The sequence below is a fragment of the Pseudomonas sp. Root569 genome, assembly GCF_001427465.1.
Lineage (GTDB): Bacteria > Pseudomonadota > Gammaproteobacteria > Pseudomonadales > Pseudomonadaceae > Aquipseudomonas > Aquipseudomonas synxantha.
Genome location: NZ_LMGQ01000015.1, coordinates 1 through 53972 on the forward strand (window position 1 = coordinate 1; position 53972 = coordinate 53972).

At 59.9% G+C, this 53972-nt stretch carries 54 protein-coding genes and 1 pseudogene; 13 read left to right on the forward strand and 42 right to left on the reverse strand.

Annotation, left to right across the window (positions count from 1 at the left end; genetic code table 11):
* From ASD70_RS14715 to ASD70_RS14725, 3 genes and pseudogenes are all read right to left on the reverse strand, one after another.
* Positions 1 to 222, reverse strand: a pseudogene (locus tag ASD70_RS14715) (hypothetical protein); the annotation flags it as partial.
* Between the two features lie 32 nt (positions 223 to 254).
* Positions 255 to 1076 (reverse strand): SDR family oxidoreductase, encoded by an 822-nt coding sequence (locus ASD70_RS14720; protein WP_046069134.1) that lies wholly within the window; start codon positions 1074 to 1076, stop codon positions 255 to 257.
* 148 nt (positions 1077 to 1224) lie between these two features.
* Positions 1225 to 1704, reverse strand: coding sequence for a GNAT family N-acetyltransferase (locus tag ASD70_RS14725; protein WP_043050118.1), 480 nt, complete (start codon positions 1702 to 1704; stop codon positions 1225 to 1227).
* Between the two features lie 188 nt (positions 1705 to 1892).
* On the opposite strand from ASD70_RS14725, the gene ASD70_RS14730 reads away from it, so the two are divergent.
* The 4 genes from ASD70_RS14730 to ASD70_RS14745 are packed head-to-tail and all read left to right on the forward strand — an operon-like array spanning position 1893 to position 4275.
* Positions 1893 to 3179: an MFS transporter gene (locus ASD70_RS14730; protein WP_235577304.1), complete on the forward strand. Its 1287-nt coding sequence runs from the start codon at positions 1893 to 1895 to the stop codon at positions 3177 to 3179.
* Positions 3176 to 3526 (forward strand): hypothetical protein, encoded by a 351-nt coding sequence (locus tag ASD70_RS14735; protein WP_046069135.1) that lies wholly within the window; start codon positions 3176 to 3178, stop codon positions 3524 to 3526. Before ASD70_RS14730 ends, ASD70_RS14735 begins: the two co-directional genes overlap by 4 nt.
* A gap of 51 nt (positions 3527 to 3577) precedes the next feature.
* Positions 3578 to 3844, forward strand: coding sequence for a hypothetical protein (locus ASD70_RS14740; RefSeq protein ID WP_043050075.1), 267 nt, complete (start codon positions 3578 to 3580; stop codon positions 3842 to 3844).
* 50 nt (positions 3845 to 3894) lie between these two features.
* Entirely contained in the window at positions 3895 to 4275 is a 381-nt protein-coding gene (locus tag ASD70_RS14745; protein ID WP_043050076.1) for a Rho termination factor N-terminal domain-containing protein, read from the forward strand.
* A 116-nt stretch (positions 4276 to 4391) separates the two neighbouring features.
* Here ASD70_RS14745 and ASD70_RS14750 read toward each other — a convergent pair whose 3' ends face one another.
* From ASD70_RS14750 to ASD70_RS14845, 20 genes are all read right to left on the reverse strand, one after another.
* Positions 4392 to 5309 carry a PfkB family carbohydrate kinase gene (locus ASD70_RS14750; RefSeq protein ID WP_056846814.1) on the reverse strand — a complete coding sequence of 306 codons (918 nt, stop codon included), beginning with the start codon at positions 5307 to 5309 and terminating at the stop codon, positions 4392 to 4394.
* Complete coding sequence (locus ASD70_RS14755; RefSeq protein WP_046069138.1) at positions 5302 to 6768, reverse strand: purine-cytosine permease family protein; 1467 nt, start codon at positions 6766 to 6768, stop codon at positions 5302 to 5304. Before ASD70_RS14755 ends, ASD70_RS14750 begins: the two co-directional genes overlap by 8 nt.
* Positions 6769 to 6856: 88 nt before the next feature.
* Positions 6857 to 7858, reverse strand: coding sequence for an ADP-ribosylglycohydrolase family protein (locus ASD70_RS14760; RefSeq protein ID WP_056846815.1), 1002 nt, complete (start codon positions 7856 to 7858; stop codon positions 6857 to 6859).
* Positions 7855 to 8568, reverse strand: a complete 714-nt coding sequence (locus ASD70_RS14765) for a GntR family transcriptional regulator (protein WP_046069140.1) — start codon at positions 8566 to 8568, stop codon at positions 7855 to 7857. The genes ASD70_RS14760 and ASD70_RS14765 overlap by 4 nt, the downstream gene beginning before the upstream one ends.
* A gap of 70 nt (positions 8569 to 8638) precedes the next feature.
* A complete protein-coding gene (locus ASD70_RS14770; protein WP_046069141.1) occupies positions 8639 to 9199 on the reverse strand; it encodes a DUF1285 domain-containing protein in 561 nt (186 codons plus the stop codon).
* Between the two features lie 16 nt (positions 9200 to 9215).
* Positions 9216 to 9821, reverse strand: a complete 606-nt coding sequence (locus ASD70_RS14775; protein WP_046069142.1) for a DUF4823 domain-containing protein — start codon at positions 9819 to 9821, stop codon at positions 9216 to 9218.
* 136 nt (positions 9822 to 9957) lie between these two features.
* Positions 9958 to 10926 carry a GTP 3',8-cyclase MoaA gene (locus tag ASD70_RS14780; RefSeq protein ID WP_056846816.1) on the reverse strand — a complete coding sequence of 323 codons (969 nt, stop codon included), beginning with the start codon at positions 10924 to 10926 and terminating at the stop codon, positions 9958 to 9960.
* 126 nt (positions 10927 to 11052) lie between these two features.
* Positions 11053 to 11718 (reverse strand): TetR/AcrR family transcriptional regulator, encoded by a 666-nt coding sequence (locus ASD70_RS14785; protein WP_046069143.1) that lies wholly within the window; start codon positions 11716 to 11718, stop codon positions 11053 to 11055.
* 444 nt (positions 11719 to 12162) lie between these two features.
* Positions 12163 to 12951, reverse strand: a complete 789-nt coding sequence (locus ASD70_RS14790; protein ID WP_046069144.1) for a TatD family hydrolase — start codon at positions 12949 to 12951, stop codon at positions 12163 to 12165.
* Between the two features lie 64 nt (positions 12952 to 13015).
* Positions 13016 to 14005, reverse strand: a complete 990-nt coding sequence (locus tag ASD70_RS14795) for a DNA polymerase III subunit delta' (protein WP_046069145.1) — start codon at positions 14003 to 14005, stop codon at positions 13016 to 13018.
* Positions 13998 to 14630, reverse strand: coding sequence for a dTMP kinase (gene tmk, locus ASD70_RS14800; protein ID WP_046069146.1), 633 nt, complete (start codon positions 14628 to 14630; stop codon positions 13998 to 14000). Before tmk ends, ASD70_RS14795 begins: the two co-directional genes overlap by 8 nt.
* A 19-nt stretch (positions 14631 to 14649) precedes the next feature.
* Positions 14650 to 15771: an endolytic transglycosylase MltG gene (gene mltG, locus ASD70_RS14805; RefSeq protein ID WP_056846817.1), complete on the reverse strand. Its 1122-nt coding sequence runs from the start codon at positions 15769 to 15771 to the stop codon at positions 14650 to 14652.
* Between the two features lies 1 nt (position 15772).
* On the reverse strand, positions 15773 to 16588 hold the full coding sequence (pabC, locus tag ASD70_RS14810) for an aminodeoxychorismate lyase (RefSeq protein WP_046069148.1): 816 nt from the start codon (positions 16586 to 16588) through the stop codon (positions 15773 to 15775).
* Positions 16588 to 17832, reverse strand: coding sequence for a beta-ketoacyl-ACP synthase II (gene fabF / locus ASD70_RS14815; protein ID WP_056846818.1), 1245 nt, complete (start codon positions 17830 to 17832; stop codon positions 16588 to 16590). The genes pabC and fabF overlap by 1 nt, the downstream gene beginning before the upstream one ends.
* 128 nt (positions 17833 to 17960) lie before the next feature.
* Positions 17961 to 18197, reverse strand: coding sequence for an acyl carrier protein (gene acpP, locus ASD70_RS14820; protein WP_003175607.1), 237 nt, complete (start codon positions 18195 to 18197; stop codon positions 17961 to 17963).
* Positions 18198 to 18388: 191 nt separating this feature from the next.
* Positions 18389 to 19132 carry a 3-oxoacyl-ACP reductase FabG gene (gene fabG, locus ASD70_RS14825; RefSeq protein ID WP_003189275.1) on the reverse strand — a complete coding sequence of 248 codons (744 nt, stop codon included), beginning with the start codon at positions 19130 to 19132 and terminating at the stop codon, positions 18389 to 18391.
* 24 nt (positions 19133 to 19156) lie between these two features.
* Positions 19157 to 20095 (reverse strand): ACP S-malonyltransferase, encoded by a 939-nt coding sequence (fabD, locus tag ASD70_RS14830; RefSeq protein ID WP_046069150.1) that lies wholly within the window; start codon positions 20093 to 20095, stop codon positions 19157 to 19159.
* A 139-nt stretch (positions 20096 to 20234) separates the two neighbouring features.
* Positions 20235 to 21245 carry a phosphate acyltransferase PlsX gene (gene plsX / locus ASD70_RS14835; RefSeq protein WP_080944651.1) on the reverse strand — a complete coding sequence of 337 codons (1011 nt, stop codon included), beginning with the start codon at positions 21243 to 21245 and terminating at the stop codon, positions 20235 to 20237.
* Positions 21246 to 21249: 4 nt separating this feature from the next.
* Positions 21250 to 21432 (reverse strand): 50S ribosomal protein L32, encoded by a 183-nt coding sequence (gene rpmF / locus ASD70_RS14840; RefSeq protein ID WP_003179396.1) that lies wholly within the window; start codon positions 21430 to 21432, stop codon positions 21250 to 21252.
* A gap of 13 nt (positions 21433 to 21445) precedes the next feature.
* A complete protein-coding gene (locus tag ASD70_RS14845; protein WP_005790551.1) occupies positions 21446 to 21976 on the reverse strand; it encodes a YceD family protein in 531 nt (176 codons plus the stop codon).
* 105 nt (positions 21977 to 22081) lie between these two features.
* Here ASD70_RS14845 and ASD70_RS14850 point away from each other — a divergent pair, with 105 nt between their 5' ends.
* Complete coding sequence (locus tag ASD70_RS14850) at positions 22082 to 22660, forward strand: Maf family protein (protein WP_046069152.1); 579 nt, start codon at positions 22082 to 22084, stop codon at positions 22658 to 22660.
* A gap of 133 nt (positions 22661 to 22793) precedes the next feature.
* On the opposite strand, the gene ASD70_RS14855 is transcribed toward ASD70_RS14850, so the two are convergent.
* The 3 genes from ASD70_RS14855 to rluC are packed head-to-tail and all read right to left on the reverse strand — an operon-like array spanning position 22794 to position 25407.
* Positions 22794 to 23777 (reverse strand): S49 family peptidase, encoded by a 984-nt coding sequence (locus ASD70_RS14855; protein WP_056846819.1) that lies wholly within the window; start codon positions 23775 to 23777, stop codon positions 22794 to 22796.
* A 21-nt stretch (positions 23778 to 23798) separates the two neighbouring features.
* Positions 23799 to 24461 (reverse strand): HAD-IA family hydrolase, encoded by a 663-nt coding sequence (locus tag ASD70_RS14860; RefSeq protein ID WP_056846820.1) that lies wholly within the window; start codon positions 24459 to 24461, stop codon positions 23799 to 23801.
* Positions 24448 to 25407 carry a 23S rRNA pseudouridine(955/2504/2580) synthase RluC gene (rluC, locus tag ASD70_RS14865; protein ID WP_005790558.1) on the reverse strand — a complete coding sequence of 320 codons (960 nt, stop codon included), beginning with the start codon at positions 25405 to 25407 and terminating at the stop codon, positions 24448 to 24450. The genes ASD70_RS14860 and rluC overlap by 14 nt, the downstream gene beginning before the upstream one ends.
* Positions 25408 to 26166: 759 nt before the next feature.
* Here rluC and rne point away from each other — a divergent pair.
* Positions 26167 to 29346 (forward strand): ribonuclease E, encoded by a 3180-nt coding sequence (gene rne, locus ASD70_RS14870; protein WP_056846821.1) that lies wholly within the window; start codon positions 26167 to 26169, stop codon positions 29344 to 29346.
* Positions 29347 to 29453: 107 nt separating this feature from the next.
* On the opposite strand, the gene ASD70_RS14875 is transcribed toward rne, so the two are convergent.
* The 3 genes from ASD70_RS14875 to ASD70_RS14885 form a co-directional block, all read right to left on the reverse strand.
* On the reverse strand, positions 29454 to 30038 hold the full coding sequence (locus ASD70_RS14875; RefSeq protein ID WP_056846822.1) for a nucleotidyltransferase family protein: 585 nt from the start codon (positions 30036 to 30038) through the stop codon (positions 29454 to 29456).
* On the reverse strand, positions 30035 to 31021 hold the full coding sequence (locus ASD70_RS14880; protein WP_056846823.1) for an XdhC family protein: 987 nt from the start codon (positions 31019 to 31021) through the stop codon (positions 30035 to 30037). Before ASD70_RS14880 ends, ASD70_RS14875 begins: the two co-directional genes overlap by 4 nt.
* A gap of 144 nt (positions 31022 to 31165) precedes the next feature.
* Positions 31166 to 32497 carry a dicarboxylate/amino acid:cation symporter gene (locus tag ASD70_RS14885; RefSeq protein WP_046069158.1) on the reverse strand — a complete coding sequence of 444 codons (1332 nt, stop codon included), beginning with the start codon at positions 32495 to 32497 and terminating at the stop codon, positions 31166 to 31168.
* Between the two features lie 337 nt (positions 32498 to 32834).
* Here ASD70_RS14885 and ASD70_RS14890 point away from each other — a divergent pair, with 337 nt between their 5' ends.
* A complete protein-coding gene (locus ASD70_RS14890) occupies positions 32835 to 33833 on the forward strand; it encodes an AraC family transcriptional regulator (protein WP_056846824.1) in 999 nt (332 codons plus the stop codon).
* 134 nt (positions 33834 to 33967) lie between these two features.
* On the opposite strand, the gene ASD70_RS14895 is transcribed toward ASD70_RS14890, so the two are convergent.
* The 3 genes from ASD70_RS14895 to ASD70_RS14905 are packed head-to-tail and all read right to left on the reverse strand — an operon-like array spanning position 33968 to position 36315.
* On the reverse strand, positions 33968 to 35314 hold the full coding sequence (locus ASD70_RS14895) for an ATP-binding protein (RefSeq protein ID WP_046069160.1): 1347 nt from the start codon (positions 35312 to 35314) through the stop codon (positions 33968 to 33970).
* Positions 35311 to 35988, reverse strand: a complete 678-nt coding sequence (locus ASD70_RS14900) for a response regulator (protein WP_043050102.1) — start codon at positions 35986 to 35988, stop codon at positions 35311 to 35313. The genes ASD70_RS14895 and ASD70_RS14900 overlap by 4 nt, the downstream gene beginning before the upstream one ends.
* Before the next feature lie 18 nt (positions 35989 to 36006).
* Complete coding sequence (locus tag ASD70_RS14905; RefSeq protein ID WP_046069161.1) at positions 36007 to 36315, reverse strand: hypothetical protein; 309 nt, start codon at positions 36313 to 36315, stop codon at positions 36007 to 36009.
* 139 nt (positions 36316 to 36454) lie between these two features.
* On the opposite strand from ASD70_RS14905, the gene ASD70_RS14910 reads away from it, so the two are divergent.
* The gene (locus ASD70_RS14910) at positions 36455 to 37171 is read left to right on the forward strand and encodes a 4'-phosphopantetheinyl transferase family protein (RefSeq protein WP_046072543.1); all 717 of its coding nucleotides are present in this window, start codon (positions 36455 to 36457) and stop codon (positions 37169 to 37171) included.
* Positions 37172 to 37178: 7 nt separating this feature from the next.
* Here the strand turns inward: ASD70_RS14910 and ASD70_RS14915 are convergent, their stop codons facing one another.
* Together ASD70_RS14915 and ASD70_RS14920 are read right to left on the reverse strand one after the other, a co-directional pair.
* Positions 37179 to 38792 carry an ATP-binding protein gene (locus ASD70_RS14915; protein WP_046069162.1) on the reverse strand — a complete coding sequence of 538 codons (1614 nt, stop codon included), beginning with the start codon at positions 38790 to 38792 and terminating at the stop codon, positions 37179 to 37181.
* Positions 38789 to 39514, reverse strand: coding sequence for a response regulator (locus ASD70_RS14920; RefSeq protein WP_046069163.1), 726 nt, complete (start codon positions 39512 to 39514; stop codon positions 38789 to 38791). Before ASD70_RS14920 ends, ASD70_RS14915 begins: the two co-directional genes overlap by 4 nt.
* Before the next feature lie 651 nt (positions 39515 to 40165).
* On the opposite strand from ASD70_RS14920, the gene ASD70_RS14925 reads away from it, so the two are divergent.
* Complete coding sequence (locus ASD70_RS14925) at positions 40166 to 43060, forward strand: ribonucleoside-diphosphate reductase subunit alpha (RefSeq protein ID WP_043050107.1); 2895 nt, start codon at positions 40166 to 40168, stop codon at positions 43058 to 43060.
* A 93-nt stretch (positions 43061 to 43153) separates the two neighbouring features.
* Here ASD70_RS14925 and ASD70_RS14930 read toward each other — a convergent pair whose 3' ends face one another.
* The 7 genes from ASD70_RS14930 to ASD70_RS14960 all read right to left on the reverse strand — a co-directional run bounded on the left by ASD70_RS14930 (position 43154) and on the right by ASD70_RS14960 (position 49474).
* A complete protein-coding gene (locus ASD70_RS14930; RefSeq protein ID WP_056846825.1) occupies positions 43154 to 44251 on the reverse strand; it encodes a hypothetical protein in 1098 nt (365 codons plus the stop codon).
* Positions 44252 to 44430: 179 nt separating this feature from the next.
* Positions 44431 to 45747 carry a flagellar hook protein FlgE gene (gene flgE / locus ASD70_RS14935; RefSeq protein ID WP_046069170.1) on the reverse strand — a complete coding sequence of 439 codons (1317 nt, stop codon included), beginning with the start codon at positions 45745 to 45747 and terminating at the stop codon, positions 44431 to 44433.
* Between the two features lie 30 nt (positions 45748 to 45777).
* Positions 45778 to 46497 carry a flagellar hook assembly protein FlgD gene (gene flgD / locus ASD70_RS14940; RefSeq protein ID WP_056846826.1) on the reverse strand — a complete coding sequence of 240 codons (720 nt, stop codon included), beginning with the start codon at positions 46495 to 46497 and terminating at the stop codon, positions 45778 to 45780.
* Between the two features lie 16 nt (positions 46498 to 46513).
* Positions 46514 to 46957, reverse strand: a complete 444-nt coding sequence (gene flgC, locus ASD70_RS14945; RefSeq protein ID WP_043050111.1) for a flagellar basal body rod protein FlgC — start codon at positions 46955 to 46957, stop codon at positions 46514 to 46516.
* Between the two features lie 3 nt (positions 46958 to 46960).
* Complete coding sequence (gene flgB / locus ASD70_RS14950) at positions 46961 to 47368, reverse strand: flagellar basal body rod protein FlgB (protein WP_046069172.1); 408 nt, start codon at positions 47366 to 47368, stop codon at positions 46961 to 46963.
* A gap of 302 nt (positions 47369 to 47670) precedes the next feature.
* Entirely contained in the window at positions 47671 to 48498 is an 828-nt protein-coding gene (gene cheR / locus ASD70_RS14955) for a protein-glutamate O-methyltransferase CheR (protein WP_046069173.1), read from the reverse strand.
* Positions 48499 to 48541: 43 nt separating this feature from the next.
* Positions 48542 to 49474, reverse strand: a complete 933-nt coding sequence (locus ASD70_RS14960; protein ID WP_046069174.1) for a chemotaxis protein CheV — start codon at positions 49472 to 49474, stop codon at positions 48542 to 48544.
* A gap of 73 nt (positions 49475 to 49547) precedes the next feature.
* Between ASD70_RS14960 and flgA the strand changes: the two genes are divergently transcribed.
* The 4 genes from flgA (at position 49548) to ASD70_RS14980 (ending at position 52142) form a co-directional block, all read left to right on the forward strand.
* On the forward strand, positions 49548 to 50312 hold the full coding sequence (gene flgA / locus ASD70_RS14965; protein ID WP_046072548.1) for a flagellar basal body P-ring formation chaperone FlgA: 765 nt from the start codon (positions 49548 to 49550) through the stop codon (positions 50310 to 50312).
* A gap of 141 nt (positions 50313 to 50453) precedes the next feature.
* On the forward strand, positions 50454 to 50777 hold the full coding sequence (gene flgM / locus ASD70_RS14970) for a flagellar biosynthesis anti-sigma factor FlgM (protein WP_056846828.1): 324 nt from the start codon (positions 50454 to 50456) through the stop codon (positions 50775 to 50777).
* Positions 50778 to 50825: 48 nt separating this feature from the next.
* Positions 50826 to 51296 carry a flagella synthesis protein FlgN gene (locus ASD70_RS14975; RefSeq protein ID WP_043050115.1) on the forward strand — a complete coding sequence of 157 codons (471 nt, stop codon included), beginning with the start codon at positions 50826 to 50828 and terminating at the stop codon, positions 51294 to 51296.
* Between the two features lie 96 nt (positions 51297 to 51392).
* Positions 51393 to 52142, forward strand: a complete 750-nt coding sequence (locus ASD70_RS14980) for a flagellar brake protein (protein ID WP_046069176.1) — start codon at positions 51393 to 51395, stop codon at positions 52140 to 52142.
* A gap of 59 nt (positions 52143 to 52201) precedes the next feature.
* Here ASD70_RS14980 and ASD70_RS14985 read toward each other — a convergent pair whose 3' ends face one another.
* A complete protein-coding gene (locus ASD70_RS14985; RefSeq protein ID WP_056846827.1) occupies positions 52202 to 53575 on the reverse strand; it encodes an MFS transporter in 1374 nt (457 codons plus the stop codon).
* Positions 53576 to 53972: the final 397 nt, after the last annotated feature.

Here is a 53972-nt window from a genome sequence, read left to right on the forward strand (position 1 = left end):
ATCGCGGTGGAACATCTTGAACAGCAGGGCTACCGCGATGTGCTCGATCTTGATCACGGTGAAACCGTGTTCCTTGCCGGCTTTTTCGGCGAAGGCCCATTCTGTTTGAAACCAGGGTTCTTCGGCCTGCTTGACCAGAAAGCCGATCTTCACTTCTTCAGCCGATACAACGCCGCTGAACGCCAGCGCCAGCGCCACAGCCCCGAGTGCCTTCTTGAACATGAACCACCTCCTTCTTGTTATTGGAAAACGCTTTAGTCGTGGTACATCACCGACCGCCCGCCATCGATCATCAGGCAGGTGGCATTGATAAAGGGCGCCTCGTCGGTCGCCAGGAACAGCGCGGTCATCGCCACCTCGATGGGCTGGCCGATGCGCTTGGGCGGGTGCAGGTCGAACGCGCGCTGGCGCTCGGCGTGAGGGTCGGCGAAACCGTTCCAGTAGTCGACGTTGAGCTGGGTTTCGATATAACCCGGGGCGATGGCATTCACACGGATGCCCTTGGACGCGTATTCGATGCCCAGGGCGCGGGTAAGGCCGAGCAGGCCATGCTTGGCGACGGGATAGGGAAAGCACCCGGGAATGATGTGGCTGGAATGGGTGGAGGCAATATTGATGATGTTGCCGATGCCCTGCTCGATCATGTGCGGCAACACCGAGCGGCAGCCGTACCAGGCGCCGTCGAGGTCGATGGCAAAGCAGCGGCGCCAGTCTTCGTCGGTCATCGCCAAGGGGTCGCGGAACACATTGACCCCGGCGCAGTTGACCAGCACATCTACGCGGCCGAAGCGTTCGATCGCCAGGTTGACCAGCGCCCGCCATTGATCCTTGGAGGTGATATCGACGGGCTGGGCATGGATCTGCGCACCGCGTTCGCGCCAATGGGCGGCGATCTTCTCGATTTTTTCGCCCTGGATATCGGCAATCACCAAACGCGCCTGCTGGGCCTGGAAGCAGGCGACAATCGCTTCGCCAATGCCTTGGGCAGCGCCGGTGACGATCACTACCTTGTTCTTCAAACGCTCGCCGTAAGTCGGCTCGGGCACCGCGGGTAGTGACAACGGTTGTGCCTGCATCGCTTCACCTGTTTTATTTTTTGATAGTGAGTGCTGATGCAGGCGACTATAAACCTAGATCTTGAAATATCTCAATATATAAATTTCAATCCCACATTGTGAGTAATCGCAAAAAAAACCGGCCATTCATAGCCGGTTCCGAAGACCGTCAGCCTTGGGCAAAATCCCTCAGCGCATCACCTTCCATACGATAGCGCACCCACTCTTCCTGCGGCTGGGCGCCGATGGACTTATAGAAGGCGATTGCCGGCTCGTTCCAGTCCAGCACGCTCCATTCAAAGCGACCGCAACCATTGTCACAGGCGATCTTGGCCAAGTGGCGCAGCAACTTCTTGCCCGCCCCGCCGCCACGTTGTTCCGGGTTGATATAAAGGTCTTCCAGGTACAGGCAGTTGCTGCCCAGCCAAGTGGAATAGCTGAAAAAGAACACCGCAAAACCAATCGGCAGGCCGTCGCGCAGACACATCAGGCCATGGGCCGTGGCACCTTCGCTGAACAGGCTGCGTTCGATATCCACCACGCTGGCGATCACCTCATGCCGGGCTTTCTCGTACTCGGCCAGCTCGGTGATAAAGGTCAGGATCTGCGCAGCATCGCTGGGCACGGCGGGGCGAATCTCGATGGTCATGGGCAAGCCTTGGGTAAATTCAGAGCCCACATACTAAGGCGGTTCAGTGACCGATTGCAGCGCAATTTCATACCCAGGAGCATGTTTTACTCCGCTGCACCGGGATGCCAGCACCGGCAAACACAGAACAATCCCGCTGGATACCCATGGTAAACAGTTGGCATAAATCCAACGATCAGGTCCTGCTCATGCACGCCACGTCTCCAGTCGGCGCAAAGACTTTCGCGCTGTTCTGCCTCGCCAGTTTCCTGCTGTCGCTCTCCTATGGCTCGACCTTTTTGCTGTCGCTGCTGATTCATTCACGCGGCGGCAATGAGCACGACGCTGGCAGTGTGATTGCCACGGCAATGCTCAGCACTTTTGTGGCGGTGCTTCTTTCCGGGCATTTGGCGGATGCGCTGGGCGCGGCGCGAGCAATTGCGAGCGCCGGCGTATTGCTGGTGTTGGCCTGCCTGGGGTTCGCCCTGACGCCTGGGTTTGGTCAGGGCTTGATGCTGTTCGGGCTGTCTCTGGGTCTGGGCTGGGGCGTGTTCTATACCCTGGGCCCGATCATCGTGACTCTGCTGGTAGAACCCTGCCAGCGTGCCAGGTATTTCGCCCTGCTGTCGGGCAGTATGTTGAGCGGAATAGGCTCCGGCCCTTTACTAGGGCGCGCCGCCATTGCGCTGGACCTGCCCCTGACGACTGCGTTCTATATCGCCGGTCTGGCCAGCCTTGCCGGCGTGGTGATGTTCTGGCGCATGGGCGCCCTGCTCAAGGGGCATGCGAATGTGCCTGCGTCGAGGATCACCTGGTTCGCTAGCCGCCGCGTACTGTCGTCCAAAGCGGTGTTCGCCATCCTGATGGTCGGCCTGGGTGGTTGCGTATTTGGTGGGCTGTCATCGTTCCAGACCAGCTACGCCGCTGCCCATGGGCTGGACTACTCATTGTTCTTTGCCGGCTTCCTGACGGCAGCGATCACCAGCCGTCTGCTGGTCGCCGGTTTTGTGGTCAAGCGCGATGCCTATCAGGCTGCCTGCGTGTTGTCCGGGATAATGCTCGGTGCGATCGCGCTGTTTGCATTTGGTGTGAGCGGCAACCTCAGCTATTTGCTGGCCGCCGCTATTTTGGGGGTCGGGTATGGCCTGACGTATTCGGTGATCAATGGGCTGGTGGCCAATGAGGCACCCAGTGGCACCACGTCCCAGGCGTTATTGCTGTTCAGCATGGCGTACTTTGTCGGCGTCTTCGGGTTTCCCTGGCTCGCGGGCAAGATCATTGTCGATTACGGTCTTTGGGCAATGATGCTGAGCGTACTGGTTATCGCCGCACTCAATTGGGCAATCGCCGCACTTCGCCTGATAACGCGCAGCGTTTGGGCACATAAAACGAATACAGGCGAATTGATACCGTTCGTCGACATCAAGGCACGATCACCGAATGAGGGGGGACCAATACAGGGTAAGGACATTAATCATATGGAGACACCCTCATGAAAAATTCCAAATTGTCTGCCCTCGCCCTCGCCGGCCTGTTGTCCGCCGCATCCCTGGGCGCGTTTGCCGCCACATCATCTACCGGCAAGACTGATCCAGTCGGTAGCCCGCCTAGCCCCGCCACCCAGGAATCCCAGGATTCAATGGGCACCGGCCTTGATACCAATGGTGGCGCGATCATCGACAACGGCGCGGACCCACGCACCAAGGGCAACGACACCCAGCGCCAGGCGCCGGCTGCCGTCGGCAACGGCAAGATGGGTCCCGGCACCACTAACAATGAGCCGAAAATCAACAAAGGGGATGACTCAAACGTCCCAGGTGCGCCGAAACAACCCGCGCCTTGAGATACCCGTAGTACGACCGACACCCGACCATTTCCCAGTGAAGAGGTACACATGAACGTCGATAGAAACCTTGAAAAAGAAGTCCTCACCCGTCTGCTGCACGCCCATCCGCAAGGCTTGGGCAAGGAGGTGCTGGACAATTACCGCGGTGAAAAGGAGGTCGCCAGTGTCTTGGCGTTCCTGCAGGACCGCGGATTGATCAAGGATGGGCATGTGACCACCGATGACGCCGGTGAATACTCGTTGAACCTGCCGATCAAGCTGACTGCCTCGGGTGTGGATGAGGCGCGCAAGCTGGACGGTGCAGTCTCTCAGTAATCCATTTCTGGGCTGGCCCCTGGTAACAGGGGCCAGCAGGAGTTTTAGCGATGCCTCGTGGAAGCAAAGCCAAATACACCACCGAACAGAAACGCAAGGCCGCTCATATCGAAGACAGTTATGAGCACAAGGGATTATCCAAGGAAGAAGCCGAAGCCCGTGCCTGGGCCACCGTCAACAAGCAGTCTGGCGGCGGTGAAAAAGCCGGTGGTTCGGGCCGGCGCAAGGCCCCGGCGAAGAAAGCCGAGGATCGGCATGAGTCGTCCAAGCGTGCGGCGGCCAGCCGTGAAGGACACCCGCGCAGCAGCCGGGCCTCGCTGGGTACGCAAACCAAGGAAAGCCTGATGAAGGAAGCGCGGGCCAAAAATATCCCCGGGCGCTCGACCATGCGCAAGGATGAGTTGATCCAAGCGCTGAAAAAAGCAGGCTAAACACCAATCAAAATGTGGCAGGGGGTTTGCCTCCGATTGCAGTGGACCAGTCAACAGATGTATTGACTGACACTCAGCTATCGGGGGCAAGCCCTCTCCCACATTTGGATCTATGTTTACCTGGAAACTAGTGCATCAACGTCGGCTGCGCCTGGACAAGTAGCCGGTCCCCAACGAGTCACTGCCAACGCCGCCGCCGCATTAGCCCGGCGTGCTGCTTCAGCCGGCTTCAAACCCGTCGCCAAGCCAGCAATAAACACCCCTGCGTGTGCATCCCCCGCACCATTACTGTCCACCGCATGCACTTTGAACCCGGGCACATGTTCAACCTCACCTGTGCGTCCCACCCAGCAGCCATTCGGCCCGTCACGTACTACGAGCAACGTTTGTGCAGCTAAATATCGATTCAGTTCGCGCAACGCGGCGGCGATATCCGTCGCCCCGGTAAACGCCAGAGCTTCCGGGCCATTGCTGGTCCAGATATCAATACGCGGTAGCAACCCACGCATCAACGTTGAATCCGGCGCCTTGACCAGCGGCCCCGGGTCGAACACCACAACGATCTCTCGTGGCAATGCCAACAGCCAGTCAATTAACGGCTGTGCCTTGCCTTCAAGGAGCAAGCTGTAACCACTGACATACACATAATCATCCGCACGCGGCACCGCGCGGGCCAGGTCTGCGGCACTCAGCTCGCCCTCGACGCCGATATGGGAAATGAATGTGCGCTCGGTGCTGGCTTCGGTCAGGGACACACACAGGCCGGTGTCTTTGTCGCTGCTGGCCGCCAAGGCCATCTCAACGCCCTCAGCCTGCATTGCCTCACGCGCCAGGTCGCCGAAGCGCCCGTTTCCGTGGCGGCCCAGGTACACCACCGGCAAGCCATTGCGCCGAGCGGCAGCCATCACGTTAAAGCCACCGCCGGCTTGGAAACTGGCGGATTTCGCCAGCACATCACCGCCCGTTGCCGGCAGGGTGTCGAGGGCCATGACCAGGTCGACGATGACCTGGCCGGTGTGCAGCAATCTAGACATTCGGACTCTCGACTAAAGCCGCGCGCCGGTCGGCCGCGCCGCCCAGTACCGCATAAATTCCGCCAGCCACCAGGAACGTGACGATCCAGCCCAGGCCGTTATGGCCAAGCCAGGAGTCGGACAACGGCCCGGCAAACCAGGTGTTGTCGGCGGTGGTGCCGATGGTGGTGAAGCTGAACCCCAGCACTATGGCCACGACCCAGGCGCCAAACGCCCGCCATTCCACGCCGCCGCGATACCAGTAGGCGCTGCTTGGGCTGACGTCCAGCAGGTCCTTGGGGCTGTAGTAGTGACGATGAATCAGGTCGACCACGAAAATCCCGACCCACGCAGTGATCGGCACCGCCAGCAGCGAAATGAAGGTAATGAACGGGCCATAGAAGCTGTCGGCGATCAGCATGAAGTAGATGGAACCTGCGAAGATCGCCACGATATCGACGATCACCGCATGCACGCGCTTGACCTTCAAGCCCAGGGTCAGTGTGGTGAGACCGGCGGAATACACTGACAGGTTGTTCGACAGCAACAAGCCGCCGAACGCCGTAATCAGGTATGGCACGGCCATCCAGGTCGGCAGCATGTCGCGGATCGCGATGATCGGGTCGGTGGCCGACGCCAGGTCATTGTTACCCACCGACAGCAGGCCGCCAAGAGTGATCAGCAGCACCAGCGGAATACCCGCGCCAAACGCGGCGGACGCCACCAGGCGCACGGCCTTGACGCTGCGGTGCTGGTAGCGCGACATGTCGGCACCGGCGTTGGCCCAACCGATCCCCGTACCCGCGGCCATGGTGCCGACACCGATGATCATTGCGCTCAGCGGCGCTGGGGTGGCGTTGAACACCGCGCTCCAGTCGATGGTGGCACAGAGGAATCCACCCACCAGGATGTTCAAGCCGCCGAATACGTAGGTGGCCCACTTCTGGATCACCAGCAAGGTGGCATGGCCGAGACCGGAAACGGCCAGGGTCAGTAGCACGAAGATAGCGATAAAGACCAGGGTCAACAGCGGCGCGCTTTTCGCCGCCACTGGCGAACCGAACAGGATCGAACACAACGACAACAGCACAAAGGCGGCGGTGGTGGTGTTGACGGTTTCCCAGCCCAGGCGCGACATCAGCGAGACCAGGGTCGGGCCGATATTGCCGCGTACACCGAAGATGGCGCGGGACAGGGTCAGGCTGGGCGCGCGACCTCGGCGACCGGCGATGGAAATAATCCCCACCACCGCAAAGGAGCCGGCGGCGCCAAGGATCGCAACGATGATCGCCTGCCAGATGGCCAGGCCACGAAACGCCACGAGGGTCGCGCCCAGCGGCAAACCGAGGATGCTGATATTGGCGGCGAACCATACCCAGAACAGCTGCAGCGGGTGGCCGTTGCATTCGCTTTCAGGGACCGGCTCGATACCGCGTGTTTCCAATTGCCCGGCACCCTGGCCGGAAGAGGTGCTGCTCATGAGGGGGTGCTCCTGATGCCTGTATTATTGTGGTTGTGGCAGATGTGCAATGTGCAGCGGTATCCCGGTCTTCTTTGACTTGTGCTGCTCAACGCAATTTGAGCAGTTCTTGAACCAGCGGCCACAACTCAAGGCCATTGACCTGCTTGACCTGCTCGATCAGCGCCTCGGGCCAGCATTGCATGCCCAGGCACGCTCCCAGCATGGCGCCGAGGATCGCGGCGATGGTGTCGGTGTCGCCTCCCAGGCTGGCAGCCAGGCACAGGGCCTCGAAGGCATTCATCTCGCCCGACGCCACTTGCTGCGCGAGGGCGAACGACACCACCACCGACTCCTGGGAGGCGACCGACGTGCCGATCAATTCATAGAGCAGGTCCGCAAACAGCGCTGTATCACCACTGCCAACGCTCAGGGTGCGCGCCCAGCTGATGCGCGTGGAAATGCGCCCCCCGGCGATCCAATGGCCGTGGTTTTCGGCCCGCTGCGCAATCTGGGTGCCGATGTTCAGGGCTTCTCCCAGGTCCACTCCGTTGATGCCGGCCGAGACCACCGCCGCCACGGCTGTTGCGCTGGAAATGCCCAGGCTGGTGTTATGGGTGACCTGGCAAGCCTGGATCACCGCCCGGATAAATGGCTCCGGATCGCTGACATCGGCCGCGATGCCCACTGGCGTGATGCGCATGGCCGCGCCATTGGTGGTGCCGTAGCGCCCCGACTCTGCCGCGGTGTGGCCGGCCAGGATCATGTCGATGGCACGTTTGGTCGACGGCCCGAGCAAGTCCTGGGAACCCTTGGCGCGCATCACAGCCTCCCAATCGATCAGGCGCTGAGCCAGCACCGTGGGTTCGATCTGACCCTGGCCTTGCACCAACAACTCGGCGACCAGGATGGCTTGCTCGGTGTCATCGGTAATGGAGCCGGCAGGCATGTTCGGGGCGATGGGCTGGTCGGCGCCCGCATCTTCCAGGGCGGTGATGGCTCCGAAACGCTGGCGTACCTGCTCCCGGCTCAACGACTGGGTGGGCATGCCCAAGGCATCGCCCAGGGCCAAGCCGTAGAAGGCACCAAGTGCGCGATGTTCTGCTGTCATTTCGACGCTCCGAATTGCAGGTGCAGGCGAAAGTGCACAGGGTCGAGCAGGCTCTCAACATGCTCCATGAAACGCTCGCGACGGTCATAGGTGGTGCGCGAGGCTTTGAGAAAGACCGTGCCGATCGGCCGCCCGAGCCGTTCGGCGTCTTCGTCGCTGAGGGGCTCGGCACCGATCCATTGGTCGCCATCGGCGCCCACATAGCCGTAGGCCGCCAGGGTGATGGTCAAGGAATTGTCGATCAGGCCGATGCGCGGCAGGCTTTCCAGGTCGCCGACGGCGGGCATCAGCGAGCGTTCCAGAGATACCGGGGTCCCGTCGGCAGCGCGGCGCAGGCGGTCAAGGGCGATGAATTGGTCGGTGCCGAAACGGCTCAACAGGTCCGCACGGGTCACGGCCTCGAAGCGCAGGATCTCGGTGGACACCTGCGCCCCCGTATCCGCCAGGGCCTGAGCCCAACCGCTACGCTGGTCCAGCACCATGCCGTCAAAGGTGACGATGGAGCCGACACCGCTTTGGGTCGCGATGTAGTGACGACGTTTAAGCTCGGCCAGCGCTTCGCGCAACGTGCCACGGCTGACTGCAAACTCCTCGGCCAGTTGGTGCTCGCCCGGCAGCAGGAAACCGTCGGCCATCACTCCACCCTCGATACGGCGAATGAGTTCGTCGACGACGCGTTTTTTCTTATCAAATCGGACATGTCTAATCATGTACAAATTGATAACCGAAAGCACCCATTCCCGGCAAGGGAATTATTTCAGAACAAAGACAAAATCGGCTTCAAGGTTCCAGGCCAATGGGGAAAAAAACCCCGCCGCTCCATACGCCAAGCCAGTTCTGACCGTTTATCGGACGGCTCACCGCCAGCTCCACCAATTGATAGAAGGCATTGCGGTGCACCAGGGCTTCAAGATTAGCGCGCACCCGCAGATAGGGCGCAGGTTCCTGGGTGTCGGGGTCGATCACCACCCGCAGAGGGTGCTCGAGGCCGGCCTCGACCTGCTCATCGACATTGGTGGTAAAGCGCAGTAATTGACTCTCGCCCTGCCCTTGCACGTCCAGGGTGACGGCGACAAACGGCGCGTCATCGACGGTTATCCCGACTTTTTCCACCGGGGTGACCAGAAAATAGTCATCGCCATCGCGGCGGATGATGTTGGAGAACAACTTGACCATCGGCTTGCGCCCGATGGGCGTGCCTTGATAGAACCAAGTGCCGTCGCGGGCGATGCGCATGTCGATATCGCCGCAGAAATCCGGGTTCCACAGGTGCACCGGCGCCGGTCCCTTGCCCTTGGGCAGTTGGGCCAATAGATCATTGGCCTTGGCGGAATCGGTCATGGGGTTCTCCTCAGGTCTACTGATTGCTCATGCCCAACAAGCCTCGGGCGTATTGCGCCAGGGGACGGGCAATCAGATCTTGTGGTGATGTGTCGTGGAACGTCAGTAAACCGCCACGACTGCGAATTCGGGCAGTATCGATCAAATACTGGGTGCTGGTCTCGATCAACATGACTTGGATCACGCCGCTGTCCAGCCCCAGGCGGTCCAGGGCTTGCTGGTCAGTCCATTCGTCGGCATTGCCGATACGGTCATCGGCTGCCGCAAAACGGCAATACAGCAAGTAGTGGGCACCCGCCTCGCGGGCTTCGGCCATGGCCTGCTCAAGACCTTCCGGTTGGCGCGCACGACGCACCATCGGGAAATATTCGACGAAGCCGTTGAACGCCTCCTCGGCTACCACGTTAGGCCGCGGATACGCACTGCCCGGCGGTACGAAGGCGCCCTGGGCGATAAACACAAAGGAGTCCGGCTGTATGCGCACTGAGGCAGTACGCCGGGTATCGCTGTGGTCGAGCAACCCGGCGTCGCTCATCTGATAGCGGGTGCCTTCGGCCATATCGCTGACGGTCATGCAACCGCCCAGGGCCAACAACGCCAGCAGCAAAACCAGACTACGCATCCTAATCCTCCAGAAGCCGGTGACGGAAAACCGGCGAATGGGGGTGAGATGCAGAATCCGCGCCATTGAGCAGCGCCCCCAATCAAATGTGGGAGCGAGCCCCCACATTCATTTGTGTGAACTCGGAAGATCTACATTAGCCGCCGATGATCTTCATGACCGTCGCGCCGCCAGAAAACGCTACTTCCTGTTTGTCGCCCAGGGCCTTCATCAGCAAGCCCTGCAGGGCCGGCAATGCCTGGTGGCGCGGCTGATCGAGCAAGTCACCGACGTAGTGGCGATTGCTCGATGAAAGGCACCCATGCAGCCATCCAGTGGAGGACAAGCGCAGCCGCGAACAGGTGCGGCAGAACGGCACGCTTTCGTTGGCGATCACGCCGAAGAAGCCCTTGCCCGGCACTTCGTAGCGCACTGCTGTGGCGTCGACGGGCGCATTGGCTTGCAAGTATTCGTGGTGTTCGCCGATCAGGCTGAGCAGTTGTTGCAAGCTGACGAACTGTTGCAGGAACGCGTTGGAGTCCTTGGCCAGGTGGCCCATGCGCATCAGTTCGATAAAACGCAGCTCGTAGCCGCGCTCCAGGCAGTAATCGAGCAGCGGCATCACCTGGTCCAGGTTCTGGCCGCGCAACGGCACCATGTTGACCTTGATCTTGATCCCGGCAGCGCTGGCCTGGTCCATGCCGTCGAGCACGGTGACCAGGTCGCCGCCACGGGCGATGCTGCGGAAGGCATCGGCGTCCAGGGTATCGAGGGAAACATTGATGCGTCGAATGCCGGCGGTCAACAGCAACGGCAACTTGCGCGCCAACAGTTGGCCGTTGGTGGTCAGGCTGATGTCGCTGAGGCCCATCTGCCCTACCGCGCCCATGAAAGCTTCCAACTTGGGGCTGACCAGCGGTTCACCGCCGGTAATGCGCAAGCGCTCGATACCGGCTGCTTCGATCAGGTAAGCCACCCCCCGAGCCATGGCCTCGGCCGAAAGTTCGTCTTGGGCAGCCACCAGCCGCTTGCCATTTGGCACGCAATAGGTACACGCGTAATTGCAGGCTGAGGTCAGGCTGATTCGCAAATTGCGAAAACGCCTGCCTTGACGATCAACGATCATGGATCACTCCGGCAGAGGATAATTCGGGCGCACTAAAAGCTGACTTATAAATCAGCTTTTAGCAAGGTCCTTGCCTGAGTATATTCCTGGGGTACTGCGCCTGGCAGTAAATCATTGGCGAATGACTTACGTAGCCGGGGTTTCACCACTCTTTTCAGCGCCTGGCAGTTCAGTGCTGTGCTTGCGCTTGTTGCCCATGCGCACACCGATGTCCATCAGGAACTGGAAGAAGCCTTCCTGATCTTCCAGCACATTGCTCCAGAACGGCGAGTGGTACAACGCCACGGCGCCATGCACCAAAGCCCAGGCGGCGCAGTAGTGGAAATACGGCGGAACGTCTTCGAGCTTGCCTTCACTGATACGGCCCTTGATCAGCAGCGTTAGGCGTTCGAAGTTCGAGGCGCGGATCTTGTGAAGCTCCTCGACCATTTCCGGCACCTGGTGACCTTTGACCACCTTCTCTTCCAGGCGGTCGAACAGGCGGTAGCGTTGCGGGTCACGCATGCGGAACTCGAAGTAAGCGCGGGACAGGGCTTCCTTGTCTTTGTCGACGTCGGCCGAGTGCAGCAACTCGTTCAAGTCACGCTCGTAATCGAGCATCAGGCGCAGGTAGATCTCGGCCTTGGACTTGAAGTGCTTGTAGATTGTGCCTTTGCCGATACCCACGGCATCCGCGATCATCTCGACGGTGACACTGTCTTCGCCCTGGTCGAGGAATAACTTGAGTGCAGTGTCGAGAATTTCCTGCTCACGGCGGCGAAACTCACGGACCTTACGGGGTTCTTTGTGCATGAGGAAGAGGTCTGCAAAGGTCGGAATAGGGAGGGTTGCGCAGGGCCACAGATACGTGGCGATACGATTTACCCGATGCGAGGGATTATCCCGACTGAACGGTCGTTGGGCAATGTCTATGTGAACCCGCCAGGCACATAACTTTCAATGCGCCAACGATCCTGCCTCTATCAGTCAGAAATAATACGTATCACCTGAACCTGCCCACCTGAGCAATGAGAACTCAAGAGAAGCGGGCGTATTCCAAATCTGTTTAAAAAACGATCAGATCCGACTGGACTGAATGAGATAGTGATCAATACTTCAACTGTCGGCGCGACATCTCCCCCAAGTGACGCGTCGACCTGGGTACCGACGGACTGTGTGCCCTTGTTTTACTCCTAATGGTCTTAGCCCGGATTCCCCCCCCAGAACCCGGGTTTTTTTTGCCTGGAATTCGAGCGTTTATCCAACTGCTACATGGGCCAGCGGAAACAGTCGCTTGAAGTTCTCGGTAGTTTGCTCGGCAAAATGCTCGTAGGACTCGCCGCGCAGCATTGCCAGGTAGTCAGCCACGTCACGCACATATTCCGGCAGGTTCGGCTTGCCGCGATGGGGGATAGGCGCCAGGTAGGGCGAGTCGGTTTCCACCAGCAGGCGGTCGGCCGGCACTTGGCGGGCTACGTCACGCAGCGCGTCGGCATTGCGAAAGGTGACGATACCCGACAGGGAAATATAGAACCCCAGGTCCAGGGCGGCCTTGGCCATGTCCCAATCTTCAGTAAAGCAATGCAGCACTCCGGCCTGTGGCAGCGCGGCTTCACGCAGCAGCGCCAAGGTATCGGCCCGTGCGCCACGGGTGTGGACGATCACCGGCTTGCCGGTCTGTCGGGCAGCTTGCAGGTGCAGGCGGAACGAGGCCTGCTGCAACTCGGCGGCTTCGGGCTCGTAGTGGTAGTCCAGGCCGGTTTCACCGATGGCTACCACCCGTGGGTGGTTGAGTTCGCCCAATAGCCAATCGAGGGCCGGGGCTTCGCCGGGCTTGAGATCCAGCGGGTGGATACCCACGGAGCAATCCACGTCCGTGTAGCGCTCAGCCAGGGCCTTGACGTCGGCGGCGTTCTCAGCGCTGACACCGATACACAGGAAGTGGCCTACTCCACGCTGGCGGGCAGCTTCAAGGGCGGCGTCGAGGGAACCGCCGTGCTGGGCAAGGTCGAGGCGATCAAGGTGGCAATGGGAATCTACGAGCATAGGGAGTCAGGGCTTTAAGTCACGAAAAGGGTCTGGCCCACGATACACCCGTCGGCCACGGAAATTAACGCCGCCCGAGCAGGCCGACCCACTGCACCAGCAGCGCCTCGAGCAACAGCACGCGGTTGAGGTTAGCCTTGCCGAGCACCTTCTGGCGCTGCGCAAGAATCCAGTCCTGGATGTTCAGCACTTTGTCCTGGGCACTTTTCTGCGCCAGGTATTGCACGACCTTGCGCATATCCGCCAGGCCCAGGCCGTTTTCATCCTGGGTCAGCTGGTAGCGCAAGATCAGGCTGGACCAGTCGCAGAACCAGTCGAACAACAGCAACAGGGGGATATCCTTCCAGGCGCCTTCGGCCAGTTGCGTGGCGGACAGCTCCTGCTTGAGCAGCTTCTTCACGCCATCCACGACCAACGCCCGCTGCTCACGCACGCCCTGGGCTTGCAGCTTGACTGCCGCCAAGGGCGAACCGGCCGCCAGGGTCAGTAATTCGACGCGTTCTTCTGCGGTGCACTCCGGCAATGCCTGCGCCAGCCATTGCAAGCTCATGGCCTCGCTCGGCAATGGGCATGCCTGCTGCACGCAGCGGCTGCGAATAGTCGGCAACAAGCGGCTGGACTGATGGCTTACCAGCAACAACACGGTATCGCCGGAGGGTTCTTCGAGGCTTTTGAGCAAGGCGTTAGCGGCGTTGATGTTCATCGCCTCGACCGGCTCGATCAACACCACTTTGCGCCCGCCCATCTGCGCGGTCTGCACCACGAAGCTGACCAGGTCACGCACCTGGTCGACCTTGATCGCTTTGTCCGCTTCCTCGGGTTCCAGCACATAGTTGTCCGGGTGACTGCCAGCCTTGAGCAGCAGGCAGGATTTGCACTCACCGCACGCCTGCAGATCGACCGGGCGCTGGCACAACAGGCTGGCCATCAGGCGCTCGGCGAGGTGGCGTTTACCGATGCCCACCGGCCCATGCAGCAAATAGGCATGGGCGTGCTGGGCACGCCCGGCCAGTTGCTGCCAGAGGCTGTCCTGCCATGGGTAGGACTCAGCCACGGGTGCGCTCCAACAGTGTCGGCAACAGTGCGTCGATGGCCTGTTGCACCCGGGCCAGCGGCTGGGCGGCGTCCAGCAGGTGATAACGCGCAGGCTCAGCCTTGGTACGCTGCAGGAAAGCGCTGCGCACAGCTTCGAAAAATGCCTGCCCCTCCAACTCGAAACGATCCAGGCGCCCCCGGGCACTGGCGCGAGCCATGCCCACTTCCACCGGCAGGTCGAACAGCAGGGTCAGATCGGGGCGCAAATCCCCCTGCACGAAGGTTTCCAGGGTAGCGATGCGTTCCAGGCACAAGCCTCGGCCACCACCCTGGTAGGCGTAGGTGGAATCGGTGAAACGATCACAGATCACCACCGCACCGCGTGCCAGGGCCGGGCGGATTACTTCGGCCAGGTGCTGGGCACGGGCGGCAAATACCAGCAGCAGCTCGGTGTCCGGGTTCATCTGCTCGTCACCCGGGGCCAACAGGACGTCGCGAATCCGCTCGGCCAGTGGCGTACCACCCGGTTCACGGGTCAGCACCACTTCGATGCCCTGAGCACGCAGGCGCTCGGCCAGGTAGTCACGGTTCGTGCTTTTGCCGGCGCCTTCCGGGCCTTCCAGGGTAATAAACAAGCCAGTCACGGGCAGTCCTTAGTCAGAGTCATTGCGGGCTTTGCGGCACGATAGTGTCCGGCGCGGGCTCGGTCGGTGCGTCGCCGGGTGGGGCTGCGTCGTCCAGTGGTTTCACCACCGGCGCCGGGCTGGAGCGGTAGTCGGCACGCCGCTTGAGCTGGAACTCGCGCACGGCGGCATTATGCGCATCCAGGTTATCCGAGAAAATATGGCTGCCATTGCCACGGGCGACGAAATACAGGCTGCTGCCCGGTTCCGGGTTCAGCGCCGCGTGGATGGCCTCGCGACCGACCATGGCGATGGGTGTCGGCGGCAGGCCGGCTATCATGTAGGTATTGTAAGGGTTGGCTTCCTTGAGGTGGGCGCGGGTCAACTTGCCGTTGTAGCGTTCACCCAGGCCGTAGATCACAGTCGGATCGGTCTGCAGCAACATGCCGATCTTCATGCGACGCACAAACACACCAGCGATCTGCCCACGCTCTTGCGGTACACCGGTCTCCTTCTCCACCAGGGACGCCATGATCAGCGCCTGATAAGGGTCGGTGTACGGCACATCGGCGGCACGCTTGCTCCACTCCTGAGCGAGGACATCGTCGAGGCGGTTGTAGGCTTTTTTCAGGAATTCGACATCGGTCATACCGCGCACGAAGCGATAAGTGTCGGGGAAGAAACGCCCCTCGGGGAATACACCCGGGTGGCCGAGCTTTTCCATTACTTCACTGTCAGTCAGCCCTGGAAGGGTCTGCACGATCTTTTCGTGCTTGGCCAGGGCCATGCGCACCTGGCGGAAATTCCAGCCTTCCACCAGCGTCAGGCTGTACTGCACCACTTCGCCACGTTGCCAAAGGCCAATCAGTCCCTCGGCGGTAAGACCGGGAGTCATGCGGTATTCACCGCTGTGCAGTGGCTGGCCTTCGAGATTGAAGCGCCAGTACAGGCGCAGCCAGAAGGCATCGTCGAGCACACCGTCAGCTTCCAGACGATTGAAGGTGCCCGTCGGGGTAGCGCCAGCCGGTACGTCGAGCAACTGCTCCTGGGACAGCTTCAAGGGCTGCTTGAGGGCAGAGTCGAGTTTCCAGGCCGAAAAGCCCACGAGCAACGCCGCCGAGACCAGGCTGATCTGCAGCAGTAACACCAGTTTTCGTATCAACTCAAATATCCAATAGCGCGCGAACAATACCCTGCAGTTTACGGGTGAGCGGCCCAACCGGCCAGCTCATCGCAGCGCATCCGCGCACCGGCCAAATGCCATATACGCTGTTGCAGACGAAGACTTCATCGGCCTGTCGCAACTGCTCGACACTGACCTCGGCCACGACTACCGGGATGCCCAGCGCTTTAGCCTGGGCCAGCAGCTCGGCGCGCATCACGCCGGCCACGCCACATCGACTCAGGTCAGAGGTTAGTAACAAGCCGTTGCGCACCAGAAACAAGTTGCTGAACACGCCTTCGATAACCCGACCGGACATATCCAGCATCAAGCCTTCGGCATGATCGGCATCTTGCCATTCTGCGCGTGCGAGCACTTGCTCCAGACGATTGAGGTGCTTGAGACCGGCCAGCAACGGCTGTTCGGCCAAGCGGGTCGCACACGGAAACAGGCGGATGCCTTCGACACCATGGCCGGGGGGATAAGTCGCGGGCGCACTGCCCTGCAAGATACGGCGCACCGGAGCGCCAGGGTTGAGACCATAGCCGCGCAGGCTGTCGCCACGGGTAAGGATCAACTTGAGGACACCGTCGCCGAGGGCGGCGGCATAGGCCAGCACTTCGCTGCGAATCACACTGTGGTCGGCAACCAATGCCAAACGCCTGCAGCCCTCATTCAGGCGCTGCAGGTGACGGTCGAGCAACAGCGGCTGCCCGGCCTTGACGGCGATGGTCTCGAACAAGCCATCGCCATACGCCAGGCCGCGATCTTTCAGGGGCACGGAGTCCGCTGGTTGACCGTCGACCCAGCTGTGCATCACTCGGCGAACCGGCGGAACACCAGGGACCCGTTTGTGCCACCAAAACCGAACGAGTTGGAAATCGCCACGTCGATCGGCATCGGTTGCGCTTCGTGAGGCACGAAGTTCAGGTCGCAGCCTTCGTCAGGCTCATCCAGGTTGATGGTCGGCGGAGCGACCTGATCCTTGATTGCCATCACGCTGAAGATCGCCTCCACCGCGCCCGCCGCGCCCAACAGGTGGCCGGTCATGGACTTGGTGGAACTGACCGCCAGCTTGTAGGCGTGCTCGCCGAACACCGACTTGATGGCCTCGGCTTCCGCCAGGTCGCCGGTCGGCGTCGAAGTACCATGGGCGTTGATGTACTGAACCTGGTTGGGGTTGACCTTCGCATCGCGCAGGGCGTTGGTGATGCAGCGCGCAGCACCGGCACCGTCGGACGGTGGCGAGGTCATATGGTAGGCGTCGCCGCTCATGCCAAAGCCGATCAGCTCGGCGTAGATGGTGGCACCACGCGCCTTGGCGTGCTCCAACTCTTCCAGCACCAGGGCACCGGCACCGTCGGCCAGTACGAAGCCGTCACGGCCCTTGTCCCAAGGACGGCTGGCACGGGTCGGTTCGTCATTGCGGGTCGACAGCGCACGGGAGGCGCCGAAGCCGCCCATGCCCAGGCCGCAGGCGGCCATTTCGGCGCCACCGGCGATCATCACGTCCGCTTCGTCATAGGCGATGTTGCGCGCCGCCATGCCGATGCAGTGAGTGCCCGTGGTGCACGCCGTCGAAATGGCATAGTTAGGCCCCTGCGCCCCCAAGTGGATGGACAGGAAGCCGGAAATCATATTGATGATCGAGCCCGGTACGAAGAACGGTGAAATTCGACGAGGGCCGGATTCGTGCAGCGTGCGGCTGGTTTCTTCGATATTGGTCAAGCCGCCAATACCCGAGCCCATGGCCACGCCGATGCGCTCACGGTTGGCGTCGGTGACTTCCAGGCCAGCGTTACGCACTGCCTGAAAACCGGCGGCCAGGCCGTATTGAATGAACAGGTCGAGCTTGCGGGATTCTTTGATCGAGAGGTACTCCTCGACATTGAAGCCCTTTACCGAGCCGCCAAAACGGGTGGAATAGGCAGAAAGGTCCGTGTGTTCGATCAGACCAATACCACTGTGGCCAGCCAGAATGCCCTGCCAACTGCTTGGCACATCCGTGCCCAGTGGCGACAACATACCCATACCGGTGACTACGACGCGTCTACGCGACACAGCACTCTCCTTTTTCTAATGACGACACTTCGCTTCGCAGCTTGCTTTTCATCACCGCTTAAAGAAAAAACCGCACGCCGTTACAGCAGTGCGGTTTTTCCCTGACAGCAAGCGACGACTACAAACTATTACGCCTGGTGGCTAGTAACGTAGTCGATGGCAGCTTGAACAGTAGTGATTTTTTCAGCTTCTTCGTCCGGGATTTCGGTCTCGAATTCCTCTTCCAGAGCCATCACCAGCTCAACGGTGTCAAGGGAATCGGCACCCAGGTCTTCTACGAAGGAAGCAGTGTTGACCACTTCTTCTTCCTTAACGCCCAGTTGCTCGGCGACGATTTTCTTGACGCGCTCTTCGATGGTGCTCATACCTTGTTTAACTCCTAATGGACAAATTCAGGCAGCTGGCCAGTGGGTAAGTGTATAGAAAGCCATTTCAGCTTTTCAACTGAAAGCTTCACCCTGTACCCCGCCGACCATCTGCCTATAAATTAAGTTGCAGCTTTATAACGGATTTTAGACAGCTCGTATGACATTTTTTTGAAGCGATCCGTCACAATTTAACTCATGTACATCCCGCCGTTCACCGGGATTGTAGCCCCAGTCACGTATGCCGCACCGTCGGATGCCAGGAAAGTGACCACATTCGCGATCTCTTGGGCCTGGCCCAGACGGCCCAGCGGAATCTGCGTCAGCAAGGCTTCACGCTGTGCTTCCGGCAGTTCGCGGGTCATATCGGTGTCGATGAACCCTGGGGCCACCGAGTTGACCGTAATCGACCGCGAGCCGACTTCACGCGCCAGTGCACGGCTGAAACCTTCCAGGCCGGCCTTGGCGGAGGCATAGTTTACTTGGCCTGCGTTGCCCATGGCACCCACTACGGAGCCAATATTGATAATTCGGCCCCAACGCGCCTTGGTCATGCCGCGCAAAACGCCCTTGGACAGGCGAAACAGACTGTTCAGGTTGGTATCGACCACGTCGTACCACTCGTCGTCTTTCATGCGCATCATCAGGTTGTCACGGGTGATGCCGGCGTTGTTAACCAAAATTGCCGGCGCGCCGAACTGTGCGGTGATCTGGGCCAATACGGCAGCCACGGACTCATCGCTGGTCACATTCAGCTCAAGGCCGGTGCCCTGCACGCCATTTTCCTTCAAGGTCGCGGCGATACGCTCGGCGCCCGATGCGGAAGTGGCGGTGCCGATCACAACGGCGCCCTGACGGCCCAGTTCCAGGGCGATCGCCTGGCCAATGCCACGGCTTGCGCCAGTAACCAGTGCAACTTTACCTTGCAGACTCATGCAGGCTTCTCCTAATTTCGCAATTCAGGCCAGTGCCGCGCGGGCGGCAGCGAAGGCTTCAGGGGTGTTGAGGTTGGCGGTCGACACACCGTCGGCGCAACGCTTGTTCAGGCCCGCCAGGACCTTGCCCGGGCCACACTCGACCAGTTCGGTAGCGCCGTTGGCGGCCAGGGTCTGGACCGATTCAACCCAGCGCACTGGCTTGTAGAGTTGCTCCAGCAGGTCGCGCTTGAGAGTCTCGAGGTCGGGTGCAACCGCGGCACTGACGTTCTGCACCAACGGGATCTGTGGCGCCTGCCAGTTGATGGCTGCGATGGACTCGGCAAAACGCTCGGCAGCCGGGCGCATCAGTTCACAGTGGGACGGCACGCTCACCGGCAATGGCAGCGCACGCTTGGCACCACGGGCCTTGCAGCCTTCGATGGCGCGCTCAACAGCCGCCTTGGCGCCGGCGATCACCACCTGGCCAGGGGAGTTGAAGTTCACCGCGCTGACCACTTCACCTTGCGCCGCTTCGGCGCAGGCCTCGATTACCACCGCATCGTCCAGGCCCAGGATCGCGGCCATGCCGCCCTGCCCGGCCGGAACGGCTTCCTGCATCAACTGGCCACGACGCTCGACCAGCTTGACCGCTTCACCAAGGGTCAGGCTGCCCGCCGCCACCAGGGCGCTGTATTCGCCCAGGCTGTGCCCGGCAACAAATGCCGGACGCGCCCCGCCTTCTGCCAGCCACAAGCGCCACAGGGCGATCGAAGCGGTCAGGATGGCCGGCTGGGTTTTATCGGTTTGATTGAGCTGCTCTTCCGGCCCCTGCTGGGTCAGCGCCCACAGGTCGTAACCCAGGGCGTCGGAAGCTTCCTTGAAGGTATCCAGGATCAGCGGGTATTGCGCGCCCAGCTCGGCCAACATGCCGAGGGACTGCGAACCCTGCCCTGGAAAGACGAATGCGAGGGATGTAGACATGTAACAAGCCCCTAATGATCTGGTCGTCGGAAATAGTCGCTCCCGATCTTAAAATGAATGCCGGGAGCACACGAAACTGACAGATTGGATGGTCAATTGAACTGGCCGGTCACATTTAAGCACTCCCGGGCCAATTCGCCTAAGGCAACAGATCCTCAAGACGGCCGTGCAAGCGTTGCGGCAGGTTTTCCTGGATCTCGATCAAGGCCCGCGCAATCGCGCTTTGGAAGCCCTCGACACCTGCCGAGCCATGGCTTTTCACCACAATGCCCTGCAACCCCAGGAAGCTCGCGCCATTATGCCGAGCCGGCGCCAGATCAGCCTGCAGGCGGCGCATCAACGGCAGCGCCAAGGCACCCACCATGCGCGACGCCAGGTTGCGCTTGAACAATGCCTCGATACGCGAGGCAATCATGGTCGCCAGGCCTTCGCTGGACTTGAGCAGTATGTTGCCGACAAAACCGTCACACACCACCACATCGGCCTCGCCACGGTACAAGCCGTCACCTTCGACAAAGCCGATATAGTTCAAGCCCCGCGCACTTTGCAATAAGGTGGCGGCAAGCTTGACCTGCTGGTTGCCCTTGATGTCCTCGGTCCCGATATTCAGCAAGGCTACACGCGGACGGGCAACGCCCAGCGCTTCGGCGGCCACCGAGCCCATCACGGCAAACTGCAAGAGGTGCTCGGCACTGCAATCGACATTGGCGCCCAGGTCCAGTAGCTGGCAATAGCCTTTCTGCGTCGGGATCGCCGCGACCATCGCCGGCCGGTCAATACCGGGCAAGGTTTTGAGCACATGCCGCGACAAGGCCATCAACGCCCCCGTATTGCCGGCACTGACACAGGCTTGCGCCTTGCCATCACGCAGCAACTCCAGGGCCACTCGCATTGAAGAATCGGGTTTGCCGCGCAGGGCGGCCGCCGGCTTTTCATCCATGCTGATGGCTTCACTGGCTGGCGTAATCGTCAGGCGCGCGCGATCCACCGCCGGATGGCTGGCAATCAGTTCTTCAAGAAGGGAGGGTTGACCGACGAGGGTCAGGTGCAGCGAGGGCGTTGCAGTCAGGCTGGCAATGCAGGCCTGAACAATGCTGCGGGGACCGAAGTCCCCGCCCATTGCGTCAATCGCGATGACTTGAGCAGACAAGTGATTACTCGTCAGCGCCCTTGTCGATCACTTTACGGCCACGGTATACGCCTTCTGGCGATACGTGGTGACGCAGGTGAACTTCACCAGTGGTCTTTTCCACGGACAGGGTGCTAGCCTCGAGAGCGTCGTGCGAACGGCGCATGTCACGGGCGGAGCGGGATTTTTTGTTCTGCTGAACAGCCATAATTGATTAACTCCTAAACGTTTGGGTCACGCTTTAACTGCGCCAATACACTGAACGGGTTGGACCGCGTTACCTCGTCCTCGCTCGGCTCGGCCTCGTCATCGAGACCCTCCGGCTGCTGGCATTCTTCCGGATGATGAGCAGGCACAATGGGCAAGGCGAGCAAAAGCTCCTCCTCGATCAGTGCATGCAGATCCAATGGATCTTCGCCCAGTTCCAGCACGTCATAACCTTTCGGCAACGACTGGGTATTCGCACCCTCTTTCACCACAGCATAACTGCATTCGCTGTGGATCGGCAGGGTGACCAGCTCAAGACAACGCTGGCAAACCATTTTGACTTCGGTGTCGATAAAGCTGTGTATTACCACAGACTTACGTTCATCTCGTTCAAAAACGAATTTAGCCTGCACCGTACCGACAGTGTCGGAAAGCGGGTCGCAGAGTCTCTCCAAATCGGCCAGCAGCACTTCACCTTGAAGGGTGGTGCCACGATCAGCCAATTTGCGCGGGTCAACGTGAGGTGGAATCGGGTCATTCAACATAGGCGCAGCATTATAGGGATGCCCCCAGCCATGTCAAAGGAAATTCAGCCCTGTGCGTCAGCCGGTCACGTCGCTAGAATCGGCGACTGCCTTGAGGAGACGTATATGCTGCCGTTATTACTCGCGTCCAGCTCGGTTTATCGCCGGGAATTACTGAGCCGCCTGCACCTGCCGTTCACCTGCGGCTCGCCGGATATCGACGAAAGCCACCGCACTTATGAATCAGCCACTGAGCTGGTCAAGCGCCTGGCCGAACAAAAGGCCCGCGCCCTTGCGGCCAGCCATCCTGGGCATTTGATCATAGGCTCCGATCAGGTGGCAGCACTGGAAGGCCGGATCATCGGCAAACCCCACACCTTTGAAAACGCCCGCGAGCAATTGTTGGCGGCCAGCGGCAAACGGGTGAGCTTTCTTACCGGGTTGGCACTGCTTAACAGTGAGACGGGGCATTGCCAGGTCGACTGCGTACCTTTTACCGTGCACATGCGCGAGCTGGATGCAGAGCGTATTGAGCGCTACCTGCGGATCGAGCAACCCTACGACTGCGCGGGCAGCTTCAAGGCCGAGGGGCTGGGCGTGAGCTTGTTCCAGGGCACCGAAGGACCGGATGCGACCAGCCTTGTCGGCCTGCCGCTGATTCGACTGGTGGATATGCTGCTCGCTGAAGGCGTGCAAATCCCCTGAGAACACCATAAAAACAAATGTGGGAGGGGGCTTGCCCCCGATAGCGGTGGACCAGCCAAGTTATCTATGGCTGACACACCGCGACCGGGGGCAAGCCCCCTCCCACATTTTGATCTACAGCTGGCTTGAGATATCAGCGTAGCGTCGGGCCTTGGAAGCCCATGTACAGCGCAAGCTTCTCAGCCACACTGGCACCAAGCTTCTTGGAGAAGCGATCAAACGGCGATTCCTCAACCGTGAAATCCACCAACTCCTTCTCGCCAACCACATCCCGCGCCACCGAACTGGCACTGCCCAGGCCATCGATCAAGCCCAATGGCAACGCCTGCTCGCCCGACCACACCAGACCGGAAAACAGTTCCGGATGGTCTTTATCCTTCAGTCGGTCCCCACGACCCTGCTTCACGCTGGCAATGAACTGGCGATGGGTAGTATCGAGCACGCCCTGCCAGAACTGGGTCTCATCGGCCTTTTGCGGCTGGAACGGATCCAGGAACGCCTTGTGCTCGCCGGAAGTATAGATGCGCCGCTCCACCCCCAGCTTCTCCATGGTGCCGACAAACCCGTAACCGGCTGCCGTCACCCCAATGGAGCCCACCAGGCTGGCCTTATCGGCATAGATCTGGTCAGCGGCACTGGCGATGTAATAGGCCCCCGAGGCACCCAGGTCGGAAATTACTGCATAGAGTTTGGTATCCGGATGCAGTGCGCGCAGGCACCGAATCTCGTCATAGACATAGCCCGACTGCACAGGGCTGCCGCCCGGGCTATTGATGCGCAGGATCACGCCCTTGACCTTGGAGTCTTCGAACGCGGCGCGCAGGCTGGTGACGATATTGTCGGCGCTGGCGGGCTCCTTGTCGGCAATCACTCCGCGCACTTCGATCAAGGCAGTGTAGTGACTGCCACGGGTGGCGCTTTTTTCCATGTCCATCAGCGGACTGAACAGCGCCAGCATGCCGAGCAGGTAAACAAAGGTCAGCAGCTTGAAGAAAATCCCCCAGCGCCGCGAACGACGCTGTTCCTGGACGCTGGCCAGGAGGGTCTTCTCCAGCAGCTTCCAGCTTTTATCATCACTGTTCTCGGCCTTTTCGGGCGCTTTCCACTCGTCACTCATGCCATTAACCCCAGCAAAAACTCATTGGGCCCGGCTAAGCCAGGCCTGCAATTCAGAAAAATGATCAATCGTCAGCCTCGGCTCGTATTGCTGCAACGCCTCGCCAGCCTGGGCGCCATAACTGACCGCCACGCTGTCCATGCCGGCATTGCGCGCCATCATCAGGTCGAAGGACGCGTCACCCACCATCAATGCCTGGCGCGGCGATACACCGCAGTGATCCAGGATCTGCTCCAGCATCAGAGGATGAGGCTTGCTGGCGGTTTCATCCGCGGCGCGAGTGATGTCGAAATAATCCTCGAAACCATGGGCCTTGAGCACCCGATCCAAGCCACGGCGAGCCTTACCGGTAGCAACAGCCAGGTGATAGCCCTCGGCGCGAAACGCCGCCAAGGATTGCCTTACGCCGTCAAACAGTGGCGACGGCTCGGTTTCCAGAGCGATGTAGTGATCGGCATAGTGCTGACGGAACGCAACCAGTTCCTGGTCACCGATCTGCGGGTACAGGGTGCGAATAGCCTCAGGCAACCCCAGGCCGATGATGCCTTTAACCGCCAGGTCGCTGCATAACTCATAGCCTGAACGGGTTGACGCCATGTGCATCGACTCGACAATCCGACCAATGGAATCGGCCAGCGTCCCATCCCAATCGAAGATCAGCAGCTTGTAGTCAAGGTGCGACACTCAAACGCTCCACGGTCTTGGCCCACATCTCATCGACCGGCGCCTGCAATTTCAGCTCGCCGCCATCGGGCAGCGGCACCGTAAGCATATAGGCGTGCAGGAACAGGCGCTTACCGCCCAGGTCGCGGATTTCCTTGGAGAAACCCTCGTCGCCGTACTTGGTATCGCCAGCAATGCAGTGGCCCGCATGCAGGGTATGCACACGAATCTGGTGGGTACGACCAGTGACCGGCTTGGCCTCGACCATGGTGGCAAAGTCGCCGAAACGGCGCAGCACCTTGAACAGCGTCAGGGCTTCCTTACCCTCCTCGTCCACCTCGACCATACGCTCGCCGGAACGCAGGTTGCTTTTCTGCAGTGGCGCACGCACGCTCTTGATCGAACTGGCCCAGTTACCACGCACCAACGCCATATAACGCTTGTCCACGCCATCGCCACGCAAGGCAGTGTGCAGATGGCGCAACATGCTGCGCTTCTTGGCAATCATCAGCAGGCCGGAGGTATCACGGTCAAGGCGATGGACCAGTTCCAGCTCCTTGGCATCCGGGCGCAACTGGCGAAAGGCTTCGATCACGCCGAAATTCAGGCCACTGCCGCCGTGAACCGCAATGCCGCAGGGCTTGTTGATCACGATCAGTTTGTTGTCTTCGAAGACAATCGAGGCTTCCAGGCGCTGCAACAGGCCCTGGGCCAATGGCACAGGCTCGTCGCGCTCAGGCACGCGCACAGGCGGCACGCGAACGATATCGCCCGCCTGCAACTTGTACTCAGGCTTGATCCGGCCCTTGTTCACGCGCACTTCGCCTTTACGCAAAATGCGGTAGATCAAGGTCTTGGGCACGCCTTTGAGCCGGGCCAGGAGAAAATTGTCGATGCGTTGGCCGGCATATTCCGGCGAGACCTCAAGCAGCTGGACGCTGGGGGTCGGGGGGGTGGTAGTCGTCATGCCGGCGATGATAACAATTTTTTATGGAATTGAAGCACTTAATCATTGCTGCTATAGTCGCGAACGCCGCCAAAAGCGGCCTGGACAGAGGACATGCGGCAAACTGCCGGCCCTGACCATCGCAATTCATCAGGACGCGAGGCCGTCCTACGGGGCTTTCGCCACCTTGGAAGGCTCGGGATTGTAACAAGCGCAGGTGACATGAGGCCTGAAGCGAGTGCAGAAAGCAGAGTGAATACTCGCCTTTTGCGCCGATATTTACGGCCAGTTCACAAAGTGCAGTCAGTCTTGAGCCAGACCATGGCGAATGCTTCGGAAACAACGCCTGTTAAGAGCTGAGTGAGAGCGCAGTCGCCCACACCTAGTCTTGTTTAGCCATGAGCGTGGACTCCCCATTGGAGAACACGGTAAATGCCAACCCGCTGCGGATTCTGCGCGCGGCAGCACCCGAATTATCAGGGATACGTGTAGGGTGGAGATGCACAACCGTCGGACTGTGTAGCACTAGGCTTATATTTAGACGCTTCATCTCGTCCACAGTCGCCGGTTGATTCCTCCTCCTGACCTTAGCTTTTGTTGAAGTGGTGCCTTTGTCACCACCGCTAACGAGCAGGACGCGTCCGTCGCGATAGCGGCCCAATTGGCCGGTTATTGCTGGACACTGGAGTGGCCAACCACTCTTGACGCACCTGACACCGACCGTGAGAAGTCGTGTGTGCCGAACGCCGTTTCCGGCAGCCCGGAAACCGACGGTACAACATGAAAAGAATGCTGATTAACGCAACTCAACCCGAAGAGTTGCGTGTTGCACTGGTAGATGGCCAACGCCTCTACGACCTGGACATCGAATCCGGTGCACGCGAGCAAAAGAAGGCCAACATCTATAAAGGCCGTATTACTCGCATCGAACCAAGCCTTGAGGCTGCCTTTGTCGATTTCGGCTCCGAGCGCCACGGCTTCCTGCCCCTCAAAGAAATCTCCCGCGAATACTTCAAGAAAGCCCCCGAAGGCCGCGTGAATATCAAGGACGTCCTGAGCGAAGGCCAGGAAGTCATCGTCCAGGTCGAGAAAGAAGAACGTGGCAACAAGGGCGCCGCCCTGACCACCTTCATCAGCCTCGCCGGCCGTTACCTCGTGCTGATGCCGAACAACCCACGTGCCGGCGGCATTTCCCGTCGCATCGAAGGTGAAGAGCGCAATGAACTGCGCGAAGCGCTGAACGGCCTGGTCGCACCGGCCGACATGGGCCTGATCGTTCGCACTGCAGGCCTTGGCCGCAGCAGCGAAGAAATGCAGTGGGACCTCGACTACCTGCTGCAACTGTGGACCGCCATTAAAGAAGCGTCCCTGGATCGTTCCGCGCCATTCCTGATCTACCAGGAAAGCAACGTGATCATCCGCGCCATCCGCGACTACCTGCGCCAGGACATCGGCGAAGTGCTGATCGACAGCGTTGAAGCCCAGGACGAAGCCCTGACCTTCATCCGCCAGGTGATGCCGCAGTACGCCAGCAAGATCAAGCTGTACGAAGACAGCGTACCGCTGTTCAACCGTTTCCAGATCGAAAGCCAGATCGAGACCGCCTTCCAGCGCGTGGTCGAACTGCCTTCCGGCGGCTCCATCGTCATCGACCCGACCGAAGCCCTGGTGTCCATCGACATCAACTCGGCGCGCGCCACCAAAGGCAGCGACATCGAAGAAACCGCCCTGCAGACCAACCTGGAAGCGGCTGAAGAAATCGCCCGCCAGCTGCGCCTGCGTGATATCGGCGGCCTGATCGTGATCGACTTCATCGACATGACCCCCGCCAAGAACCAGCGCGCCGTGGAAGAGAAAGTCCGCGAATGCCTGGAAGCTGACCGTGCTCGCGTGCAAGTCGGCCGCATCTCGCGCTTCGGCCTGCTGGAAATGTCCCGCCAGCGCCTGCGTCCATCCCTGGGCGAGAGCAGCGGCATCGTCTGCCCGCGTTGCAACGGCACCGGCATCATCCGTGACGTTGAATCGCTGTCCCTGGCGATCCTGCGCCTGATCGAAGAAGAAGCCCTGAAAGACCGCACCGCCGAGGTCCGCGCGCAAGTGCCGATTCCGGTTGCCGCCTTCCTGCTTAACGAAAAACGCAACTCGATCACCAAGATCGAACTGCGCACCCGTGCCCGTATCGTCATCCTGCCGAACGATCACCTCGAGACGCCGCACTTCGAAGTCCAGCGCCTGCGTGATGACAGCCCGGAAGCCCATAGCGGCCAGTCCAGCTATGAAATCGCTGCTGCCGCTGCCGAAGTGGAAGAAGTCCAGCCAGCCGCTGCGACCCGCACCCTGGTCCGCCAGGAAGCCGCCGTGAAGACCGCGCCGGCCCGTGCCAACGCACCGATGCCTACCGAAGCCGCTGCTCCGGTTGCCGCCCCGGCCGCCCTGCCTGAGCCAAGCCTGTTCAAGGGCCTGGTGAAATCGCTGGTCAGCCTGTTCGCCACCAAGGAAGAGCCTGCTGCCCCGGTAGTGGTCGAAAAGCCTGCCACCGAGCGCCCGGCGCGCAACGAAGAACGTCGCAACGGCCGCCAGCAGAGCCGCAACCGCAACGGCCGCCGTGACGAAGAACGCAAGCCACGCGAAGAACGTGCACCGCGTGAAGAACGCGCCCCCCGTGAAGAGCGCGCTCCTCGCGAAGCCCGTGAAGAAGCCCCGGCCGTAGCCCGTGAAGAACGTGCACCGCGTGAAGAGCGCGCACCACGTACCCCGCGTGCCCCGCGTGAAGATCGCAAGCCGCGTGGCGAGCGCGAAGAGCGCGTGCGTGAACTGCGTGAGCCGCTGGACGCCGCGCCAGCCGTTGCTGCTGCCGCTGCTGCCAGCACCGAAGAACGCCCGGCGCGCCAGCCGCGTGAAGAGCGTGCCCCACGTGAAGAGCGCCAGCCGCGCCCACCGCGTGAGGAGCGTCAACCACGCGCTGAGCAAGCCGCTGCCGCCAGCGAAGAAGAAGTACTGACCGGCGAAGAGCAACTGCAGGAAGACGGCCAGGACAACGCCGAAGGCGATCGTCCACGCCGCCGCTCCCGTGGCCAGCGTCGTCGCAGCAACCGTCGTGAGCGTCAGCGTGACGCCAACGGCAACGTGATCGAAGGTTCGGAAGAAACCGGTGAAAACGCAGAAGCTGCCAACAACGAACCAACAGGCGCCGAACTGGCTGCTGGCTTGGCCGTTACCGCGGCCGTCGCCAGCTCGGTCATCAGCGCACCTGCTGAAGCCCAGGCCCACGAGCAAGCCGAGCGTGCTACTGCCGCTGTCGAAGAAAACGCTGTGGTAGAAACGCTAGCTGCCGAGACCCCAGAGGTTCAAGCGCCAGCTGTTGAAGCGCCAGTGGTCGAAGCCACTACCCCTGTCGAAACCCCAGTGGTTCCGGAGGTGGAAGTTGCCCCGGTTCGCGACGCACAGCCAGAAACCGAAGTGGTTGCCGTTGAACCGGCTCCGGTGGTTGAGCCTGCACCAGTGGTTGAAGCCGCAGCAGAAGCACCGGTTGTCGAAGAAGCCGCCCCGGCCGTGCGTGAAGTTCGCGAAGAACAGACTGCCTTCCAGTGGACTGCCGAACCTACCGCCCCGGTTGAAGCGCCAGCGCCTGCCCCTGTGATTGAGGAAGCGCCAGCCCCGGCTGCCGAAGTGGTTGAAGCCGCACCGGTTCCAGAGCCTGCGCCGGTGGTTGAAGCCCCTGTGGTTGCCGAAGTGGCTGCTCCGGTGGTTGAAGCCGCACCTGCCAGCGCTCTGACCGAGAACGGTCGTGCGCCGAATGACCCACGTGAAGTGCGTCGTCGTCGCAAGGAAGCTGAGGCCGCTGCTGCTGCGGCAGCCGCTGCACCGGCTGTGGTCGAAGCCGCTCCGGCTCCGGTTGCTGAAACCGTGGTAGAGCACGTGGCCCAGGAAGAAGAGCACGAGCCTAAACCCCTCGCCTGATTCTGCCAGCCACTAAAAAGCCCCGCCTGAGTGATCAGGCGGGGCTTTTTTTGCAAAAAATTCGAACATACTACTGCTCAAATTTGGGGGATTGCCCCCTCCCACATTCAGTCGGCGCTGAAACTCAACCGTTGCGGCACGTCCACATCCCATAGCACCCCAGGATCATCCACCTGCACGCCCCGCACCTGTGCTTGTGCAAACAAAGGCTTAGCGCCACGGTCCCCGGTCAACGCCATCAACGCAGGCCCAAATACACGACCGAAAGCCACCGGATGCCCATACTGCCCGGCATGCACCGGCACAGTGATACTTCCCGGATCGGCCAGCACGCGCTCGATCGTCGCGGATCGAATAAACGGCATATCACCCAGCACAACTAGCCAGCCATCCACCGAGGCGCTGGCCGCAACGGCTGCGGCAATGCTGTCACCCATACCAGCCGATTCCAGCAGCAGGACCTTGCAACCGTACGCCTCAGCTAAATGAATCACCTCAAGGCGCTCCGGTGAGGTCACCACCCAGCGCTCAACAAGCGTCGCGGGCAGGTTAACCAGCACCTGCTCGATCACCGGTCGGGAAACGCCATCCAGGCCCACGCAAACGGCCAGCAACTTGTCCTGATCAGCACCGGCTTCGGCGCGAAAACGACTGCCCTGCCCTGCGGCCAGCACGATCGCCGTGACAGTCACTGCGCCACCACCGCCAAGGGTTTTTTCTGCACCGGTGCCACGCCGTTCTTGATTGCGACAATTTCCGCCATCAACGACAAAGCGATCTCCGCCGGGGTATGGCTACCGATATGCAAGCCAATCGGCCCGTGCAAACGTGCAATGGCGTCCTCCGACAAGCCCAGGGCTGCGAGATTCTCTCGACGCTTCTGGGTATTGACCCGCGACCCCAGCGCGCCGATGTAGAACGCGGTGGAGTCCAGCGCTGTCAGCAATGCCATGTCATCCAAACGCGGATCGTGGGTCAGGCAGACGATAGCGGTGCGTTCATCAGTTTGGATATTCAGCACCGCCTCGTCGGGCATGCCTGGCACAAAGCGACCGTGCTGTTCTTCCCAGCCATAGACGAATTCTTCACGGGGGTCGCAGATCAGCACTTCGAAATCCAGCAAGCGCGCCATTTGCGCGACGTAGCGTGACAACTGCCCGGCGCCGATCAACAACAGGCGCCAACGCGGCCCATAAATGGCACGCAGACGCTCGCCGTCGAAGCTCACCACATCGGTCTTGCTCGCGGCGCTCAGGGCTACCGCGCCCGTGGTCAGGTCCAATTCACGCGCGACGACCTGGTGGTCTTCGCAGCGCGCCAGCAGTTCGGCCACCCAGCCCCAGTCATCCACCCGCTCTTCGGTCAGGCGCAGCGTACCGCCGCACGGCAAGCCAAAGCGCGCCGCTTCATCGCGGGTGACGCCGTAGGTGACCAATTGGACGGGTGGCCCATCATCAGCCAGCCGCCCGTCCTGCAGGCGTGCGATCAAGTCATCTTCGATGCAGCCACCGGACACCGAGCCAATCACCACCCCGTCGCCGCGCAAGGCCAGCATCGCCCCAGGAGGGCGCGGCGCGCTGCCCCAGGTCTGCACCACGCTGTACAACACTACGCGCTGCCCGGCGCGGCGCCACTCAAGGACGCTACGCAGGACATTCAAATCCACACTGTCCATCAAACCTCCTGCCAGCGTTGTTAATGAAATCGTCATTTACTGTAAAGCAAAAGAATCCAGAAGTGGCCGTACACACACGCAAACGCCCCGAACCAGTCGGGGCGTTTGCGGGTTGCCTTGGCGTCAGATCACGCCAGCAGCGATTTACTTGATGACAGGCGCCGGGCCTTCGGCCACACCCAGGTCATCTTCTTCGCGGGTGTCGGAAATACCGGTACCGCCGGACGCCAGCTCACTTTGCAGCTTGTCGGTGTCCAGCTCCTTGACCCACTTGGCCACAACGATGGTGGCAACGGCGTTACCCACCAGGTTGGTCAGCGCACGGGCTTCGGACATGAAGCGGTCGATACCCAGGATCAGCGCCAGGCCGGCCACCGGCAAGTGGCCTACGGCCGACAGGGTCGCAGCCAGTACAATGAAACCACTGCCGGTCACGCCCGCCGCGCCTTTGGAAGACAGCAGCAGCACCAGCAGCAGGGTGATCTGGTGGGTGATGTCCATGTGGGTGTCGGTCGCCTGGGCGATGAACACGGCAGCCATGGTCAGGTAGATCGACGTACCGTCGAGGTTGAAGGAGTAGCCGGTTGGGATCACCAAGCCGACCACCGACTTCTTCGCACCCAGGCGCTCCATCTTGATCAGCATGCGTGGCAATGCGGATTCGGAAGACGAGGTACCCAGTACGATCAGCAGTTCTTCACGGATGTAGCGGATCAGCTTCAATACGCTGAAACCGTGGGCGCGGCAGATGGCGCCAAGTACCACGACCACGAAAAGGACGCAGGTGATATAGAAGCAGATCATCAGCTGGCCCAACTGCACCAGAGAACCCACACCGTAGGCGCCGATGGTGAATGCCATGGCACCCAGGGCACCGATCGGAGCGAGCTTCATGATCATGTTGATGATGTTGAACATCACGTGGGCGAAGCGATCGATGAAGTCCAGCACCGGCTTGCCGTAGGCGCCCAGGCGGTGCAGGGCGAAACCGAAGATCACCGAGAACATCAGCACTTGGAGGATATCGCCGTTGGCGAAGGCGCCGACGATGGTGTTCGGGATGACGTTCAGGATAAAGCCGACAATGCTCTGGTCTTTACCGGCGGTGACGTAGGCCGCCACTTTGGAGGCGTCCAGGGTCGCTACATCGATGTGCATGCCCGCACCCGGTTGCACGACGTTGACCACGACCAGGCCGATCAGCAGGGCGATGGTGGAGACGATTTCGAAGTACAGCAGTGCATAGCCACCGGTCTTGCCCACCGACTTCATGCTTTGCATACCAGCGATGCCGCTGACCACGGTGCAGAAGATGATCGGGGCGATGACCATTTTGATCAGCTTGATAAAGCCGTCACCCAGTGGCTTGAGGGCCACGCCGGTCTGCGGGTAGAAGTGGCCGAGCAGAATACCGATAACGATTGCGACGATCACCTGGAAATACAGGGATTTGTAGATTGGCTGACGAGTCGTCATTGCAAAGTTCCTCAAACGTCCCGGGGGCAAATATCCGCCATTGCCCACGACACTTGAATTGCGAACCCTCCTGCACTGGAGGGATTTGTTGTTGGCGAAGCCTGTAGGACAAAGCCTGCGCTGTAGTCCTTATCGCAAACGGCGTGCCACTTTGCGCAAATCCGCTGAAGGCCTTTAGACATCTGGGCCAGGCGGGTTACTTCCGCCCCTGAGCACTCGATCATGTGGCGGATTTCCGCCCACCTAGCCGGTCTCGTCCTACAATTTGGCGGATATCCGCCTTGTCGCTCGACCGGGTCATGGCTACCATCCGCCACTCCACGGACGAGGCCCTTGCATGCGCGAACGTACCATCGCCAGTCACTACGCCCGAGCAGCCCTCGGCGGTGCGCGTCGAGCCGGTTACGACTACTCGGTGTTGTTGCAGCAGGTGGGCATCACCCCTGAACTGCTGAGCGAGCCTCGCGCCCGCATTGCACCGGAGCAATTCACCCGGCTGCTGCAAATGCTCTGGCTGGAGCTGGATGACGAGTACCTGGGGTTTGCCGATGGGCCGAGCAAACGCGGCACCTTCGCCATGATGTGCCACGCCCTGATCCATTGCCGCACGCTGGAGAAGGCTCTGGAGCGCGGCTTATTGTTTTATAGCCTCTTCCCGCAGGGCCCGCGCTGGCAGCTGACGAAAGAAGGCGATATGGCGCGACTGAGCCTGGACGACTCACAGCTATGGGACCCGGATCACTTTCTCAGTGAGTGCCTGCTGGTGATCTGGCATCGCCTGGGCAGTTGGTTGATCGGCCAGCGAATCCGTCTGCAGCAGGCAACCTTCAGTTACCCCACGCCGGCCCATGCCAGTGAATACGACCTGTTGTTCCCCTGCCCTCACATGTTCGACGCGCCGAACAGCAGCCTGGTATTTCCCAGCCGCTACCTGAGCCTGCCCCTGTTGCAGGATGAACGCACCCTCAAGCATTTCTTGCAGCGCTCGCCTGCCGACTTATTGTCCCGACCGGATGAAGGCGACAGCCTGAGCAGCCAGTTGCGCCGCTTGCTGAGTCGCGATCGTACGCCCTGGCCGGACTTGGAGGCCGTCGCCCAGCATTTGCACATCAGCCCGCAGACCCTGCGCCGGCACCTTCGCGAAGAAGGCACCAGCTTTCAGGCATTGAAGGATGAGTTACGCCGGGATATTGCCATCTACCATTTGGGGCGGGCGGATTTGTCCTTGCAGGAGATTGCCGAGCATTTGGGGTTTTCTGAGCCGTCGGCGTTTCATCGGGCATTCAAGAAGTGGACGGGGCTGACACCGGGGGCGTATCGCGCGCAGGGGAGTTAAACGGAGGTGGACTTGGCTCAGCACGGGTATCTACACAACTTTTGGTATGCCCCCTCCCACATTTGGATCGCAGGGCATCAGTCAGATAGCGGTCGACTGTCTGGCCACCATCGCGTAAGCCCAGTCGATAGACATCACAACGCCGGAAAATGGATCCTGAAAGCCGCGCCGCCTAGTGCCGAGTCCCCTAGCGTCAAACGCGCGTTGTAGCTCTCGATAATGTCCTTGACCACCGCCAGCCCGATGCCCTGCCCCGGGTGCTGGCGATCAAGCCGCTCGCCGCGCTGCAGAATCCGTGCGCGCTGGTCGGGCGGCACACCGGGGCCGTCGTCTTCGATACACAACTCAATACCGTCAAGGTTTTCCACCAGGCTGATACGCACCTGACGCAGGCATAGGCGATAGGCGTTTTCCAGCAAGTTGCCGAGCATTTCGAGCAGGGCGCCTTTCTCGATGGGCACGTCACACTCTTGCGGCAGGTCAAAGGAGACGTTGACGCGCTTGTCGCGGTAGACCTTTTCCAAGGTATCGCACAGACTTTGCAACACCGGCTCCAAACGCACCTGGTGGCGCACCAGGCCGCTTTTACGCAGGCTGGCACGCTGCAATTGATAGCCTATCTGCTGGCTCATGCGCTCGATCTGCGATTGCAGCACCCACGCCTGGCCACGGTCTTCGTGGCGCTGAGCCATGTCCTCACTCACTCCCTGCAAGACCGCCAGCGGGGTTTTCAGGCTATGGGCCAGGTCATCCAGGGAATCGCGGTAGCGGGTGCGTTGCTCGCGTTCACTGTGCAGCAATCGGTTGAGGGAGCCGGTAAGTCGCAGCAGTTCGCGGGGGTGTTCTTCGGAAAGGCTCTCACGGGTGCCACCTTCGATCTGGTCAAGCTCCTGGCTCAAGCGTCGCAGGGCTTGCAAGCCCCAGGTCAGGCCCAGCCACAACAGCGTCAACAGCACGAGCAAGGCGGCGCCGAAGCCCAGGTAGAGGTTCTCGCGCAAGCCTTCGAGGGTCAGTTGATATTCACGCACCGGTTGCAGGGCGACGATACTGAACGCCGCACTCTTGCCCCCCAGCAGCTTGACCTCGACGTCATACACGAAAAATTCCTGGCCATTAGCTTCGCGGATGCGCGCAAACTCGTTGCCGCGCCCATCGTAGCGCGGCTTGTAGTTGATGTTTTCTTCCCGGGTCGCCCGCGAACGCCATACCAAGTGGCCCTCGCGGTCGTAAATATAGCCAAGCAGCCGGCTGTCGGTGAGGTTGAAGCGTTCATCCGGCAGCTGCGCCGGCATCAGCAGGCGATTATTTTCGACCCGCGCGGCGGAGATCAGGGTGGTCACGTCCGACGCCAGGCGCTGCTCGATGGAATCCTGCAGGGCCAGGCTGAACGCGCCTTGCATGGCGGGCAACAAGCCGAGCATGAACAGCACGGCCAGGGTGGCGGCCGCCAGCATCAGGCGCACACGTAGTGAGCGAATCAACGGCAGCGCTCATTGAACAGGTAACCCAGGCCGCGCACAGTATCGATCGGCTTGAACCCGGTCGGTCCTTCCAGCTTGCGGCGCAGGCGGCCGACCAGCACTTCGATGACGTTCGGGTCGCGTTCGTCGTCATCGGGGTAGAGCTGCTCCATCAAACGATCCTTGGCCACCACTTGTTGATGGTGACGCATCAGGTATTCGAGGATTCGATACTCATAAGCGGTCAACGCCAGCGGCTGTTCATCCAAGGAGGCTTGCTTGCGATTGAGGTCCAGCAACAAGGGCCCGGCAATGATGGTGGACTGGGTAAAACCGCTGGAGCGGCGTAACAAGGCGTTCATCCGCGCCTCCAGCTCTTCGAACTGAAACGGCTTGACCACATAGTCGTCGGCACCGGCCGCCAGGCCTTCGACTTTATCCTGCCAGTTGCCGCGGGCAGTCAGGATCAGGATCGGAAAGGTCTTGGCCTGGGTGCGCAGTTGGCGAATCAGGTCCAGGCCGCCCATGCCGGGCAGGCCAAGGTCGATGATCGCCAGGTCATGATTGAATTGGCCTGTCTGGTACAGGGCTTCCTCGGCATTGGCCACGGCTTCGACCACATGCCCGCTGTCGGTCAGGCGGGTAAACAGGTGATGGCGCAGCAGCGCCTCATCTTCCACCACCAGCAATTTCATAAGGCTCTCCAAGGCAATTCAACTATCCGACCGAGGGATATCATAGCGGCCCTGCACGTCTTGCGGGCGCAGTTTAATGCCATTGTAATGGCCCGTCAGGTGCGGGTAGCCGCTGCGATAGTCGGGTTGCGCGGCGCTAGCGCCCAGGGCCCGCCCCCACGGCGCGGTCTGGGTGCCGGCGTCTTCGAAGCTGACACGATGGATCGGGCTGCCGGATTTCTTGGTTTTCTCGCTGCCAAATGCCCTAAAGTCGCCATCCGAGGCTTGCACGCCGGCGGTGGCGCCGAGCATGGTTAACGCCAACATCAGCTTCTTGATCGCAGTCATGGTGGTTACCTCATACGCGTTTAGGCTGTGGGGTCCAGACTACGCAAGCGCCCCTGAACTCCCCCTGAACAGGCTCTGAACCACAACTGAACCGCTGCCGGGCTATCCACTGGCGCGCCAACTCGGCAAAATGCTGCGCATGACGCCCCTACCCGCTTGCTGTACCCCACTCGATGCCCGTTGGCCGCTGCCTGCCCCCTTGCCGGGTACGGTGTTTTTGAGCACGCGATTCGACCCGGCCTTATTGAACCCCTTGGATTTCCAGCGTAGCGCCGTGCCGCCGCCGGCGAGCATCCAGCGCTCGGTGGCCAAGCGGCAAGCGGAGTTTCTCGCCGGCCGCCTGTGCGCCCGCGAAGCGCTGCAACGACTCGATAACCTCAACTGCATCCCGGCGATCGGTGAAGACCGCGCACCGGTCTGGCCTGGGCATATCAGTGGCTCCATCACCCACAGCACCGGGCACGCGGCAGCCATTGTCGGCCACAAGACGCAGTGGCGCGGGCTGGGGATGGACCTGGAGAACCTGCTGGCCCTGGAACGGGCGGAACGCCTGGCTGGGGAGATTCTGACGGCCGATGAGTTGCAGCGCATGGCGGCACTACCGCGTGAGCAGCTCGGGCTGCTGGTGACGTTGACGTTTTCGGTCAAGGAGAGTCTGTTCAAGGCGCTCTATCCGATCGTGCAAAAGCGTTTTTACTTTGAACATGCCGAGGTATTGGAGTGGTCGCAGGCTGGGCACGTGCGGCTGCGGTTGCTGACGGACCTGTCGAGTGAGTGGTGTTGTGGCAAGGAGTTGGAGGGGCAATTTGTGCTGGAGGGGGAACAGTTGTTGAGCCTGGTGGCCGTCGGCGCTTGATAGGACGCTATCGGGGTTTCTCTTGATCCCGGGGCCAACTCAGGCTGAAACATGCCCCGCCCAGATTGTTACTTTTGCTGATCAACGCCCGCCCGCCGTGCCAATAGATGATCCGCCGCACAATCGACAGGCCCAGGCCGTGGCCGCCAGACGCTCGGGTGCGGCTGTCGTCCAGGCGCAGGAATGGCGTAAATATCCGCTCCCAGGCACTTTCCGGCACGCCTGGGCCATCGTCTTCCACGTCAATGCGGCAGCGCACCTGGCCTACCTGGTAACTGATCAGCACGTGGCCCTTGGCGTGGCGCATGGCGTTACTCACCAGGTTCTGCAGGGCACGGTGCAGGTAGCGTGGTTCGGCGTCGACCCAGGCGTCATCCCAATGCGCCGATGACAGGCAAATACCGCGGGTAACGGCGACCTGCGGGCGCAGTGGCGACAATTCGCCGATCACCTGGTCGAGCAAGGCATCGAGGTCCACCCGCTGGAAATTCAGCTCCGGCGCCCCTTGCTCCAGGCGCGCATAGGTGAGCATCTCATCCACCAGGCCATCGAGGTCCTGGATATCGCCGTCCATGCCTTCCAGGTATTTGCGCCGAGCTTCGGGGGTGGCGGCATCACCGATCATCTCCAGGCCAAACCGCAGGCGCGCCACCGGTGTGCGTAACTCATGGGACACCGCACGCACCAGCTCGCGCTGAATCGCCAGCAATTGTTGCAAGTGCTCGGCCATGCCATTGAATGCGGCCGCCAGGCGCCCGACCGAATCAGCTCCTCGGGCCGGCACGCGGACCTCCAGGTTGCCCTTGGCGATGCGTGTAGCTGCCGCTTCCAGGCCTTTGAGCCGGCGCTCAAGCTGACGCACCAGCAAATAAACGATCAAGCCGATCAGGGTCAGGCCGATCAAGGTGATCAGAATCAGCCATTGCGCCGGGTAAGGGTTCATTTGATACAGCGGGCCGATCTCCAGCACCCATGGTGTGCCAACCATGCCGGCAAACACGCGGATCGAATCGCCGCCCTTGCCCAGGGCCATCACCGTATCGCCTTCCGCTACGCGCCGGCGCTGGTCGTCGTCCATGTCGGCCTGGTCAAGGGCCACCAAGTGCATTTCAAAACCAAAGCCCTTGGCTTGCTTTATATCGGCCAGGCGCTGCGGCTGCTCGGCGACTGGAAAGCGCACCAGTTCGTCGGCCAGCAGGTAAATGGTCGCACGGGCCAATTGCTCGCTGATCTGCTGCACTTCGCCGGTGAGCACCAACTGCTCCTGTTCGCTGACCAATCGCAGCACCCGCGCCGCATGGGGGCCGGTCTGTTCCACCAGGACCTGGCCACGTTGCAGGCGATTGCGCTGACCCAGGTCCAGTTGCGCCTGGGTGAACGTGCGCAGTTCCAGCGGAATGCCCAGCAAGCGCTCCCACACCGCCAAGGCGCGCAGCCGCTCAATGGCACTCATGGGTTGCAAGTTATCGCCCATCAACGCAAAGGTGCCGTGGGCCAGGCGCTCGCGGTACTGGCCGCTGCGCACATCGTTGAGCAGGTGCAACGCCAGGGCACCGAGCAGCGCCACCAGGATCAGCGCCGCGCACATGCCGCCGTAGATGCGCAGGAAGATCGAGTTCACAACGGCATATCGGCGGCGGCTTCGGGGACGAACAGGTAGCCTTTGCTGCGGATCGTCTTGATCAGGCGCGGATGAATCGGATCGTCGCCGATCTTCGGCCGAATGCGCGAGATGCGCACATCAATGGAGCGATCCTGGCCGTCGTAGCCGATGCCGCGCAGGGCGATAAAGATTTCCTCGCGGGACAGGATGCGCCCGGCGTTCGCCACCAACAGCCACAACAGGTCGAACTCGGCGCTGGTCAGTTCGATACCGCCATCGTGCAACCAGGCCTCGCGCAAGGCGTTGTCCACCACCAAGGGGCCGAACTGCAGGCGGCGCTGGTTTTCCACTATGGCAGGTAACGCCGACTCGCTGCGGCGCAGCAATGCCTGGATACGCGCCAGTAACAAACGTGGGCGCACGGGTTTGCATACATAGTCGTCTGCACCCATGTCCAGGCCCAGTACCTGGTCCATATCGTCGGTGCGCGCAGTGAGCATCAGGATTACACCGTCATAGCGCTCGCGCACCTTGCGGCAGATGCTCAGGCCATCTTCGCCGGGCAGCATCAGGTCGAGGATCACCAGGTCTGGTTGTTCGGCGATGATGCGCGCCGCCGCCTGTGCGCCGTCGCTTTCCACCGACACACACAGGCCGTTACTTTCCAGGTATTCGCGGGTCAACTCGGCGAGTCGCTCGTCGTCCTCGACGATCAATATCTGCCAGGCTTCTTGCTCCATGCGCTACCTCGGTTCTTTATTGTAGGAGCGAGCTTGCTCGCGAAGAACGCAAGGGCACCGCGCTTATCCAAGTGTGCTGCATTATCGTTGACGATTTTCGCGAGCAAGCTCGCTCCTACAGTTGTCATGTGGAGCAAGCACGCTATCGCCCTGATCAAGGCAGATTGTAGCCATGGCACGCCCCTTAAAAACAAGCCTGGAAATCCATTCGGAGATCACGTTTGTTTGTGATAGGGTTCGCGCCCTTCGAAAATGGGCAGGCTGTTTCAAGCCCGAAATATTTAATGACAAACGGCGTAATCCAGCAGCAATGCGGCCTACACGCCTATTCGACCTTTCTTACACATTTTACTCACAGCGTTATCCACAGGTTACTCCGTTGCTAACCCCTCGAAAACGCATTATCTTGTACCTCGGCGCTCATGAAGACCCTACATGTAGGGTTTTCGACACCAGCGTCCAACCACACAAGTGGCTCGAAACTCAAGCGTTTTATTGCTAGCGCAGCGTTGAACCAACAGATTTTTCAGTAGACCAAACCGCTCACGCGGATGGCAGCTGTTCTCCATCCCCGACATGGAAAACGGTACGGGTGTTGCAGGAAAAAGCCTGGCACTCGCAATCAAATATAGAACGTGGAGACAACCCCCCATGCAAACCGACACAACTCGCGAGAACCCGCAGGGCTCCGTGCCGCAGGCCGCTGATTCGAACCTGGATCTGTCCGCCACTGCACCTGGCCAACTGCGCGTGATCAAGCGTAACGGCACTGTCGTTCCTTATACCGATGACAAAATCACCGTCGCCATCACCAAAGCGTTTCTTGCAGTTGAAGGCGGCACCGCTGCTGCCTCGTCGCGCATCCACGACACGGTTGCCCGCCTGACCGAACAGGTCACCGCAACCTTCAAGCGTCGCATGCCATCGGGCGGCACTATCCATATCGAAGAAATCCAGGACCAGGTCGAACTGGCCCTGATGCGTGCCGGCGAGCAGAAAGTCGCACGCGACTACGTGATCTACCGTGATTCGCGCGCCAAGGAACGTGCCGTGCGTTCCCCGGCTGAAGAAGCTGCCGTGCAAGCGCACCCGTCGATCCGCATCACCCTGGCCGACGGCAGCTTTGCGCCGCTGGACCTGGGCCGCCTGAACACCATCATCACCGAAGCCTGCGAAGGCCTGGAAGAAGTCGATGGTGACCTGATCCAGCGCGAAACCCTGAAGAACCTGTACGACGGCGTGGCCCTGACCGACGTCAACACCGCCCTGGTGATGACCGCCCGTACCCTGGTTGAACGCGAGCCGAACTACTCGTTCGTGACCGCGCGCCTGCTGATGGACACTCTGCGTGCCGAAGGCCTGGGCTTCCTGGGCGTGGCCGACAGCGCTACCCACCACGAGATGGCCGACCTGTACGCCAAGGCCCTGCCCGCCTACATCGCCAAGGGTATCGAGTTCGAATTGCTCAACCCGGTGCTGGCCACCTTCGACCTGGAAAAACTCGGCAAGGCAATCAACCACGAACGTGACCAGCAGTTCACCTACCTGGGCCTGCAAACCCTGTACGACCGTTACTTCATCCACAAGGACGGTATCCGCTTCGAACTGCCGCAAGTATTCTTCATGCGCGTGGCCATGGGCCTGGCAATTGAAGAGAAGCAGAAAGAAGACCGCGCCATCGAGTTCTACAACCTGCTGTCGTCCTTCGACTACATGTCGTCGACCCCGACCCTGTTCAACGCAGGCACCCTGCGTCCACAGCTGTCGAGCTGCTACCTGACCACCGTGCCGGATGATCTGTCGGGCATCTACCACGCGATCCATGACAACGCCATGCTGTCCAAATTCGCTGGCGGCCTGGGTAACGACTGGACGCCGGTGCGTGCCTTGGGTTCGTACATCAAGGGCACCAACGGCAAGTCCCAGGGCGTCGTCCCCTTCCTGAAAGTGGTGAACGATACCGCCGTCGCCGTGAACCAGGGTGGCAAGCGCAAAGGCGCTGTGTGTGCCTACCTGGAAACCTGGCACATGGACATTGAAGAGTTCATCGAGCTGCGCAAGAACACCGGTGATGACCGTCGTCGTACCCACGACATGAATACCGCCAACTGGATCCCTGACCTGTTCATGAAGCGTGTCTTCGATGACGGCAAGTGGACCCTGTTCTCGCCATCCGAAGTACCGGACCTGCACGACCTGACCGGCAAGGCCTTCGAGGAGCGCTACGAGTACTACGAAGCCCTCACCGAGTACCCAGGCAAGGTCAAGCTGTTCAAGACCATCCAGGCCAAAGACCTGTGGCGCAAAATGCTGTCCATGCTGTTTGAAACCGGCCACCCATGGCTGACTTTCAAAGACCCATGCAACCTGCGCAGCCCGCAGCAGCACGTGGGCGTGGTCCACAGTTCGAACCTGTGCACCGAGATCACCTTGAACACCAACAAGGACGAGATCGCCGTTTGCAACCTGGGCTCGATCAACCTGCCTAACCACATCGTCAACGGCCAGCTGGACACCGCCAAGCTGCAACGCACCGTCAACACCGCAGTACGCATGCTCGATAACGTCATCGACATCAACTACTACTCGGTGCCACAGGCGCAGAACTCCAACTTCAAGCATCGTCCAGTGGGCCTGGGCATCATGGGCTTCCAAGACGCGCTGTACCTGCAGCACATTCCTTACGGTTCGGATGCTGCGGTCGAGTTCGCCGACAAGTCCATGGAAGCGGTCAGCTACTACGCGATCCAGGCTTCCTGCGACCTGGCCGACGAACGCGGCGCCTACGAGACGTTCCAGGGTTCGCTGTGGTCCAAGGGCATCCTGCCGCTGGATTCGCAACAGATCCTGATCGAACAGCGTGGCCAGAAGTACATCGATGTCGACCTGAACGAAACCCTGGACTGGGCACCGGTACGTGCCCGTGTACAGAAAGGTATTCGTAACTCCAACATCATGGCCATCGCACCGACCGCTACCATCGCCAACATCACCGGCGTGTCGCAGTCGATCGAACCGACCTACCAGAACCTGTATGTGAAATCGAACCTGTCGGGCGAATTCACCGTGATCAACCCGTACCTGGTCCGCGACCTGAAAGCCCGCGGCCTGTGGGACTCGGTCATGATCAACGACCTGAAGTACTACGACGGTTCCGTGCAGCAGATCGAGCGCATCCCGCAAGAACTCAAAGAGCTCTACGCGACCGCGTTCGAAGTGGACACCAAGTGGATCGTTGACGCCGCCAGTCGTCGTCAGAAGTGGATCGACCAGGCCCAGTCCCTGAACCTCTACATCGCTGGCGCATCGGGCAAGAAGCTGGACGTGACCTACCGCATGGCTTGGTACCGTGGCCTGAAAACCACTTACTACCTCCGTGCCCTGGCCGCGACCAGCACCGAGAAGTCGACCATCAACACCGGTAAGCTCAATGCTGTTTCCAGCGGCAACCACGGTGATGATTCGGTACTCGCAGCCCCCGCCGGCCCGGCACCAGTGCCAAAGGCCTGCGCGATTGACGAGCCGGATTGCGAAGCTTGCCAATAAGCTGAACCCATCCAGGACTTGAACGCCCTGGATTTAAAAAGCCCGATGAACCCCGACTGCACAGGGTTTATCGGGCTTTTTCGTTTATCACGCCTAGAGGAACGCGTACGCAATACCCTGCTTCGGCGCGCCACCTCGCCGCCCCCATAGCTCAACTTTACCGTCGATGACCGCCATTGAATGGCGATCATAGGCCACGACGCCCAGCTTGCCGCTCGCCAGTTCGCTACTCGATGATTGCCTGTAGAGCCCTTTCAAACCAAGGCGATCCAAAGCTTCGTGGGGCATTTCGCCGTTGTTCAGGCTTTGCATCGCATGGGCAAAGCTCTTTTTCGATTCGTTCGGGTTGTCGTCCAGGCCATTGCCCTCCATCTGCGCACGCTTGGCGCTCGCCGCAAACATGAAGTTAGCATCAGTCAACATCTGCGGATTATCGCCCTTGAACTGCGCATACCTGGCTGCCTGCTTCAACTCATCCTTGGATAAATCAAGTTTGAACCCATCGCGCATGGTCACCTGATAGCCATTCGCCGTTTCTTTTACCTCTTTGAAAACGTCAGTAGGCTTCTGACCAAACTTCATCATTGCGCCCTTAATCGCTGAAACGGTGACGCAATTGCCGTCCGGCCCCTGGCTGAATCCACTCCAGATATTGTCTGGTTTTTTACCTGGGCTACTTTCATCGGGCTTGTAGTTGAAGTGCTTGGAGCCTTCGGTAATCGGCAGATTACTCATGGGCTCGCTGGGGCCGAAATTGTTCGGGCTTGGCGTACCGCCTCCACCACCTCCTCCTCCACCTCTTGGCGATGGGCCAGGGGAAGGCGGTGAGGGCGTTGGCGACGTATCATCCAGCTCCGGGAACCACATCCTCATCATACGCCGCAGATAATCCAACCAGGAGACGTCAGCCTTCTCCATCAACTCCTTCATGATCTCTTTGAATTTTTCGTCTCCGAGCTCTTCGCGCTTATCGTTCAGCTTGTCGCGAAGCTCTTGAGCGGTCTGGCTCTTGGAGGTTTTTTCGGCATCCATCAATTCGCTGAGCAGTTGCCTGACTGACTCAGTATTGGCAGCCCTGTCGTCATTGAACCCGTACGCCGGACTTTGCCGCCCGTACACACCCTCATAGATACTCGCGTCAAAACCACGCGCTCCCCGCGCGCCACTCTCCCACAGTGCATAACCCGCCATTTACTTCCCCTATAGTCGCCGGACGACAACTGTCCGCTGGCTGATCCGTGGCCAAATCGGCGTTACGCGTTCCCGCATCGGGGCGTAGTGAAACGAGCAGCAATAACTATTTCGCGCACACAAAAAAGGCCCCTCGATCGAGGGGCCTTTGATTGAACGCTGGTGCTTAGGTGACGGTATCAAGTCATCTGAATGATGGTCTGCATAATGGTGCTCTGGGTGGAGATGGTCTTGGCGTTCGCCTGGTAGTTGCTCTGGGCCTTGATCAGGTCCACCAGCTCGTTGGTCAGGTTGACGTTGGAGGCTTCCAGAGAGGAGCCCTTGATCGAACCCAGGGTGCCAGATTCCGGCGCGTCGTAACCCGGCTGGCCCGATGCAAAGGTCTCTTTCCAAGCCGTACCGCCAGCCGGCTGCAGGCCTTGCTCGTTGTTGAAGCTGGCCAGGGAAATCTGGCCGATGGCTTTGCTCTGCTGGTTGCTGAAGGTTGCGAACAATACACCGCTGCCGTCGATTTTCAGGCCGGTGATCTGGCCAGTGGCATAACCGTCAGTGACCGGCGGATTGCGGTAGCTGGCCGAGTTGTACTGAGTGACGTTGCCCATGTTGATAGCAATGCCGTCCTTGTTCGCTGTCGCATCGTTAGGCTTCCAAACACCATCGGTGACTGTGCCAGGTACCCAATCCTTGATGGTCAAGGTGTTGCCGGCGACACCACCGGTCACGATGCTCTTGAGATTACCGGCACCATCGAAACTCAGAGTCGAGGGCACAGGCGCCTTCACGTCAGCGCCAGTACCGGTAGGCGCCGAACCATCAGGGTTGCGGCCATCGATCAAGGTGTAGGACTGCCACTGGTTGGCATCGGTTTTCACCAGGTACTGCACCATAGGGTGGGCGTTACCCTGAGCGTCATACAACGTAGTGCCGTATTGCGTGGTGAATGTTTCGGACTTGCTCGGATCAAACGGATTCTTGGTCTGGTCGATCACCGGCGACGAGGAGTTGAGGTTGCTGGCCGAATCCACCTTGGTGGACGCCTTCGGTGGCAAGTTTGCCAGGTTCAGTTGCAGGTCGACCAGGCCACCCTTGGTGATCTTGCCATTCTCGTCCGCCGCGTAACCCTGCAGACGCGAAGTGCCGGTGTTGTTGGTGATGTAGCCGTCCTTGTCCGCACGGAAAGCACCGCTACGGGTGTATTCCAGCGAGCCGTCGCTACCCTTCTGCACGAAGAAACCACCACCCTGGATCGCCATGTCGAGGATGCCGCCACCGCCGTTAACGTCGCCCTGGGTGAACTGCTGGGACACCGCCGCCAGGTTCACACCGTTGCCGATAGTATTCTGGCCAGTACCCAGCTTGGAGGCCGCGTAGATATCGGCGAATTCCGCACGGGATGACTTGAAGCCAGTGGTCGCGACGTTGGCGATGTTGTTGCCGGTCACGTCCAGTTGTTTGTTGGCCGCATAGAGGCCGCTAAGGCCGATATTAAAAGACATGTTCTCTCCCTCTGCCGTATCTAGCCGGCTCTATGTACCGATAGTCTGAATTTGCGACAGCTTGACGCTGCCCATGCCGCCTGCAAGGTTGAGCAGCATTTCGCCGCCGGTCTTGCTCAGGGTCACGCTGGTTACCGTGGCCGGCAGCGAGGTGGCCAGGGCCACCGCGTCACCCTTGTCGTTCTTGGTAGTGGCATTGAAGGTATAGGTGCCGGCTGGGGCGATTTCGCCCTTCTCATTCTTGCCATCCCAGATAAAGCTCTGGCTGCCGGCACTCTGCGCGCCCATATCCACGGTGCGCACAACGTTGCCGTCCTTATCGGTGATCTTGACGGAAACGTTGCCCACCGCCGATGGCACTTCCACCGAACCGTTCATGCTCTTGCTGGTATCAACCATGGCTTTGTCGGTCTGGATAATGATCGACCGCCCCACCAGCGACGAAGCCTGCAGCGCTTGCGAGGAGCTGAAGTTGCTGGAGATGTTATTCACCGAGTCGTTCAGGGTGTTGATGCCTTCAAGGCTGCTGAACTGCGCAAGCTGGGCCACGAACGCGCCGTTGTCCTGGGGCGACAGCGGGTTCTGGTTTTTCAGCTGGGTGACCAGCAACTGCAGGAATGCATCCTTGCCCAGCGCCTGGTTGCCGGTCGCGGCTTTGGAAACATTCGCTACATTGTTCGAAGCATCCTTGACCTTGGAATTGAACAGGTCTTGGACTGCCGTGTTGTTAGACGTATCAACGATGGCCATTATTTGGCGCCCCTTATCACTGACCCAGGGTCAAGACCTTCTGCATCATGGCTTTGGCGGTGTTCATCATTTCCGCGTTGGTCTGGAACGAGCGGCTTGCGGAAATCATGTCGGCCATCTCCTCGACCACGTTGACGTTGGGGTAGTAGACGTAACCCTTTTCGTTCGCAGCGGGATGGTTCGGCTCGTAACGGGCCTCAAGGTTGCTCTGGTCTTCGACTACACCCAGCACCTGCACACCGGAGCCGGCTGCGTCCTGATCCTGGAACAACGAATCACTGCCGCCGCTCTGACCAGCCTGGAACATGGTGGCAAACACCGGGTGACGGGCGCGGTAAGTCTGGTCAATGCTCGAAGACACGGTCTCGGCGTTGGCGATGTTACTGGCGACGGTGTTCAAGCGCGTGGTTTGCGCGCTCATGCCACTGCCGGCAATATTGAAAACACTGGACAGAGACATGGCTTACTCTCCACGCAGGGCTGACATCAGCCCTTTGAATTTACTATTGAGCAGGGTGAAGCTGGCCTGGAAGTTCACCGAGTTCTCGGCGTAATTCGATTGCTCCAGTTGGGCGTCGACGGTGTTCTGGTCGATCGACGGCTGCATCGGCGTGCGATACAGCAGCGACTCGTCAGCATTGCCCAGGCCCTGCGCTTCGATATGACGGTTGTTGGTCATGTTCAAGGCGAAGGTGCCGTTCTTGGTCTTGTCCTGCTGGGCGGCGAGCACGGCGGAGAAGTCCAGATCCCGAGCCTTGTAGTTCGGGGTATCGGCGTTGGCAATGTTGTTGGCCAGGACTTCGGCACGCTGGGCGCGGAAGCCCAGGGCTTGTTCGTGGATACCGAGCGCTTTATCGAAGCTGATGCTCATGACGGAGACCTTTAGGCTGACCTGCTGTTCGTTAGCAGGGTTATAGCAAGGTGCATGCCAATCTTGTTAAGCCCCCTATTTCAAGGGCTTTCGGGGAGATTGCCGGCGGCTATGCCAGAAAAGCGGCAAGTGTTTTCCGCGTGGCGCCAGTAAAGCGGCAATGGGCATTGCCACTTTTATTTATCTTGCCGCAATACAAAGATGGGAGGGGGCTTGCCCCCGATGGCGGTGGTTCAGTTGATAAATCTATCACTGACACACTGCTATCGGGAGCAAGCCCCCTCCCACGCTCCCACATTGACTTACTTGGCCTGGTAGATGATTCCCGGGCTGCACTGCACCATCTGGAAATGGTCCGGCAGGCCGTTCAAGGCTTCGGAAGCACCGAGGAACAGATACCCGCCGCGCTTGAGCGTGCCGTGGATGCGCAAGAGGATGTCTTTCTTTACTTCGGCCGAGAAATAGATCAGCACGTTACGACAGAACACCATATCGAACTTGCCCAGGCTGGCATAACTGTCGAGCAGGTTGAACGAGCGGAATTCCACGCGGTTCTTGATCGGTGCCTTGATCGCCCAGCGCCCCGCCCCTTTCGGATCGAAGTAACGCTGCAGGCGCTCCTGGGACAGGCCGCGGCCCAGCGCCAGGCTGTCGTACTCACCGGTCTTGCAGTTGGTGAGCATGGTGCCGGACAGATCCGTGGCGACAATTTGCGCGCCGGCTTTCAACTGGCCCATATTGGTCCGTTCGAACTCGTCGATGGACATCGAGATCGAGTACGGTTCCTGCCCCGAAGAGCACGCCGCCGACCAGATACGCAAGCGCTGGCCCGGGCTGGCCTTGATCGCCTCCGGCAGCACTTTGTTCTTGAGCACTTCAAAGGGGTAAGTATCGCGAAACCATAAGGTTTCGTTGGTGGTCATGGCATCGACCACCATCTCCTTGAGCCCGCTGCGCGGCTGCGCCTGGATCCGCTGGACCAACTCACCCAGGGACTTGATGCCCTGCTGTTCCATCAGCTTGTTGAGACGGCTGGATACCAGGTATTGCTTGTTTTCACCGAGCAATATGCCACAGGCTTTTTCCAGGAAGACCCGGAACTGTTCGAAATCCAAATTACCCGTAGACAATGGTACCGCCTCTTAAATCGTGTGACCGCCAGGGGAGAATCCCTCAGCTGTGATCTGCTGCCTTGATCCGGTCGACTACCCGGGATGCGAGGTCATCAGGACGGAATTTGGCCAGGAAGTCATCAGCACCGACCTTCTTGACCATTGCCTGATTGAATACCCCCGACAACGAAGTATGCAGGATGATATGCAATTTTTGCATGCGTGGATCGTTGCGTATCTCGGCCGTAAGGGTGTATCCGTCCATTTCCGGCATCTCGATGTCGGAAATCATCATCAAGAACTCTTCTTCTGGCTTCTTGCCTTCGTCCACCAGTTTGCGCAGGTAGTCCAGGGCCTGGCGACCATCATTGAGCGCCACTACGTCCACACCGACAGTTTGCAGACAACGCGTGACCTGCTTGCGCGCCACTGAAGAGTCGTCCACGGTCAGTACGCGCAAAGACACGGCCTTATGCGCGGTCTCGGCATCCACCACACCGACGGAGATGGTTTCCGAGGTCGGCGCTACTTCGGCGAGGATTTTCTCCACGTCGATGATTTCCACCAACTGGTTATCGACCCGCGTCACCGCCGTCAGGTAGTGATCGCGCCCGGTGCCCTTGGGCGGCGGGTGGATTTCTTCCCAGTTCATATTGACGATACGTTCCACCGAGCGCACCAGGAACCCCTGGGTCTTGGTGTTGTACTCGGTAATGATCACGAAGGGACTCTGGCGGTCTTGCAAACCTGAGGACCCCGTGGCCAATGCCAGGTCGAGAATCGGAATAGTCGCGCCACGGATGTTGGCCACGCCACACACGACCGGATTGGACTTGGGCATGATCGTCAACTTGGGGCATTGCAGCACTTCACGCACTTTAAACACGTTGATGCCATACAACTGCTTGCCGTCCAGGCGGAAAAGCAACAACTCCAGGCGATTCTGCCCTACCAGCTGTGTGCGCTGGTTTACTGAATCCATTACACCTGCCATGCCCAGACTCCTAAAACTAGGGGTACGAAGCGTACCCAACACTAAACGGCACGAGCTTTGCTATTTGTTGTTCATGGATATTAAAACGACAGTTTCCCGACGCTTCGGCTGCCAACGCTATCGCAGATTGCTCTGCGCCACGATGGCGTTGCTTGCCTTGGGGCTCAGTGCTGCGACCCGTGCCGACAACGTTACCCTGCCTGATGTACTTATCGGCGTCACCCAAGGGTTTCTTGAGTTCACTGTAGAAGATTATCTGGCAACCACACAGACGCCGGGGCGTTATGAAATCCAGGTCAATCAGTTGGACCCGCGTTTGCGCATGCCCATGTGCGACAGGGAATTGACAGCCACCCTGGAAAGCCCCTCTCAACCCATTGGCCGGGTCACGGTGAAAGTACGTTGTGAAGGTGCCTCGCCGTGGACAGTATTCGTGCCTGCCCAGGTCAAGCTGTTCCGTGATGTGGTTGTCGTTGCGCGGCCGCTGAAACGCACCGGTATTATCAGCTTTGAGGATGTGGCCCTGCGTGAACGGGACATCAGCCAGATCAACCAGGGCTATATGACCTCAGTGGACCAGGCTATTGGGCAGCGGCTCACCCGACCAATGGTCACCGATCAAGTCATCACATTGGTTCACCTGGAACAGGCCGAAGTGATTCGCAAAGGTGACCAGGTGGTGATTTCCGCCAGCAGCGGCGGGTTGAATGTAAGAATGCCGGGTGAAGCGCTGTCCAACGGCGGCATGAGCGAACAGATCCGTGTCAAGAATCTCAACTCCAACCGCGTCATCAAGGCGCGCGTGACCGCCCCCGGGCAAGTCGAGGTCGCTTTATAGAACACTGGTAGAGGACGCTGGGTTTTCCTACACTGTGCACGAGAAGTTCCGTGTGGAGATTTATTGTCATTCGCGCCTAAAGTTTGTTTGGGTATGGCCGAAAACATGGCAAGCGTCCAAATACCCAGAGGTTTTTTCAACATGGTCATTGATTTCAGTCGTTTGAATAACGCCCCGGCTTTGCCAGGCAGTACGCGCACCAGCGGTGCCAAGGACAGCGTAGAAGCCAAGCCACAGCCTCTGTCCGCCAAGGCAGAACAGGCCAGCGTCAGCCAGAGTGGGGAATCGGTTCACCTGAGCAATGAGGCTCAACAGTTGCAGAAGGTCACTGACTCGCTGCGCGACCAGCCGGTTGTCAATAAAGCCCGGGTGGCCGAGTTGAAACAGGCCATCGCCGATGGCAGCTATAAAGTCGACAGCAACCGTGTAGCCAGCAAGCTGCTCAACTTCGAAGCCGAGCGCTAGGCAAAGGCCTGCGCAGGGCTTTTGGACGCTTAAAACCCAAGGCCAGCCATGCACCACGACGAACATTTGCTTCAACTGATCATTGATGATCTGGCGCCGACGCAGCAATTGCTCGAGCTGCTCAAAGAAGAGTCCCTGGCCTTGTACGGCCGGGATATGCCCTTGCTGGAAGAAATCCTGGCGCGCAAACAGTCGCTGATCGTGCTGCTTGAACAGCATGGCAAGAAGCGCAGCGAGATCCTGATCAGCCTGGGCCTGCCGGCCGATCACGATGGCCTCGCGCAACTGGCCAGTCATTCATCGGTCGGCGACCAGTTGCTGTCACAAAGTAAGGAACTCAACCAATTGCTCGCCCAGTGCCAGGAAGCCAACCAGCTCAACGGCCAGTCGATCCAGCTTCAACAAGCCACGACCGCCAATCAGTTACGCATACTCCACGGCGGAGAACCTCCGGCCCTGTACAACGCCCAAGGCTCCACATCACGCCTGGTCAAGCCAAGCACCCGCAGCCAAGCCTGACGCCGGTTTACAGCGCGGCCTATCCAAGGTGCGCTACATACTGGCAAAATGCCGGTTCTTGCGTGTAGTCGTATTTTGCCTGGAGATGGAAGAACCGTGTTCAACGCCCTTAATGCGGAAGATGCCCCGCAGCCACCGAAGGTGCTCACCACGCCTCTGGAAATCGCCAGCACTTTGCGGATGCTCCAAGACAGCCATGATCCTTTGATCATCACCTTCCACGAGCGCAGCCAACGCTTCCAAAGCTATCTGGTGGACGTTTCCCGCGATAGCAAGACGCTGGTACTGGATGAAATGATTCCCCGTGACGGTGAACGCTACCTGGAGAATGGCGAACCCTTTCGTATCGAAGGTTTTCACGATGGTGTGCGGATTGCGTGGGAAAGCAACGGCACACTGAGCCTCAGCGAAAAGGACGGCCACCGCATCTACAGCGGCAACATGCCCGACGAGGTGGTCTACCATCAGCGCCGTAATGCTTTTCGCGCCGCATTGAAACTGGCGCAGTTGGTGAATATCGAGTTGGGTGGCGAGAAGCTCAAGGTGCCAGTCAACGGTAAGTTGCTGGATATCTCCGCCACCGGCTGCAAGCTTCGCTTTGAAGGCGACATCTCCGAGCGCCTGCAACTGGGCCAGGTCTACGACCGCTTTGTCGCTGCCCTGCCCTTTGGCAGCATGACCACCGCCGTAGAATTGCGCTACCTGCACTTCGAAGACAAGCTCAACATCACGTTCGCCGGCGTGCGCTTCCACAACATGAGTGGCTTGGTGCAACGCCAAGTGGAGCGCTTTGTGTATCAGTTGCAGCGGGAAGCTCGGCGTTTCGACAAAGACGACGATTTTTAAGCTCTAAACGCTGAGGCAAAAAAACGGGCAGATCCTGGTGGGATCTGCCCGTTTTTCGTTCAGGGGCGCGCCCTGCTCAAGTCATGAGGATGTTCGTCCGGGGCCAGGGGCTCTTTTGGCTCTTCGCTAGCCGGCTCATCCATTGCTGGTTCAGGCTCTGGATCAGGAACACTGACTTGCATCTGCTCCTGCACCACCTGCTCATCCACCCGAGGGTCCAGGGCAGCGACCAACGGCGAACTGGACATGCTGTCGGGCATCGCCACGTGATGCAGCGGCGCGTCGTCGACCTGATGCAGATTGGTGACCGCCTTCGGTCGAATTCGCCACACCAGGATCAACGCACAGAGGCTGAAAAACGCGTAGAGCATCTGGCTGCCGAATAGCTTCATGACGACACCTGCCAACAGGGGCCCGACGCTCGCACCTATGCCATAGGTCACCAGCAGCATGGCCGTCAGCGAAACCCGACGGTCACCTTCGACGTGGTCGTTGGAAAAAGCCACAGCCAAGGGGTACAGGCAGAACTGCACCAGCGAACAAAAGAACCCCGTCACGAACAGCACTTCCAAGGGCACCTGAGTCATGATCGCCAGGGGCAATGCCGTTATCGCCAGGCACAAGGCAAAGCAGCGAATCAGCAGTGCTCGGTCATAGCGGTCCGACAACCAGCCCAGAGGCCACTGCACAAGCAAACCGGCGAAAATACAGCTACCCATGAACAAGCCAACCTGTTCAGTCGTCAGCCCCTGCTGGGACGCGTAGAGCGGCGCCAAACCGTAGAACGAGCCCACGATCAACCCTGCGCCCAGCACCGTACTGAGCGACTGCGGCACACGCTTGATAAAGAAGCGAGGCTCCATCGGCGCCGGGTGCAATGGTGCCGGGTGAATACGTCGGGTCATGGCCACCGGCACCAGGCACAGGGCAAAGCACAAGGCGACCAGCATCAACAGCTCGAGGCCAAGGTGAGGGTGCATGACCAGGATCAACTGGCCTAGCACCAGCCCTAGATAAGACGCGATCATGTAGCCACTGAACACTACGCCGCGCTGTTTGGCATCCGCCTGCTCGTTGAGCCAACTTTCAATGACCATGTACTGGCACATCATGCCCAGGCCTACGATCATCCGCAGCACGATCCAGGCAGGCAACCAATCGATCAAACCGTGGCCCAGCACCGCTGCGCCGACGATCCCAGCGCAGGTGGCGTAGGCACGAATATGCCCGACCCGGGCAATCAGGCGGTGGCCGATCTTGCCACCCAGGACCAAGCCAAAATAGTTGGCGGCCATCAGCGCACCGACCCACAGGCTGTCGACATTGTCTGCCGCAAGGCGCAAGGCCAGATAAGTACTGAGCAGGCCGGAGCCAATCAGCATCATCAAGGAAGCGAAATAAAGGGCTCGAAAAGATTTCCAGATCTGGCGCATCGGCGTTCCGAGCGGCTCCTTGCAGTGAGAGACAGGGCTATCGGCATGATAGTCCGGGGTGGGCGGGTCCGGACAGGCGGTATTGTCTGTTTCCGGGGATTATTTTGCATAAGAGCTCAGACGCTGCACCGGTGTCTGCAGGTACACCATAGAGATAAATACATAACGCACCTGCTGTGAACCCCGAACCGCTGCAAGGTTCGACTGAACTTGGGCAGCATTGCAAAAAGTCTCAATAGTGCAGCGCAGAGGAGAACCAGTAAGGGATATGGAACAAGCACCGGGCGGCATTTTTCGAACGCCCAAAACAAAACCCCAACTGCTTTCGCAATTGGGGTTTCGGAATTTAATCTTGACGATGACCTACTCTCACATGGGGAAACCCCACACTACCATC

Coding starts and splice junctions, on each gene's coding strand:
- flgD (WP_056846826.1), bottom strand. CDS start 46,497: ATGGCCATCGTTGATACGTCTAACAACACGGCAGTCCAAGACCTGTTC.
- flgB (WP_046069172.1), bottom strand. CDS start 47,368: ATGAGCATCAGCTTCGATAAAGCGCTCGGTATCCACGAACAAGCCCTG.
- ASD70_RS14790 (WP_046069144.1), bottom strand. CDS start 12,951: ATGCTCGTAGATTCCCATTGCCACCTTGATCGCCTCGACCTTGCCCAG.
- rne (WP_056846821.1), top strand. CDS start 26,167: ATGAAAAGAATGCTGATTAACGCAACTCAACCCGAAGAGTTGCGTGTT.
- acpP (WP_003175607.1), bottom strand. CDS start 18,197: ATGAGCACCATCGAAGAGCGCGTCAAGAAAATCGTCGCCGAGCAACTG.
- ASD70_RS14720 (WP_046069134.1), bottom strand. CDS start 1,076: ATGCAGGCACAACCGTTGTCACTACCCGCGGTGCCCGAGCCGACTTAC.
- ASD70_RS14760 (WP_056846815.1), bottom strand. CDS start 7,858: ATGACAGCAGAACATCGCGCACTTGGTGCCTTCTACGGCTTGGCCCTG.
- ASD70_RS14910 (WP_046072543.1), top strand. CDS start 36,455: ATGACGCCCCTACCCGCTTGCTGTACCCCACTCGATGCCCGTTGGCCG.
- ASD70_RS14925 (WP_043050107.1), top strand. CDS start 40,166: ATGCAAACCGACACAACTCGCGAGAACCCGCAGGGCTCCGTGCCGCAG.
- flgA (WP_046072548.1), top strand. CDS start 49,548: ATGGATATTAAAACGACAGTTTCCCGACGCTTCGGCTGCCAACGCTAT.
- ASD70_RS14785 (WP_046069143.1), bottom strand. CDS start 11,718: ATGCACAAAGAACCCCGTAAGGTCCGTGAGTTTCGCCGCCGTGAGCAG.
- rpmF (WP_003179396.1), bottom strand. CDS start 21,432: ATGGCTGTTCAGCAGAACAAAAAATCCCGCTCCGCCCGTGACATGCGC.
- ASD70_RS14780 (WP_056846816.1), bottom strand. CDS start 10,926: ATGATCGTTGATCGTCAAGGCAGGCGTTTTCGCAATTTGCGAATCAGC.
- ASD70_RS14725 (WP_043050118.1), bottom strand. CDS start 1,704: ATGACCATCGAGATTCGCCCCGCCGTGCCCAGCGATGCTGCGCAGATC.
- rluC (WP_005790558.1), bottom strand. CDS start 25,407: ATGACGACTACCACCCCCCCGACCCCCAGCGTCCAGCTGCTTGAGGTC.
- fabD (WP_046069150.1), bottom strand. CDS start 20,095: ATGTCTACATCCCTCGCATTCGTCTTTCCAGGGCAGGGTTCGCAGTCC.
- ASD70_RS14845 (WP_005790551.1), bottom strand. CDS start 21,976: ATGTTGAATGACCCGATTCCACCTCACGTTGACCCGCGCAAATTGGCT.
- flgM (WP_056846828.1), top strand. CDS start 50,454: ATGGTCATTGATTTCAGTCGTTTGAATAACGCCCCGGCTTTGCCAGGC.
- ASD70_RS14750 (WP_056846814.1), bottom strand. CDS start 5,309: ATGTCTAGATTGCTGCACACCGGCCAGGTCATCGTCGACCTGGTCATG.
- ASD70_RS14880 (WP_056846823.1), bottom strand. CDS start 31,021: ATGGACAGTGTGGATTTGAATGTCCTGCGTAGCGTCCTTGAGTGGCGC.
- ASD70_RS14905 (WP_046069161.1), bottom strand. CDS start 36,315: ATGACTGCGATCAAGAAGCTGATGTTGGCGTTAACCATGCTCGGCGCC.
- ASD70_RS14985 (WP_056846827.1), bottom strand. CDS start 53,575: ATGCGCCAGATCTGGAAATCTTTTCGAGCCCTTTATTTCGCTTCCTTG.
- ASD70_RS14920 (WP_046069163.1), bottom strand. CDS start 39,514: ATGGAGCAAGAAGCCTGGCAGATATTGATCGTCGAGGACGACGAGCGA.
- ASD70_RS14930 (WP_056846825.1), bottom strand. CDS start 44,251: ATGGCGGGTTATGCACTGTGGGAGAGTGGCGCGCGGGGAGCGCGTGGT.
- ASD70_RS14850 (WP_046069152.1), top strand. CDS start 22,082: ATGCTGCCGTTATTACTCGCGTCCAGCTCGGTTTATCGCCGGGAATTA.
- ASD70_RS14735 (WP_046069135.1), top strand. CDS start 3,176: ATGAAAAATTCCAAATTGTCTGCCCTCGCCCTCGCCGGCCTGTTGTCC.
- ASD70_RS14960 (WP_046069174.1), bottom strand. CDS start 49,474: ATGGCAGGTGTAATGGATTCAGTAAACCAGCGCACACAGCTGGTAGGG.
- ASD70_RS14855 (WP_056846819.1), bottom strand. CDS start 23,777: ATGAGTGACGAGTGGAAAGCGCCCGAAAAGGCCGAGAACAGTGATGAT.
- ASD70_RS14900 (WP_043050102.1), bottom strand. CDS start 35,988: ATGAAATTGCTGGTGGTGGAAGATGAGGCGCTGCTGCGCCATCACCTG.
- flgC (WP_043050111.1), bottom strand. CDS start 46,957: ATGTCTCTGTCCAGTGTTTTCAATATTGCCGGCAGTGGCATGAGCGCG.
- ASD70_RS14730 (WP_235577304.1), top strand. CDS start 1,893: ATGCACGCCACGTCTCCAGTCGGCGCAAAGACTTTCGCGCTGTTCTGC.
- fabG (WP_003189275.1), bottom strand. CDS start 19,132: ATGAGTCTGCAAGGTAAAGTTGCACTGGTTACTGGCGCAAGCCGTGGC.
- ASD70_RS14975 (WP_043050115.1), top strand. CDS start 50,826: ATGCACCACGACGAACATTTGCTTCAACTGATCATTGATGATCTGGCG.
- ASD70_RS14765 (WP_046069140.1), bottom strand. CDS start 8,568: ATGATTAGACATGTCCGATTTGATAAGAAAAAACGCGTCGTCGACGAA.
- ASD70_RS14740 (WP_043050075.1), top strand. CDS start 3,578: ATGAACGTCGATAGAAACCTTGAAAAAGAAGTCCTCACCCGTCTGCTG.
- ASD70_RS14745 (WP_043050076.1), top strand. CDS start 3,895: ATGCCTCGTGGAAGCAAAGCCAAATACACCACCGAACAGAAACGCAAG.
- flgE (WP_046069170.1), bottom strand. CDS start 45,747: ATGTCTTTTAATATCGGCCTTAGCGGCCTCTATGCGGCCAACAAACAA.
- ASD70_RS14770 (WP_046069141.1), bottom strand. CDS start 9,199: ATGACCGATTCCGCCAAGGCCAATGATCTATTGGCCCAACTGCCCAAG.
- ASD70_RS14755 (WP_046069138.1), bottom strand. CDS start 6,768: ATGAGCAGCACCTCTTCCGGCCAGGGTGCCGGGCAATTGGAAACACGC.
- ASD70_RS14885 (WP_046069158.1), bottom strand. CDS start 32,497: ATGACGACTCGTCAGCCAATCTACAAATCCCTGTATTTCCAGGTGATC.
- ASD70_RS14890 (WP_056846824.1), top strand. CDS start 32,835: ATGCGCGAACGTACCATCGCCAGTCACTACGCCCGAGCAGCCCTCGGC.
- pabC (WP_046069148.1), bottom strand. CDS start 16,588: ATGCACAGCTGGGTCGACGGTCAACCAGCGGACTCCGTGCCCCTGAAA.
- ASD70_RS14775 (WP_046069142.1), bottom strand. CDS start 9,821: ATGCGTAGTCTGGTTTTGCTGCTGGCGTTGTTGGCCCTGGGCGGTTGC.